The organism is Pantoea trifolii, from assembly GCF_024506435.1.
GTDB lineage: Bacteria > Pseudomonadota > Gammaproteobacteria > Enterobacterales > Enterobacteriaceae > Pantoea > Pantoea trifolii.
Map to the genome: position 1 here is coordinate 2008561 of NZ_JANIET010000001.1, position 56794 is coordinate 2065354.

Genomic DNA, 56794 nt, shown 5'->3' on the forward strand with positions numbered 1-56794 from the left:
CGCAATATCAAGGCATGTTGATAAGCTATTTTTGCCGTATCATTACCGGGTTTTTATTGCGACGCAAACCCTTTTTTGGGCAATAAATATTGGTCAGTAAATCAGAGCGTTTATCGTCATAAAAACAGACCAATTTGTCATTTTAGAGATTAATAGCACTGATGCAGCGCGTTTTGTGATCGCAGTCATGATTTATTGGTTTGTTTTGTTCGGTGTCATTTATTACCATCCAGTGCAGATTTCACCAGGCTGTTTTTCTTCCCTCAGGAGCACGTATGGGAACGCAGGAAGTAATAAAAAATATAATCCACTTAGTGGGTGGGAAGAATAATATCAATAAAGTCTGGCATTGCATGACGCGTTTGCGCTTTGACCTTATTGATGACAATAAAGTTAACCAGAGCGAAATTAAAACCTTGCCCGGTGTGCTGGGCGCGCAAATGCAGAGCGAACAATTCCAGATTATTATCGGGCCCAAGGTCAATAGCTGGTATGAGCAAATCGTTCCGGTATTAAATAACGATGGCGTCCAGCCGACGCAAAACGAGAAAACGCGTAAAAGCTTGGTATCGCTGTTTATGGATACCGTCTCGGGCGTATTTGGACCGATTGTTCCCGCCATTGCTGGCGCAGGGATGATCAAAGGTTTGCTGGCTGGATTAGTGGCGTTAAAGCTGGTCTCGGCCAAAAGCGACACGGTGATGGTGATTGATTTAATTGCCAGCGGCGTGTTCTATTTCCTGCCGTTCTTTTTAGCGGTCTCCGCCGCCAAAATATTTAAAACCAACGAGTATTTAGCCGCTGCCGTGGCGGCTTGTTTAATGTATCCCTCTTTAATTGATGCGGCAAAAGCGCTGGCGGCGCATCAGGAGGGCGCAGTGAGCGCGTTTTGGCTGATGGGCGTGCTGCCGGTTTCGGTATTTAATTATGCTTCCAGCGTTATTCCGGTCATCTTCTCTATCCTGGCGCTCAGCTATATCCATCGCTGGGTGGATCGCATTATGCCGGAAGTATTAAAAACTGTATTTACGCCTACCTTAACGCTGTTCCTTGCGGCTTTGACCGCGCTGGTGGTGATTGGTCCGATGGGGATTTGGCTTGGCAAAGGTCTGGCGCTGTTTATTGAGGGCTTATTCAGTATTTCAGCAAGCTTTGCTGGCTTGATTGTCGGCGCCATTCGTCCGGTGGCGGTGCTGACCGGCATGCATCACGCGATGACACCGATTGCGCTACAGAACTTTAGCGATCGCGGTTATGACATGTTGATGCCGATGATGTTTATGGCAAATATGTCGATTGCCGGAGCGACGTTCGCTATCTGGAAATTAAGTAAAAGTCGTCAGGACAAAGTGGTCACGCTTTCAGCCGCGATTTCAGCGTTATTAGGCATCACGGAACCGGCGCTGTTTGGCGTATTAACGCGCTACAAAAAAGCCTTTATCGCGGCAACGGTTTCCAGTGCACTGGCTTCAGCCTTTATCGGTTTCTTTGGCGTGCGTTTATATGGCTACATTCTTTCCAGTATATTCAGTTTGCCGGCCTATATTGGCCCGTACTTTATCTGGGCCGTTTCCGGCGTCGCCATTGCGCTTGTTTTGTCATTCAGTCTGACGTTGATTTTGGTGGGTAAGGAACCTGATTTAATTATTCAGGCAGAGAATAAGTAATGTAGGGTCGCCATAAATGAACTGAACCCCATAACCTGGACCGTTTAGTTAAAGCGCTGCGTAATGCTGAGTCCTGTACGCTACCGGACTCAGCCCACCCAGCCCCATTTTTATCCGCTTAGTATTCCAGAAGTGGATATAGTCTCCGATGTCCTTCTCCAGCTCCTCTACGTCACGGTATTTCTTCAGGTAAAACATTTCCGACTTCAGATGACCGAAGAAGTTTTCCATCACCGCGTTGTCCAGGCAGTTTCCTCTGCGCGACATGCTCTGTTTTATCCCGTTTTCCGCCAGGCGCCGCTGATACTCCGGCATCTGATACTGCCAGCCCTGATCGCTGTGAAGAAGCGGACGCTGCTCGCCCGTCAGATGCTGTAAGGCTCTGCTCAGCATACCGTTTATCATCGGCATCAGCGGCTTACGCGCCGTTTCCCAGCCCACGATTTCGCCGTTATACAGGTCCAGAACCGGGGACAGGTAGCATTTTTCACCCGCAACGCTGAACTCCGTTACGTCCGTTACCCACTTCTCGTTCGGTGCCTGTGCCCGGAAGTTGCGCTGCAGCACGTTGCCGGCTGTCCGCCCCTCGGGCCCGCGACAGGACCGGTATCTCTTCTTTCTTACCGGCGACTGCAGACCCAGCGCCGACATCAGCTTCAGCACGGTTTTCCCGCTCAGCGCCCAGCCGTGCTGCCTGAGCAGGCAGCCCATGCGCCGGTAGCCATAAACACTGCGATGCTCCTCTGACAGCCTGACGATAAGCGTCTTCACCTCTGCGTACTTATCCGCTGCCTGCTGGCGGGCAAGCTGATAAAAAAAAGTGCTTTTTGGCAGCCGCGATACGCTCAGCAGCACCGGCAGGCGATGCCGCGTGCGCAGCAGCGTCACGGCTGCGGCTTTTTCTCCCGCTCCCGGCGCTTTTTTTCCAGGATAATCTCCTGCATGACCTTCAGATAGTCGTTTTCGGCACGCAGGTATTCGAGCTCCTTAAGCAGCTCTTCCGGCGTCATTGACCCGACTGGTTTTGGTGATTTTTCTTTGCCTGACATTGGTGTTCTCCGCGTGCTGTTTTCGGGCGGGAAAGCATAGTGACCTTTAAGGCTGTACTGGCGGACCCAGGATTCAACCGTTTTGTGTGAGCTGATATTAAAACGCGCCGCAACCGCAGCGTATGACTCACCGGTATGAGCCAGAGCATAATGCGCCACCTGGACCCTGAAGTCAGAAGAATAACGCCGGTGCCCGCGGGGAAGCAAAGCCTGCTCACCGTGATGCTGATAGCGCGCAACCCAGCGGCGGAGGTTAGTAGGGGCAATGCTGAAGTGCTTAGCCGTTCCATCAATACCGGCATGGCCGCTAAGAAAATAGTGAATGGCCGAGAGTTTAAATTCGATGGGATATTTTGTTGTCATAGAGCTGCACCTTCAATGTCAGATTATGGTCCAACATTTGGGGTGCAGTTCATTTATGGCGACCGTTTTATACCTAACTCACACTCGCCACCAGCCAGCTTTCCAGCTGACTTAATTCATTAAGCTGCTCCGGATATTCCGTTTTCAACAGCGTTAATTGCGCCAACATGGTTTCAGGACGATATACCGCGCCCTGCAGACGTAACGCCAGCGTTTCTAATGGCGAAGGGTTCAGGCTGTCGGTGAAAATCTGGCAGCGAGAAATTACGCCGCGCTCCACATCAAAGTGAATCTCTACGCCGCCCCAGACAAAGCGCTCATTCAACTGATGCGAGAAATCCGGCGCATTACCAAAATTCCATTCCCAGCTGCTTAGCCGCGCAAATTGCTCTTCGAAGCCGGGCAAATCAGGCAGTGCAGCGGGGGAGATATGTTCTGGTTCGCACTCTTCCTGATAGTAAGCAAAATAGGCGGCAATCACCTCACGGCAGATTGCGTCAAAGCTGATGCCCGGTACCAAATCGGCAATGTTGGCTACACGTGAACGCATCGAGGTAATGCCTTTCGCCTGTAATTTTTTAATGTCTGGATTGAGGTAATCGGCGAGACGCGAAAGGTCGGCATCCATCAAAAATGTGCCGTGATGAAAACCGCGATCGGGCGTTTCACGATAGGCAGATCCGGAAATCTTGCGCACTTCGCCATCCACGTTCACCACGATATCGTTGCGACCTGAGGCCTCAGCTGGAATGCCAAGCTGTTCCAGCGCGCGCAGGATAATCGCCGTGGAGACCGACTTATCGTATTCCGGTTTGCCGGCCATAAAGGTGAAGCAGCAGTTTCCCAAATCGTGAAATACCGCGCCGCCGCCGCTGCTGCGTCGTGCCAGCTTGATACCGTCTTCCGCCATCCGCCGCGTATTGCACTCTTTCCACGGATTCTGTGCGCGGCCGATCACCACTGTTTCGGCGTTTTGCCAGAGAAACAGCACGCGCTGCGTTGTCGGCATCTGGCGAAAAATACACTCTTCTACCGCCAGGTTGAACCAGGGATCGTGTGAGTCAGAAATGAGTAAACGTAGGGTGGACATGATTTTTTCGGTTCCGTGAGAAAGGGCAAATCGGGATAGAGTACGCTTAAGCTAGTAGAAAGATAAGAAACAGCGGCGCATTTCATTTCAGTAAAAAAATGATTTAACCACTAGACGACTGGTCTATTAGCTGTTACTTTGAATTCAAGCGCTAGACGACTGGTCTAGTTTAGATGTTTAAATTCAACAGGCAGGAGATTGATGATGAAGATTCTTATGGTTTTAACCTCACACGACCAATTGGGTGACACCGGACGTAAAACCGGTTTCTGGCTGGAAGAGCTGGCCGCGCCTTACTACGCATTCAAAGATGCTGGCGCAGAAATCACGCTGGCGTCGCCAAAAGGGGGCAACCCGCCGTTAGATCCTAAAAGCAATGAGCCGGATTTCCAGACTGAGCAAACACATCGTTTTGAAGCGGATGCCGCAGCAACCGCGCAACTCGCCGCCACCGTGCGTCTGGACAGCGTATCACCAGCCGATTTCGATGCGGTGTTTTACCCAGGCGGCCACGGCCCACTGTGGGATTTAGCAGAAGATCAGCACTCCATCGCGCTGATTGAAGGCTTCCTGGCCGCGAATAAGCACGTTGCACTGGTGTGTCATGCGCCGGGCGTGCTGCGTCACGTCAAAACGCCGGAAGGCAAACCGCTGGTCGAAGGCCGTAACGTCACCGGCTTTACCAACAGCGAAGAGGAAGCGGTTGGCCTGACTCAGGTAGTGCCTTTCCTCGTGGAAGATGAACTGATTGCGAAGGGCGGTCTGTATTCCAAAGGCGCGGACTGGAGCTCTTATGTAGTTAGCGATGGCCTGCTGATTACCGGACAAAACCCAACGTCTTCAGCAGAGACGGCGCAACAATTGATCAAGCAACTGGCGCAATAAACGCATCGGGAGGCGAGCCGCGGTTCGCCTCCTTTGTTTTGCATCGTGAAAAGTGTGGAGAGCAAAATCATGTTTAAAAAATCATTAACCTTGTTAGCGTTAGGTGCAGTGCTGTCGGTATATGCGCAGTCGTCACTGGCTGAGCCGGTGAAAAACATCGTGCTGGTTCACGGTGCGTTTGTGGATGGCTCGGGCTGGAATCCGGTGGCGCGCATTCTCGATAAAGACGGTTATAAAGTGTCGATTGTGCAGGAGCCGCAAACATCGCTGGCCGATGACGCGGCGGCCACCCGACGCGTTCTGGCGCTGCAGCAGGGTAAATCGCTGCTGGTCGGACACAGTTATGGCGGCATGATTATCAGCGATGCGGGTAACGATCCGTCGGTTGCTGGCCTGGTGTACATTGCCGCGTTCCAGCCGGAGCAAGGCGAATCGCTGCTGAGTCTGGCAAAAAAATATCCGCCCGCCGCGCAATCCATTGCCGAAACGCCTGACCATTATCTCTATTTGAAACCGGAAAAATTCCATGCTGATTTTGCCGCCGATTTGCCCGTCAAAGAGACCGATTTGCTGGCGCGTTCTCAGGTGATGCCTGCCGTTGCGGCTTTTGCAGCACCTGCTGGCATTCCAGCCTGGAAAACCAAACCCAGCTGGGCGGTGGTCGCAACCGAAGACCGCGCGATCAATCCGCAGCTGGAACGCTTTATGGCGCAACGTGCGCATAGCAGCGTGACGGAGTTGAAGGGAAATCATGCGATTTATGCTTCACAGCCAAAAGAGATTGCGGCGGTGATCGAGAAAGCAGCACGCAGCTTATCGCAGTAGTAAACGCATGTTTAGTGCATAGACGACTGGTCTAGTATTTGGTAATCTACCGCTATGACTACTTCATCCCAATTGCATAGCAATGAAATCCGCGATCACATCCTTGCCACTGGCCAACGCATTATGGCCGGCAAGGGTTTTTCGGCTGTCGGATTAAATGAAATCCTCACCGATGCCGGTGTGCCCAAAGGCTCGTTCTATCACTACTTCAACTCGAAAGAGGCTTTCGGGGTGGATATGCTGGCGCGCTATTTTGATGATTATCTGGCTGAGCTTGATGCGACATTAAGCCAGCCGGGCCTGACGATGGCGCAGCGGCTGATGAACTATTGGCAGCTGTGGCGTCAATCGCAATCGTTCTCCGATTGTCAGGGCAAGTGTCTGGCGGTGAAGCTGGGCGCGGAAGTTGCCGATTTATCAGATAGTATGCGCGGCACGCTACAAACGGGCACGGCAGGCATCATTGCGCGACTGGCGGACGCATTAGAAGCGGGTGTTGAGGAAGGTTCGTTAGTTATTGATGACCAACCGAGCCGTGTGGCGGAAAGCCTGTATCAGCTGTGGGTGGGCGCCAGCGTGATGGTGAAAATCGTGCGCAATACCAGCCCGTTTGATTCCGCCATGAGCATGACGCAAAAAATTATTCGTATCACCGCATAGTAAAAAGGGCGACTCAACTGAGCCGCCCTTTATTTTGTCGGAGCGCCATTGATGGCGACCTCAAATCACAAAACCGATTTCGCCGTGTTAACCACGTTCTCAACGGTGAAACCAAACTCTTTGAACAGCTGATCCGCAGGCGCTGACTCACCGAAGGTGGTCATGCCGACGATCGCCCCGTTCAGGCCGGTGTATTTGAACCAGTAATCTGCGATACCCGCTTCAATCGCCACGCGTGCGGCAACCGCTTTCGGCAGCACGGATTCACGGTACGCCGCGTCCTGCTTGTCGAAGGCGTCAGTGGATGGCATAGACACCACGCGCACCTTGCGGCCTTCTGCCGTCAGCTGCTCATAAGCAGCCACCGCCAGCTCCACTTCTGAACCGGTCGCGATCAGGATCAGCTCTGGTGTGCCTTCACTGTCCTTCAGCACGTAACCACCACGCGCCACGTTCGCCAGCTGCTCAGCGCTGCGATCCTGCTGCGCCAGGTTCTGACGCGAGAAGATCAGCGCCGACGGGCCGTCAACACGTTCAATGGCATATTTCCACGCCACCGCTGACTCAACCTGGTCGCACGGGCGCCACAGGCTCATGTTCGGCGTCACGCGCAGGCTGGCCATCTGCTCAACCGGCTGATGCGTCGGGCCATCTTCGCCCAGACCAATCGAGTCGTGGGTGTAGACCATGATCTGACGGATTTTCATCAGCGCGGCCATACGTGCGGCGTTGCGCGCGTACTCGACGAACATCAGGAAGGTGGCAGTGTACGGCAGGAAACCGCCGTGCAGCGCGAGGCCGTTGGCGATGGCGGTCATACCGAACTCGCGCACGCCGTAATGGATGTAGTTGCCCGCCGCGTCTTCATTGATTGGCTTAGAACCGGACCACATGGTGAGGTTGCTTGGCGCCAGGTCAGCGGAGCCGCCCAGATATTCCGGCAGGATTTTACCAAAGGCTTCGATGGCGTTCTGCGAGGCTTTACGACTGGCGATTTTCGCCGGATTGGCCTGCAGCTGCTCGATGAACTTCTGCGACTCGCTTGCCCAGTTAGCGGGCAGCTCGTTGTTGACGCGGCGTTTGAACTCCGCAGCCAGCTCAGGATGTGCAGCGGCATAGGCAGCAAACTTCTGCTCCCACGCAGACTCTTTCGCCTGGCCGGCTTCTCTGGCATCCCACTGCGCGTAGATGTCGGAAGGGATTTCAAACGGACCGTGATTCCAGCCCAGCTGCTTACGGGTCAGCGCGATTTCATCGGCACCCAGCGGCGCGCCGTGCGAGTCGTGCGTACCGGCTTTGTTCGGCGAACCGAAGCCAATCACGGTTTTGCACATCAGCAGCGAAGGCTTGTCGGAAACCGCTTTGGCCTCTTCAACCGCTTTCTTAATCGCGTCGGCATCGTGACCGTCCACGCCGCGCACCACGTGCCAGCCGTAGGCTTCAAAGCGTTTAGCGGTGTCGTCGGTGAACCAGCCGTCCACGTGACCGTCGATGGAGATGCCGTTGTCATCATAGAAGGCAACCAGTTTGCCCAGCTTCAGGGTACCGGCGATGGAGCAGACTTCGTGTGAGATGCCTTCCATCATGCAGCCGTCGCCCATAAACACGTAGGTGTTATGGTCTACGAGGTCATGACCCGGACGGTTGAACTGCGCCGCCAGCGTGCGCTCGGCAATGGCAAAACCGACCGCGTTCGCGATGCCCTGACCCAGCGGGCCGGTAGTGGTTTCAACGCCCGGCGTGTAGCCGTATTCCGGATGCCCCGGCGTTTTGGAGTGCAGCTGACGGAAATTTTTTAATTCACTAAGCGGCAAATCGTAACCGCTCAGGTGCAGCAGGCTGTAAATCAGCATTGAGCCGTGACCGTTCGACAAAACGAAGCGGTCGCGGTTAGCCCAGTTGGGATTGCGTGGATTGTGCTGCAAAAAGTCGAGCCACAACACTTCAGCGATATCCGCCATGCCCATCGGGGCGCCCGGATGTCCCGAATTGGCTTGTTGTACGCCATCCATACTCAAAACGCGGATGGCGTTGGCTCTTTCCCGGCGTGTAGACATAAGGTTCTCCAGAGGTGCGACGTCGGCGCTTATTTAGCGTGAGAGACTTGTTCGTAGTAACCGATCTTCTCAACTTTGGCAGTTGAGCCGCCACCTTCAAACTCCGATGCCAGCCAGGCATTAACAATGTTCTTCGCCAGCTCCGGCCCGATGACGCGCGCGCCCATGGTCATGATCTGCGCATTGTTGCTCTTGCGAGCACGCTCGGCAGAGAAGGTGTCGTGACACTGCGCCGCGCGCACGCCTTCTACTTTATTGGCGACAATCGCCACACCGATACCGGTGCCGCACAGCAGAATGCCGCGCTCAAATTCGTTCTTCTGGATGGCGGTGGCGAGCGCAAAGGCCACATCCGGGTACATCGGACGGTCGTTTTGCGCGTCATTGGTGTAATCCGTCACCACATACTCTTTCTCTTCCAGCAGATTTTTAATCACATTTTTCAATTCGATAGCCGCATCATCGGCGCCAATTGCGATAGTTTTCATCGTCGTTCTCCAGCAGGGTGTGCAATGACGCCTGCACGTTTGTTCAGCAGGCGAGAAGATGTTCATGGTTAGCTTGCCATAAAAACAATCATATGTTCAATCGTTGTTCATATGAATTGCCTTCAGGATCGCGTCAGAATCACTCAAAAACCCTGTTATACCGCCTGTGCCGCGTCGCATGGGCGCACTAATCAGATAAATTGACCAAAATCAAATCTCATGAAGCTGCTCACACTTTCGTGTGTTGCAGTTGAGAGACGCACAATTATCCGTGTAGTGTTCATATGTTCGCATGACTATACCAATGTACAAGAAGACCCATCGAGGACTCGAACATGTGTCATTTACACCGTACCTCTCAGTACTCCTGCAGCCAGCGCCTCTTTGGCGATTGGTCAACACCACATAAAGAAATGATCACTCACGCACGTCGTGGAGGTGCGTTATGAACCAACAAGCAATGACGGCGGTGGAACAATCCACCATTAGAAAAATCTCCTGGCGCTTAGTGCCGTTCGTGGCGCTGATGTTCTTTATCAACTTTCTCGATCGCACCGCGATTTCGTTTGCCGGCCCCAACGGCATGACGCAAGACCTCGGCCTCACCGCGCTGCAGTTTGGCCTGGCGTCGGGCATCTTCTTTATTGGTTACATCCTGCTGGAAGTGCCAAGCAACCTCGCACTGCATAAGTTCGGCGCGCGTCGCTGGCTGGCGCGCATCATGATCAGCTGGGGCATTGTCTCGTTGCTGTTCACCTGGGTGAGCAGTGTGGAAGGCTTGTATACGCTGCGTCTGCTGCTGGGTATCGCCGAAGCCGGCTTCTTCCCAGGCGCGATTCTCTATCTCAGCATGTGGGTGCCGGGACGTCATCGCAGCAAAATCCTGTCGCTGTTCTATCTTGCGCAGCCGCTGACGGTGGTGTTCGGCGCGCCTTTAGCCGCGTCACTGATTCAGCAGCATGGTCTGTTTGGCATGGAAGGCTGGCGCGTGATGTTTATGGGTGTCTCCATTCCCGCGATTCTGATTGGTATCGTCGCGCTGTTCTGGTTGGTGGATTCGCCGCGTCAGGCCAAGTGGCTGACCGCTGAAGAGAAAACCTGGCTGACCACCGAACTGGAAGCCGAGCATCAGCAGAAGCAGGGCCATCAAAAACATAGCCTGCGTTCGGTGATGGGTAATGGCCGCGTCTGGATGCTGTGCCTGATTTATTTCGGCTTTATTTATGGTCTGTATGCGCTGGCGTTCTTCCTGCCGACCATCATCGCCGGCTTCCAGCAGCAGTTCGGCACCACCTTTAACGTGATGCAGAAAGGGCTAATTACCGGCGTGCCGTACCTGATCGCGGCGGTGGTGATGTTCTTCTGGTCGAAAGATGCCACACGTCGCGGCTGCAAAACCTGGCACATCGCCATTCCGGCATTGGCAGGCGGTATCAGCGTCCCGCTGGCGCTGTATATGGATTCGCCGTTCACCACCATCATGGTGATCGCGATTACCGCCAGCTCCATCTTCGCCGCACTGCCGAACTTCTGGACCTTACCGACGCAATTCCTGACCGGCGCATCTGCCGCCGCAGCCATTGCCTTGATCAACACCTTAGGAAACGTAGCGGGCTTCTCTGCGGGCTACATCACCGGCGCACTGCATGACGCCACCAACAGCTACGCCTTGCCGATGTTTGTGGTGGGTGGATTCATGCTGCTGTCAGCGTTCCTCATGCTGTTACTTAATCGCCGTCGCTCGCCGTCTCAGCCGACCTCTTTAGCTCAGGAGCATTAATATGACGTACCTGTTTAACCAACCATCAGCCTTTGCCGCTGAGCTCATCGAAGGCTTTGTCGCCGCCAATGCCGATAAAGTCCGTCAGGTCGCCGGAGGCGTGGTGCGCAGCACCCGCAGCCAGCCGAATACGGTGGCGGTGATCGTGGGCGGCGGGTCCGGTCACTATCCGGCGTTCGCCGGGTTGGTTGGACAAGGTCTGGCGCACGGCGCGGCGATGGGCAACTTATTCGCGTCGCCGTCGGCGCAGCAGATCTACAACGTGGCACGTGCGGCCCATAACGGCGCGGGCGTATTGCTGATGTTCGGTAACTACGCTGGCGATGTGCTGCACTTCGGCCAGGCCTGCGAGCGTCTGCGCGCGGAAGGCATCGCTTGTGACGTGCTGGCGGTGACTGACGATATCTCCAGCGCGGGTAAAGATGAGCTGGAGAAGCGTCGCGGTGTGGCAGGCGATCTCTGCGTGTTCAAAGCCGCCTGCGCCGCAGCTGAAGCGGGTCACGATTTATCACAGGTGTTACAGCTGGCACAGCACGCGAATAACCGCACGCGTACATTTGGCGTGGCGTTTTCCGGTTGCAGCTTGCCGGGTGCTTCGCATCCGCTGTTTGAAGTGGAAAAAGGGCGCATGGCGCTGGGACTCGGCATTCACGGCGAGCCGGGGATTAAAGAGACCGACATGCCGAGCGCGGATGAGCTGGCCGAGATCTTCGTGGAGCGCTTGCTCAATGAATTGCCAGCCGATATCCGGCAGCCCGAAGGTCAGCGCGTGGCGGTGATCCTCAACGGGCTGGGCTCGGTGAAATATGAAGAGCTGTTTGTCGTCTATCGTCGCGTCGCGCAACTGCTGGCGGCGGCTAAGCTACAGGTGGTTGAACCGGACGTCGGTGAGTTTGTCACCAGCTTCAACATGGCCGGTGCGTCACTGACGCTGATGTGGCTGGACGATCAGCTGGAAACTTTGTGGCGTGCGCCGACCAATACGCCCGCTTACCGTAAAGGCAGCGTGTTGGTGGCCGAACCGCTGAGTGCTGCTGAACTGGTTGAAAACACGGAAGAAGCCTTGCCATCAGCTACAGCCGAATCGCAAGAGAGCGCGAAACGCGTGCTGCAGCTGCTCGAAGCCGTGGCAGAAATGTTACAGCGTAACGCTGAGCGTCTTGGCGATATCGATGCGGTGGCCGGCGACGGCGATCACGGTATCGGCATGGAGCGCGGCGTGCTGGGCGCGGTTGAGAAAGCGCGTGAAGTCGCGGCGCGTGGTGCCGGTGCGGGCAGTTTGCTGTGCCGCGCGGCGGATGCCTGGGCCGATAAAGCCGGTGGCACCTCGGGCGCGTTGTGGGGCGTAGCGCTTACCGCGTTGGGTACCGCGCTGGGCGATCGTCAAACGCCAGACGCGCAGCGCGTGGCAACCGGCGTACTTGAAGCGAAAGAAGGCATCATGCACTTTGGTAAAGCGCGCGTCGGCGATAAAACCATGGTGGATGTGCTGGTGCCGTTTAGCGACAGCCTGAACGAAGCCGTTACCGCTGGCGCGTCGTTAACCGATGCCTGGCTGAAGGCGGCGCAGGTGGCCGATAAAGCTGCACAGGACACCGCGCAGCTGGTACCCAAAATGGGGCGTGCGCGTCCGCTGGCAGAAAAAAGTGTTGGCACGCCGGATGCCGGAGCGATTTCGCTGGCATTGATCGTCAATACCGTCGGCGATCTGCTAAAAGAACACAGTGCCTCTGAACAAGGAGCTTGAAGCATGTCTCAGCCAAAAATCTGGCTCGGCGTCAGTTTGAAAATGTACTTCGGCTACCAGCAAACCTTGCAATGGTGTCGCGATGTGGCGGCATTAGCCGACCATGCTGCGGTGAAAAACGGTGAAGTGGGCTTGTTTGTGTTACCGGCTTATCCGGCGATTCCGGCGGTTGCAGAGATCTTCGCTAATACACCGGTGCGCTTCGGCGGCCAGGATGTTTGCCAGGCGGAGAACGGTGCCTGGACCGGCGAAGTCAGCGCCAGCATGTTGCAGGAGTTAGGCTGTTCGCTGGCCGAAATTGGTCACGCTGAGCGCCGTCGTCATTTCCACGAAGATAAAGTGCAAATCGCCGCCAAAGTGGCGATGTCGCTGCGTCACGGCATCACGCCGGTGCTGTGCATTGGCGAAGAAGTGCAGGCAGAACCGCAGCAGGCGATCGCACTGTGCCAGCAGCAGCTGGCCGAAGCGCTGGCCGAGTCGGCGCAGCAGGGCTTAAAGGGCGAAGTGTTCTTTGCCTACGAACCGCAGTGGGCGATTGGTGCGCCGCAACCGGCACCGGACAGCTACATCCGCGCAGTGTGCGCCGGGTTGCAGCAGCTCGCCACGCCGCCCGGCATTACGCTGAAAATCATCTACGGCGGCAGCGCGGGGCCGGGACTGATTCAGCGCCTTGGCGCGGACGTAAATGGCCTGTTCCTGGGGCGCTTTGCTCACGATCCCAACGCGTTGGCAAAAATTATTGATGAAGCCAGTGAGCTGGCTCAGGAGCTCGATTCATGAGCCGTATCGGACTCAGCACCTACGCCTTTTTCTGGCGCATGTCGTCGAAAGTAGCCAACCCGCTGACGCTGGAGCAGATGCTGCAACAGACCGCCGATCTCGATGTCTCGGTGTTTCAAATCTGCGACTATCCGGCGATTGAAAGCTGGTCTGACGCGCAACTGTTAACGCTGCGTCAGCAGGCCGATGCGCTCGGTATCACGCTGGAACTCGGCACGCGCGGCCTTGGCACAGAGCATCTGCGTCGTTATCTGCATATCGCGGAAATCCTCGATGCGCGGGTGATACGTTCGATGTTCTACACCGCCGATCATCGTCCTTCCCTCGACGAAGCCGCCGCGCTGATTGGCGCAGTGTTGCCGGATTTTGCCCGCCAACAGGTGCGTCTCTGTCTGGAGACGTACGAGCAGGTGAACAGCGGCGCGATGATGTCGGTGATCAACAAGTTCCTGTCGCCGTGGCTCGGCGTGTGTCTCGATCCCGCCAACTGTGTCGCCGGACTCGAATTGCCAGAGCAGGTAATTGCCAACACCGCCGCGCGCGTCGGCAATCTGCACATCAAAGACTTTGCCTTCACGCGTCGTGATGGCTGGGTCGGCTTTACCTTTGCTGGCTGCCCGATGGGCGAAGGCTTGCTGGATTACGACCGGATGATCGCCAGCGTGCGCCCGGTGGATAAAGGCATTAACCAAATCGTCGAACATTGGTTGCCGTGGCAGGACGATGCCGCGCTGACCTGCGAGCGAGAAGCCGAATGGACTCGCCGCACCGTTGAATTCTTACGTAGTAAACAAGATCAGGAGTAACAACATGAGCGTGCAACTGAAAACCATCACCGTGATTGGCGCGGGCGGCAAAATGGGTATGCGTATTTCTGCCAACTTCCAGAAAAGCGATTACCAGGTGTTTTATTGTGAGAACTCACCCAAGGCACAAGAGCAGGTGAGCGCGCAGGGGCGCGAACTCTCTGATGCGGCCTCCGTGGTGCCATTGAGCGACGTGGTGATTTTGGCGGTGCCGGATATCGTGCTGGGCAAAGTCTCTGAAGGCGTGGTGCCACAGATGAAGCCGGGCGCGATTCTGCTGACGCTGGACCCCGCAGCGGCCTACGCCAATCTGATCGCCCATCGCGATGGCATTGAATACGCGGTGGCGCATCCTTGCCATCCATCGGTATTCCTGGAGCGTTACACCAAGGAAGAACATGCTGATGCCTTCGGCGGTATCGCGGCGGTTCAGCACGTGGCGGCGTCATATGAAACCGGTTCAGATGAGCAGAAAGCCGAGCTGAGCAAGGTGATCAGCGTGATGTACGGGCCGGTAGAGCAAGTGCATTGGGTAACCGTGATGCAGCTGGCGTATCTGGAACCCACGCTGGTGGAAACCGTGGCCTGCATGGTCGGCGCGTTTATGAAAGAAGCGCTGGACGAAACCGTGAAACACAGCGGCGTGCCGGAAGAAGCGGCCAAAGCGATGTTGTACGGCCATATTCAAATCGCGCTGGCCGTGGCGTTCCGCGCCACCAACCCGTTCTCGGATGCCTGCATGATCGCCATGGAATACGGCCGTGAGAAGATTGTGAAACCGGACTGGAAGCAGATCTTCGATCAGAAAGAGCTGGATATCGTGATTGCCCGTATGCTGAAAATCGACGCCATCAAGCGCTAAGCGTGATGCTCGATCGACTCGCGGCGCTGTGGTCTGGCGAAGCGAGTCGTATCAATGATATAACTCCTTCCCAAAGTCAGATCTTGCCCCATTTTGTAGGGTCGCCATTTATGGTGACCAGGTGCGCATGAATGCGCACCCTACATGGAGTGGTCACAACTTCTTCAAATAACACCAAAAAGACAGGTTACGGATGGAAAAAAACACGCTTTCTCAGGACTCCGAGCTGCTGACGGAAATAGCTGTCGCCTATTATCAGGACGAAATCACCCAGGAGGAGATTGCGCGTAAGTTTGGTATTTCCCGTATTAAAGTCGGCCGACTGCTCAAACGCGCACGCGAAGAGGGCATCGTCGAAATCAACGTGCGTTACCATCCCGTCTTCAGCACCCGCCTCGAGCAACAGCTGCAAAATCGCTTCCCACAACTGCAACGTGCGCTGATAGCGCTCGATCAGCCCGATCAGGAAGAGCAGCGTCGTCAGGTTGCCGCGCTGGTGTCATCACATTTAGCGCAGTCGCTGAAAGACGACGCCATTGTCGCCGTTGGGCAAGGGCGTAACGTGGCCGCTGTCGCCGATTATCCCGGCCAGGTACCGACGCGTAACTGCCTGTTCATTAGCGGCATTGGCGGCACGCATCGTCCAGGCGATGCCATCAATGCTGACCATATCAGCCGTCGTTTGGCCAAGAAGTTTGGCGGCATCAGCGAAACGTTGTATGCGCCTGCCTATGTTGAGAACCGAGCGCTGCGCGACGCTTTTATGCAAAACGGCACCATCAAAGAGACGCTGGACCGCGCGCGCAAAGCGGATGTGGCGCTGGTGGGCATCGGTGACATGAATGAAAACAGCTATATGGTGAAGCTCGGCTGGTTCACGCCGCATGAAATCATCGACGCCAGTGTTAATCAGGGCGTGACGGGCGATGTCGCCGGCTATGACTTCTTTAATTCGCAGGGCCAACACGTAGATACCGTGATGAACGATCGCGTGATTGGGCTGAGCATCGATGAGCTGCGCAAAATCCCCTGTGTGATCGCCATTGCCGCAGAAAATACCAAAGCGATGGCGATCCTCGGCGCACTGCGTACTGGCGCGATCGATATCATCGCCACCACCGCGCAGAACATTCGCACCATATTAAGTTTGTCGCAGGAAAAGGTGTAGTTAAACGGCCAACCCTTTGTAGGGTCGCCATTTATGGTGACCGAAAGACGCTTAACTAACGAGCATTCCGCGATAAAGTTTACCGTTTTACGATTCAACGGCGTTCATCGCCGTTAATACGGAATATTTTAAACTCAATGAACAGCCTTATACCGCAACGCGCAGTGCCATAACCGAACGGTCTTGTTCGTGCTATGTTCAGGATATATCCTGTATTTTTCCTTGTTGAGAATCCCTGCCAGATGACTAACGCGCGCTTGCTTTCGGTTGAAAACCTCTCGCTGCACACTTACGATCAGCGCTTGCTGGTGGATAACGTCTCTTTTGATCTTGATCGCAAGGAAATCCTGGCGTTAGTCGGCGAGTCGGGCTCAGGTAAAACCTTAACGTCGCTGGCGCTGATGAACTTGCTGCCCACGGGCGTGCAGCAGAGTGGTGGCCGCGTGATGTTTAATGGCGAACCGCTGGATGCGCGCAAAACCCAGCAATTACGCGGCTGCCGCATCGCTACCGTGTTTCAGGAACCAATGACCAGCATGAATCCCACGCTGCGTATTGGTGAGCAGATTGCCGAAGTGCTGGTGCGGCATCGTCAGTTCAGCTGGAAACAGGCGCAGCAGGAAGCGATTGCGCTGCTGGATCGCGTTGGCATCGTCAATCCTGCACAGCGCGCGCGTCAGTATATTCATCAGTTGTCGGGCGGCATGCGGCAACGTGTGATGATCGCCAGCGCCATTAGCGGTCAGCCGGAATTATTGATTGCCGATGAGCCAACTACCGCGCTGGACGTCACCATTCAGGCGCAGATTCTGGCGCTGCTGCAGGAACTGCAACAAGAGATGGGCATGGGGATCTTATTGATCACCCACGATCTCTCGGTGGTGGCGCGCTACGCCGATCGCGTCTGCGTGATGCAGCAAGGGCAGCTGGTTGAACAGGGCGCGGTGCTGAGCACGCTCGGCGCACCAACGCATCCTTATACACGCAAATTGATTGCCGCCTCGGCCACGCAGATCCCGGATACGATTGCGGTACCTGAACAGCCGCCGCTGCTGGTGCTGCGTGACATCAGTAAAAGCTATCCGCTGCCGCGCCGTTTGCCGCTGTGGCCTGCCAAACGGCAAACCGTTTTGCATCCGGCCAATCTGTCGATTGCGCAGGGCGAAATCGTCGGGCTGATTGGCGAATCCGGCTCTGGCAAAACCACACTGGGCAGCGCGGCGATTGGCCTGATTACAGCGGATGGCGGCGAGGTGCATTTTCAGGGTCAGCATCTGCAAGGGCGCCAGCTGAATACGTTACGTCGTCACGCGCAGATCATCTTTCAGGACCCTTACGCCAGTTTGAATCCCAAAATTCCAGTCGGTGAGCAGATCGCTGAACCACTTCGCGTCTGGCAGCTGCGCAAAGGCGCGGCGGTGGATGAACGGGTTAAAGAGCTGCTGGCGTTGGTGGGATTGAAGGCTGAACATGCCGGACGTTTGCCGGGCGCGTTTTCCGGCGGTCAGCGTCAGCGAATTGCCATTGCGCGCGCGCTGGCGATGGAGCCGAAGTTGCTGGTGGCGGATGAAGCGGTGGCGGCACTGGATTTATCAGTGCGCGGGCAGATTCTGGCGCTGTTTAATGATCTACGCCACAAGCTGGGATTATCGGTACTGTTTATCAGCCACGATCTCAGCGCGGTGCGTCAGTTGTGCGATCGCGTGGTGGTGATGTATCACGGCAAGATTGTGGAGTCCGGCGCGACCGCCAGCGTGATTAATCATCCGCAGGACAATTACACGCGCCAACTGCTCGCCGCTGCGCCGGACGTTCAGCAGGCGCTGGCGCTGCGATCAGCTGCCGTGTAACAGCGGCAGTTCGTGATGTTCAGCCCATTCGTGCCAGGAACCGACATACACCGAAACATGGGGATAGCCCGCCAGCTTCAACGCCGCCAACACCGTGGCGGCGCGGGCACCGCGATGGCAATAAACCTGCAACTTCGCATCTTTACTCAATCCTGCCGCCTCGGCGCGTGCGGCAATCTGCTGCGCTGCTAAGAAATGGCCGTTGGCAATGACATCCTCCCAAAATAGCAGCTGAGAATGCGGAATGCGTCCGGCGCGCTGGCAGCAGGCATGCGCAAAGCTGCCGTCAAATTCGCTGCGGCGACGTGCATCCACGTTGACCACATTCACTCCATCTGCTGCTAATACCTGTTCCCGGCTGCACACCAGCTCGCGATTCCACGCTGGAGCGTGGGCTGCGGGTGGATGCGCCACCGTGCGGCTTAATCCCAATCCCGGACTGAGTTCATAGCCTGCTGCAATCCACGCCTCCACGCCGCCATCCAGAATCAGCGCATCATCACGCTTGAGCAGCCACGCAAACCAGGCCCCACGCGGCGAACGCATGCCAACCTGCTGTTCGAAAAACACCGGCGTGGCGTTGGGATAGGCGGTAAACATCGGTTGCAGCGCGGTGGCGGCTTCTGCAGCCATCACCGCTAAACCCGCCTCGCTGCAATCCTCAATAAAATAATCGTAGACGTTACAGTGCTGCGCGCCGGGTAAGGTGGCGCGTTGCCAGTCGGCGAACTCGCGCACGTCGATCAGCAGAAATGCTTCGCCTTTTGCCTGGCGCTGATGCAGGGATAGCACATCAATGATCATGCAGAACTCCTGAAAACAGCGAATGCAACGAACCGAGTTCGTCGTGCTCGGCGGCCTGCAACACGCGGGCGGCGAGGGCGATATCAAACACGTTGAGGCCAAACGAGGAGAAATAAACGCTGTCATCGGGCTGTGGACGCCAGTTATCCAGCAGCAGCGCGGCGAGATCGGCCGCTACATCCTGCTCACCAAACTCACCGGCGCGGAACATCTGGAACAGGCTTTTGGCGCTGCGCTGGGCAAAATTGCCCCACGCATCGACCACCACCTTGCTGCTGGCTTTGATGGCGGCAAAACTAACTTCGTGATAGCCGACCTGCACAATGATCCTGCCGGGCTGGACCGCTGCGGCATCAATAATCGGCTGGTCGGCGCTGGTGCAGGTCAGCACCGCGTCATAAGACTGCGCCAGAGCGAGCTGCAAATCAGTTTCGATCTGCACTTCGCGCAACGCATTGAGTTTAAAAGGCGAGCGATTCCACACGCCAATCTGTTCCAGCTGCGGAAACAGCTGCTGCAACATGCGCAAATGCGCCTGAGCATGCAAACCAGCGCCAAGCAGCAGCACGCGTTTCACCGGACGCGGCGCGGCCAGCTGCAACGCCAGCGCACTCACCGCCGCGGTGCGCGCCGCGGTTAATGCGCCGCTGGCCAGCAAACCACGCGGAATACCGCTTTGCGCATCGTTAATCAGGGTTAAGGCTAAGGCGGCAGGCAACGCATCGGGTCGCTGTGGACGATGCGCCGTCCACTTTACGCCCGCAGCGTTGTAGCTGCCGCCAACGCGCGCTGGCAAGGCATAAGCTTTACCGAGCGGCGTGCCGAGGTCGATGTGATTTTCAGCGGGCATTTGCGCCTCGCCGAGACGCATCAGGCGAATCACCGCTTTGACGTCTTCCAGCGCCAGAGCGACATCGCCGCCGCCTAATTGCGCGACGGTGGCTTCATCCAGTACACGCAATAACGCTTCCATTACTGCTCCAGCAGGCGATCGGCGAAGGGATAGAGCGCCGGAGAACCGCCACAATGCACAAAGGTGACGCGCGATCCTTGCGGAATGCGCCCTTGTTCGACCAGCGAGAACAGGCCGTGCATCGCTTTGCCGGTGTAAACCGGATCCAGCAGCACGCCTTCCAGCTGGGCGAGTTGGTAGATGGCGGCAATGCCGCCGTCCGATGGCACGCCGTATGCCTGACCGACATAACCATCTTCAATCCAGATATCCTCCGGCTGCCACTGCTGCGGCCATTGCAGCAGATCGGCACAATCCTGCGCCATGCCGGCAATGCGCGGCTGGAACCAGTCGGCTTTGGCGCTCACGCTCACCCCAATCACCCTGGTATTGGGCCAATAGCGGCGCGTACCCACATGCAATCCCGCCAGCGTGCCGCCGGAACCGGTGGGCGCGACGATGAAGTCGGGCGCGGGCGTCTGGCTGGGTGCCAGCTGCGCCGCCATCTCTTCCACGGCCCGCACATAACCCAATGCGCCGAGTGGCGTTGCGCCACCCAGCGGAATAATCATCGGGGTTTCACCTTGCGCGACAGCCGCATCAGCGTGCGCCTGCATCGCACCTTCAATCTGCGTGAAATAGCCGTCGGGATCGAGGAACTGCACCTCGGCCCCGAACAGCTTGTCCAGCAACAGATTCCCCTGCCAGCTTGCGGGCGGATTGCCCCGCAGCACCAGCACCGGACGCATACCAAACTTGCGTGCTGCGGCGGCCACCATGCGGGCGTGGTTCGACTGATGCCCGCCGGTGGTGATCACCACATTCACGCCTGTTTTGCAGGCCTCCGCCATCAGATACTCCAGCTTGCGGACTTTGTTGCCGCCGCCGCCGAAGCCACTGTAGTCATCACGTTTGATCGTCAGCGTAATCCCAAGTGCCTCACTGAGCCGCGGCAGCGGCTCGTGAGGCGTGGGGAAGAAGCCGAGCGGAACGCGTTCAAACTCTTCAACTGATTTCATTATGTGTTACCTATATTTTTATGTACTGCGGTGTTTCCCTGGTGTGGCGCGACCCGGCCAATGGCCGAATCATTGAATGCGTTGAGCCATAAGCTCATGGATTGCTGGAAGCGTTCGAGTCCCGCCAGCGTGACAAACTCATTGACGGCGTGGGCGTTGCCGCCGTGGCCTAATCCGCCAATCAGAAAGGCGGGGGCGACGGCCGCGAAAGCGTAGGCGGGTGCACAGCCCGGTGCCCACGGCCAGATTTGCGGTGCCGCGCCCAGCGTTTGATAGCTGGCGATCAAGGCATCGACGCCGCTGGCGCTGCGGCTAAAGCGCACGCCGGGATAGCGATCGAACAGTTGCAGCTCGCTGCCGGCTAAATCGGCTTGCGCCAGGCGCTGCTGCGCGGCTTCAATTATCGCGTCCTGATCGAAACCCGGCGGAATGCGAAACGCCAGTTCCGCGCTGGCTCGGAACGGGATGACGCCGCGTCCGCCCGGCGGATCGCTGTGCAGTTCGGCCAGCGTTAAAACCGCGCTGCCGAGCAGCGTTTGCAGGCAGCTCAGCGTGTCGCCCTCAATCATCAGGCGCTGGCTGCGACGGAACTGCAGTTCATCATTAATGCTGAATTCGGCGGCTAAGGTCGCCAATAACTGATTCGCCTCATCGTCCGTGGCATTACACGCCAGCACGCCGCTGTGTTCGGCTGGCGTGATGGCATTCAGTGCTTGCACTAAGCGCCATGCCGGATTGGCGATCCAACCGGCGTTGCTGGCATGAATCGCGGAGGAAGGTCCGCCCCATGCGCCGCCGCTGACGCTCAGGCGTCCGCTGGCCAGTCCGGTAAAGCCGAGATAGACGCGCGGTGCGCCGCCTCCGTATTCACACAGTGAGGGGAACAGCACCGCTTCAGCGGGCGCGATCGGGCAAGGCTGCTGCGCCAGATAACGTCGCAGTGCGCCGCTGCCGATTTCCTCTTCGCCTTCGAGCAGGATTTCAATATTGAAATCGAGCTGCTGGTTCTGCTGCAGTTCGCGCAGCAGGACCAGCAGGGCGGCGACTGGGCCTTTATTGTTCTCTGCGCCGCGTCCGACAAAGACCGCGCCGAGATCGTCCCAGTGACACACGCCACCGACAAACGGCGGCACATCCCAACCGGCATCATCCGCAGGCATCACGTCATACATGTTGTACAGCACCACGGTTTTGGCGCTGCCGTTATCAATGCGCACATGCACCAGCGGCGGAGAATTGTCGGTTTGCGCCGCCACCGGATAAATCACGCTGGCGTCGAGTTGCTCCACCATCCACTGTTCCAGCCAGGCAGCCAAACCGCGCTGCGAGGATAACTGACCGGCCACGCTCGGCCAGCGCGTCAGTTCACTCAGCAGTTCAAGCGTGGCATCAAGGCGACTCATAAACGAATCCTCGGGTTCAGCACCAGATAGAGCAGGTCGATCAGCAAATTGATCGCCACAAACACCACCGCAGCGAGCAACACAATCGCCTGCACCAGCGGGAAGTCGCGGTTTTGAATCGCCTGAATCGCCAGACGACCAATGCCCGGCCAGGCAAAAATAATCTCTGTTACCAATGCGCCGCCGAGCAGCGAGGCGAAATACATGCCCTGCACGGTGATCACCGGAATCAGTGCGTTACGCAAACCGTGGCGTACCACGATGCGCCAGGCGCTGAGCCCTTTGGCGCGCGCGGTACGGATATAATCCTGTTGCAGCACATCCAGCAGGCTGGCGCGCGTCAAGCGTGCTACGGCGCTCATGTAAAACGCACCAAGGCTGAGTGCGGGCATCACCAACGCGGCGAAAGTGCCGTAACCGCTGGAAGGCAGCCACTGTAACTTCAGGCTAAACAGCAAAATCAGCAGCAGCCCCAGCCAGAACACCGGAATCGCCTGGCCGGAGAAGGCCAGCAGGCGGCACAGCAAATCCCACATGCTGTGCGGTCGCAGGGCGCTGATAATGCCCAGCAGCAGACCAAGCAGCGAACTCCACGCCAGCGCACTCACCGCCAGCAGCGCCGTGGCGGGCAAGCGCTCGGCAATCAGCGCCAACACCGGCTGGCTGTAGCGCAATGATTCACCAAAATCGCCGTGCAGCACACCGCCAAGATAGTGGCTGTATTGCCACAGCAGCGGACGATCAAAGCCCATGCTGTGACGGAACGTATCAATCTCCTGCTGGCTGGAGCCGGGCGGCATCATCAGCGCCGCCGGATCGCCCGTCATGTGCAGGCTAAAGAAAATCAGCAGCGACACGCCAAGCAGCACTAATATCGACTGGCCAAGGCGATTGAGCAGAATGTTCAGCATCTCAATCCAGCCTTGTATGCGTGCGACGTAACAGCGCATCGCCGAGCAGGTTGCAGCCAATCACCAGCGCCGCAATCACTAAACCGGGATAGAGCACCAGCCATTGCGACAGCAGCATGTAAGAGCGGCCTTCGCCAATTAAGTTGCCCAGCGTCGGCGTGGGCGGCTGAATGCCCATGCCGAGAAAACCCACTGAGGCTTCGAGCACGATCAAGCGTGGGATATCCAGCGTCAGCAGCACCACCAGTGGCGTCAGCAGATTGGGCAGGATATGCCGCAGCAGCACGCGCAGCGGCGAAAAGCCCATGGCGCGCACCGCCTGAATGTATTCCAGTTCACGAATTTCTAAGGTTTTGGCACGCGCCACGCGGGCATAAATCGCCCAACTGGTGCAGCCCATAATCACAATGATGTTGGTGAGTGATGCGCCCATCAGCGCAATCACCAGCAAAATCAATAGAATAAACGGTACTGCCAGCTGGATGTCGATCAGGCGCATGATCAGCGCATCAACCCAACCGCCGGCATAACCGGCAATCATGCCGAGCGCGACGCCAATCACCGCGCCAATCGCCGCCGCCACTAATACCACCAGCAGCGACAAGCGCGTGCCGGAGAGAATACGCGCCAGCAGATCGCGGCCCAGTTGATCGGTACCAAGCCAATGCGTGGTTTGCGCGCCGGGTGAACCCGGCGGCAGAAACATCTCGCTGAGGTTGTTACTCAAGGCATCGGGCAACGGCAGCCATGGAGAGAGCAGCGCTGCGGCAATCACCACGATCAGCAAAAGGCTGCCGATCACCGCATCGCCGTAAATCAGGCGGCGCGGACGGCGCTGCAGCACGGCGCCCGGTGAAATCATTTCAGCCTCAAATCAAACAGCGGGATGCGGGCATCGACGCGGCCTTTGAAGTTGAGCGAGGTGCTGTGCGCATACAAGGTGTCTTCACGATACAGCGGCAGCAGCGGCTGTTGTTCAGCGACACGTTGCTGAATCTGCTCTAACACCTTTTTGCGCGCAGCGGGATCAACAATCTGACGGCTTTGGTCGAGCAGCTTATCCAGCTCCGCATCATGCACGGTGGAATAGGGCTCGCCGCTGCGCAGGATGGGGAACAGCGCGGCATCGGCATCCAGCGTTTGGGTTGAGCCCCACGCCAGCATATACATCGGCGCCTGTTTCTGTGATGCGACCTGCTGGGTATACACCGACCATTCCGGCACTTCCAGCTCGGCTTTTACGCCAATTGCTGCTAAATCCTGCACGATGGCTTGTGCCACATCGGCGCTGGCAATATAGCGGCGCGGCGCCTGGAATCGCAGGGTAAAACCGTTAGCGTAACCGGCTTCAGCCAGCAGCGATTTGGCTTTCGCCACATCCTGCGCGGTAGCCGGAACCGCCAGATAACCAAAGTCATTGGCTCCGGCCATGGTGCCGGTTGGTGTGCCGAAACCGTGCAGCAGCTGTTGGGTATACGCCTGGCGATTCAACGCCAGCGAAAGCGCCTGACGTACCCGCACATCACTCAGCGGTTTCTCATCATCTTTAAGGCCGAGGTAAATCGTCAATCCGCCGCCTTTTACCTGTTCCAACTCGACGTTGGGACGATTTTTCAACGCGGGGACTAAATCGGCTGGCACGCTTTCAATCAGCTGCACTTCGCCGGTCAGCAGCGCGGTAAGGCGCGCGGTGGCTTCGGGAATGGGACGCCAGGTGACGCGATCAATCGCCGGTTTGCCGCGCCAGTAAGTTTCATTGGCGACCATCACCACTTTTTCGTCCGGGATAAAGCTATCCAGCTTGTAAGCGCCGCTGCCCACTGGCTTGCGTGCAAACTCGCTGGCACCGACTTTCTTCACGTACGCCGGTGGCACAATGTAAGCCGGGTAGCGGCTCATGCGCGTTGGCAGCAGAGGATCCGGGCCGTTGGTGTGGATCTGCACCTGATAATCGTTGATCACCTCCACCGATTTGATGGTGCGGATATAGGAAATCGTCGGCGCGTGATTGGCGGGGTCTAAAATACGATCGATGGAGAATTTCACCGCTTCGGCGTTCACCGGCTCGCCATCGGTAAATTTCACGCCTTGGCGCAGGGTAAATTGCCAGGTGGTTTCGTTAATCGCTTTCCACTCAGTGGCTAAGCCCGGCTGCAATGACATGTCATCGGCACGGCGCACTAAGGTATCGAAGATGTTATCTACCAGCGTGGCAGATTCTTTAAGAAAGCCGGGATCCATCGCCGTGGCAGACGTGGGTTGGCCAATGGTCAGTTCTGCCGCCTGTACAGCAGGCATCAGAGCAAATAGCAACGCGGTAGTGACAAACTTCACTGCAGGTAGTCTCATAACGTTTTCCAAAAATTGCCAGGGCAAGGTAGTGAAAAGAGTGGCTGCGGCCAGAATCAAGACTGTGCTTATTTGTAATACATGATATATCCTATAATCTGGCCAGTTGGCAATAAAACATTAAAAATAACTTACCATTTGCGGATTTCGGTAAAGGGCTCACAAAAAATGATCGAAATGGATAAAGCGCAGCGCATGAGTTTGACCGCGCAGGTGGAATCGTCACTGCGCAGCGCGCTGATTGTCGGCAAGTTAAAACCTGGCGCACGGCTGGTGACGCGCGATCTGGCGGCTCAATTGGGTACCAGCATCACGCCGGTGCGTGAAGCCTTATTGCGTCTGGTTTCTGCTGGCGCGCTGGATGCCACGCCCGCCGCCGCCTTTTTAGTGCCGGAAATGTCACTGCAGCGCTTCGAGGAAATCACACTAATTCGTAAGCAGCTTGAAGGTTTAGCGGTGAGAACGGCAACGCCCTTTGTGAAGAAAAAACAGCTTTCTGAACTGAAAAAACTCTGCGTCAGCTTTATGCAGGCCAAGTTAAGCGGTGATGCAGCCTTGGCGCTCGAAGCCAATCGCGCGTTTCGTTTTACGCTGTATGGCTATGCGCAAATGCCTACGCTTGAAGCGCTGATTGAACAGCTTTGGGTGCAGATCGGTCCGTGCTTCAACTATCTCTATCCGCAGCCGGCCGAGGTGGTGAATGGGCATCATAATTATGATCATCTGCTGGAAGCGTTGCAGGCGGGTGATGGCGTTACCAGTGAGAGGATTTTGATGAAAGCGATTGATGATGGGGCCGCGATTCTGAAGCAGCATTATTTTGAACAGTGATGCGCGTAGGGTCGCCATTTATGGTGACCGCCAATGTCTCCCTTTAACCGCCCGGTCACCGCAGTGACATAAATTCTTCATTTCCTTCCGCTAGCTTACCGCCATTCTGATTTCTGGATTGCGGATGCATGAGCCACCTTTCGCTTCATCACATCACTAAAGCCTGGGGCGAGAAAATCGCCCTGGACGACATCAGCTTTGACGCGGCAGAAGGCTCGTTTGTCGCGCTGCTCGGTCCATCGGGCTGTGGTAAATCGACACTGCTACGCACCATTGCCGGCCTGGAAACGGCCGATCGCGGGTCGATCCACTTTAAACACGCCGATATTACCCATTTGCCGCCGTCGCAGCGCAAGCTTTCGATGGTGTTTCAGTCCTACGCGCTTTTTCCCCACCTTAACGTACGTGAAAACCTGCTGTTTGGTTTGAAAGCGCGCGGTGAGGATAAACAGTCGTTTGCTGCACGCCTCGATAACGTCAGTAAGCTGATGGAGCTGGATAAGCTTCTGGATCGTCTGCCGTCGCAGCTCTCCGGCGGACAGCAGCAACGCGTGGCGCTGGGCCGTGCGGTAATCGCCAATAATACGCTTTGCCTGATGGATGAACCGCTGTCGAACCTCGATGCCAAGCTGCGTCAGAGCATGCGCCGTGAAATCCGCGCGCTGCAGAAGAAACTTGGCCTGACCATGCTGTACGTCACGCACGATCAGACCGAAGCGATGAGCATGGCCGACAGCATTATCCTGCTTAACGACGGCCACATCGAACAGCACGGCTCGCCAGACGATCTCTATAACAATCCCGCCAGCGTCTTTGCCGCGCAGTTCATTGGCGCACCGCCGATGAATATCCTGCCGCTGCAGCGCAACGGCGCACATCACACACTGATGCACCTCACCGCGCCGGTGGTGGAATACCACGAAGCAGCGCTGAGTCTTGGATTGCGGGCCGAAGATATCCAGCTGATTGCCGCAGAACAGGCAGCGCTGACCGCGCGGGTGATCAGTTCCGAATATATGGGTTCAGATACCTTGCTGGTGTGCCAGCTTGCCGGCATCAGCGAGCCGCTGACGGTCAAAGTGCCTGGCATGCAGCGCTTTAGCGATGGCAGCGAAGTGGGATTGCAGTGGTCCGCCGCGCGGCAATATCTGTTTCATCGCGAGAGCGGCAAACGCTGCGCGCCAGCCGAACAACAAATGTTTGCCTCACAGAAAAAATACGCCGTTTAACCGTTGTCATTTGCCCAAGGGAAAATCATGTCTGCGATTCGTTATTCACGTCTTTCTGCCTTAGTCCTCGCCGTTACCACCTCAGCTTATGCGGCTGAACCGGTCAAGCTGCAAATGTATTACCCGATCGCGGTGGGCGGCAAAGTGAGCCACACCGTGGATTCGCTGGTGGCGGATTTCCAGAAAGTGCATCCGGACGTGAGCATTCAGCCGGTGTATACCGGTGACTACGCCACCACCGTGACCAAAGCGTTGACCGCCTTTCGCGGTGGCAACGCGCCGCAGCTGGCGGTGATCGGCGATATCGAAGCGTATTCACTGATTGATGCCGGTGCGATTGTGGCGGCCAGCGATTTAGCGCAGGGTGAGGAAGGCAAAAAATGGATCGACGGTTTCTATCCGGCGTTTCTGCGTCATATTGACGGCAAAGTGTGGGGCGTACCGTTTCAGCGTTCAACCGTGGTGATGTACTGGAATAAACAGGCGTTCGAGAAAGCCGGTTTAAACGCCGATACGCCACCGGCCAACTGGCAGCAAGTGGTCGAGTTCAGTAAGAAACTTACCATCAAAGATGCTAACGGCGTCAGCCAATGGGGCATCGAGATTCCGTCCACGCCAAACGGCTACTGGAACTTCCAGGGCTTGTCCGCCACCAACGGCGGTCGTCTGGATAACGGCAAAGGCACCGCGGTGCACTTCAACACGCCGGGCAACGTGGAAACGCTGCAGTGGCTGACCGATCTTGGCCAGAAAGAGGAGGTGTCGCCGAAGGGTGCCATTGCGTGGGGCACCACGCCGCAGGACTTTATCAGCGGCAAAACCGCCATGATGGTGACCACCACCGGCAACCTGACCAACGTGCGTGATAACGCGAAATTCCCGTTCGGCGTAGCAATGCTGCCGGAGAAAACCCAGCGCGGCAGCCCAACCGGCGGCGGCAACCTGTATGTCTTCAAAAATGCCTCGCCAGAACAGCAGAAAGCGGCGATGGAATTTATCCGTTGGGTCACGTCACCCGAGCAGGCGGCGCGCTGGAGTATCGCCACCGGTTATGTTGCGACGTCCCCGGCAGCGTGGGATACCACGGTGATGAAGGATTACGTCAAAGAGGTTCCGCAGGCATTGGTGGCACGTGAACAGCTTAAATATGCCCAGCCGGAACTCTCTACCTACAACAGCGTGCAGATTCAGGATGCGCTCAATCACGCGGTAGAAGCCGCAGTGACGCAGGCGAAATCCCCAGCCGAAGCCCTGGAAGGTGCGCAGAAGCAAGCCGATCGTCTGCTGAAGTCATACCAATAATCATGAGCACGATTCTCGTCGTCGCGCCGGTTCGTCGTCCCCGGTTATGGTCGATGCAGCTGTATGGCTATCTGCTGATTTTGCCAGCACTGAGCTTTTTACTGCTGTTCACCCACTATCCGGCGGTGGCGACCGTGTGGGAAAGCCTGTTCAGCGCGGCGCGTAATGGTCGTCCAGCCCACTTTGTTGGGCTGGATAACTATTTCGCGCTGCTGGATGACGACATCTTCATCCAGTCGCTGTGGAATAATCTGTTGTATGCGCTGATCACCATTCCGCTGGCGGTCACGCTGGCGCTGCTGATGGCACTGGCGGTCAATCGCCATATGCGCGCCAATGCGCTGGTGCGCACCGCGTTCTTTATTCCTTCGCTGCTGCCGATGATCGCCATCGCCAATCTGTGGCTGTTCTTCTACACGCCGCAGTTGGGCTTGCTGAATAAGCTGCTGGCGCTGTTCTCCCTGCCGGCGATTAACTGGCTCGGCGAACCGGGTAGCGCCTTGTACTGCTTGATGGCGGTTTCGGTGTGGCGCGAAGCGGGCTTCTTTATGATCTTTTATCTCGCCGCTTTGCAGCAGATCGATCCGCGCCTCAGTGAAGCCGCGCAGATAGAAGGGGCCTCACGCCGCTATTTTTTCCGTCGCGTGCAGTGGCCGCTGCTGATGCCCACCACGCTGTTTGTGCTGATCAATGCGTCGATGAATGCGTTTCGCATCGTCGATCAGGTGATCGCCATGACCAACGGCGGACCAAATAACAGCAGTAACTTGCTGCTGTTCTACATCTATCGCACCGCTTTCAGCTTCTGGGATATGCCCGCCGCAGCGGCCATGACGGTGGTGCTGTTGGTGATCCTCGCCGCAATTGCGCTGCTTAAATTCAACCTGCTGGACAAGCGAGCCCATTACCAATGAAGCCGACAATCACGTTTGGTCGCCTGTGCCTGAATACGGCCATTGGGCTTGCCGCGTTGCTGTGGTTTTTACCGATTCTTGTGGCGTTTTGGGTGGCGATTCATCCGGCATCCGATCAGGCGAGCTTTTCGCTGTTTTCACCGCTGACCTTGCAGAACTTCGTTAATGCCTGGCATGCCGCGCCCTTTGGTCGCTACTTCTTCAATACCAGTTTGCTGGTGCTGATGATTGTGGTGGTGCAGCTGATTCTGGCGACCATGGCCGCTTACGCATTAGTGCGCTTCCGCCTGAAATTTTCGGGCGCGATCTTCGCGCTGATTCTGCTGCAGCTGATGATCAGTCCCGACGTGCTGATTCTGAATAACTACAAAACCATCGGCGCGCTGGGTTTTCGCGATACGCTGACCGGCATCGCGCTGCCGTATTTCTCCTCGGCCTTCGCCATCTTTTTGCTGCGTCAGACCTTTAAAAGTATTCCGCTGGTATTGGAAGAGGCGGCGATTGTCGAAGGTGCCAGCCGCTTTTACATTCTGCGCAAGATCTACATCCCGCTGGCGAAGCCGATTTATGTGGCGTTTGCGCTGGTGTCGATCAGCTTCCACTGGAATGATTTCCTCTGGCCGCTGGTAATTACCGATTCCGTCAATGTGCGGCCGCTTACCGTTGGTTTGCAACTGTTTTCGGCGCCAGAGCAGGGCGTGCAATGGGCGCTGATTGGCGCTGCTACGTTGATGACTACCTTGCCGCTGCTGGTGCTGTTCCTGATTTTCCAGCGTCAGTTTATTCAATCGTTTATGCGTGCCGGTATTCGCTAAGGAGTGCTTTTCGTGTCTAATCCACATCCGCTGACAAAATTACAGCGTGAACTGCTGGGCGATGTCGCCGAGCTCTATGCCTTACCCGATGTGCGTTCCGCACCGCGGAGTAGCACGCTGCGTTTTGGTTTGATTGCCGATCCGCAATATGCCGACATTGACGCCGATATGGCGAAAAATCTCTACTATCGTCATGCATTGCGCAAGTTACCGCAGGCGATAGAAGCGTTGAATCAGCAGCCGCTGGATTTTGTCGTCACGCTGGGGGATTTAGTTGATCGGGACTGGCGCAGCTACGCGGCGATATTGCCGATATACGATCGCCTCGAACATCCGCATGCGGTGGTGCTGGGCAATCACGATGCGCAGACCATCGCACAGCATCTCAACGAAGCCGCCGCGCTGCCGAAAAGCTATTACGCCTTTGGGCTGCAGGGCTGGCGTTTTATTGTTTATGACGGCAACGATATTAGCCTCTATTGCAACATGCAGAACGGTGACGATCGCGCGTTGGCCGAGGCGATGCTGGTGGATCTGACCGAGCGCCAACAGCCGCAAGCGAAACCGTGGAACGGCGCGGTAGGCACGCAGCAGCTGGCATGGATTGAGCAGCAGCTGCAACAGGCCCAGCAGCAAGGGGAGAAAGTGGTGGTGTTTGGCCATTATCCGCTGGCGCCGCACAACAGCCACAACTTGCTCAACGGCAGCGTGCTGGCAGATCTGCTTTCTAGTTACAACATACAATGCTGTTTCTCTGGACACGATCACCGCGGCGGCTTTGCGCGCATCGGTCAAACAGGCTTTTATACGCTGAAAGGCATGCTGGATGGGGCAGAGGTGGTGCCGTTTGCGGTGGTTGAGATTGAGGGTGATGAAGTACGCGTCAAAGAATACGGTGTAGGGTCGCCATTCATGGCGACCACTCATGATGATGCCCGCATTTGCCCGCGCTGACGGAGAATCGCAATCTCTTCGGCGCGTTGCAGCAATTGCTGCAAATCATCTTCATCAATATCCAGCACTTCACCGCTTTCCAGCGCCTGATGCAGGTCTTCACGCGTAATCGGTACGTCGATAACCACAGGCGATGCTTTGGTTTCGGTTGCCGCCAGCGGATGCGGATAACGACGTCCGGCGAGATTATTAAACACCAACGCCAGCAACGCCAAACAAACCGAGTTCAACAACACCGGCGTCAAAATAAAGTGATAACCCAGCTGCTGGACGCCGTTACCGCCTAAAATCGCGGTCAGCGCTACCGCGCCACTTGGTGGATGCAGACAGCGCAGTTGAAACATCAGCGCAATCGTCAAACAGGCTGCGATGCCGCACGCCAATGCAGGATGGGGAACAAACAGTGCGGTGGTAACACCGATAACGCCCGCCACCAGATTGCCGCCGACAATTGACCACGGCTGCGCCAGCGGACTGTTCGGCAGACCAAACAGCAACACCGCCGAAGCGCCCATCGGCGCGACAAACCACAGATTTACTTCGCCCAGCAGCCAGTGACTGATCAGGCTGGTCATCATTAAACCCAATCCCGCGCCAATGCTGGCGATGACCATCTGCTTTTTGCCTCCCGGTAACGGATGGGGCCAAAGGCGGGCCAGAAAGGTGCGCACGGAGGTTATCCACGTCACCGATGGCTGATTTGTCATGAGGGAATCACTCTGTCATAAGAAAAAACGATGGGTGCGAATTGTCGCTGATCGATCCGCTGACAACAACCACATTGTTAGTGTGCTGTTATATCGTGGTAAGAGAAATGCTGATGATTGTCGCGATGCTTAACCAACGCCTAAGGTTGCTGTATAGTCCGTTTTTTTTCGGAGGAACCATGCTGCCTAACTCATCCACACGCCTGAACAAATACATCAGCGAGAGCGGTATCTGCTCACGCCGCGATGCCGATCGTTACATCGAGCAAGGCAACGTTTTCATTAACGGTAAACGCGCTGCCGTCGGTGCGCAGGTGTTTGCCGGGGATGAAGTCAAAGTGAACGGGCAGCTGATTGAGCCGCGTGACGAAGAAGATTTAGTGCTGATTGCGCTGAACAAACCGGTTGGCATCATCACCACCATGGAAGAGGGTGAGCGTGACAACATTGGTGATTTCGTCAATCACAGCAAACGCGTGTTCCCGATTGGTCGTCTGGATAAAGATTCTCAGGGACTGATTTTTCTCACCAACCACGGCGATCTGGTGAATAAAATCCTGCGTGCCGGTAATAACCACGAAAAAGAGTATGTAGTTACCGTTGATAAGCCGATTACCGATGAATTTATTGCCGGAATGGGCGCGGGCGTACCGATGCTCGGCACCGTCACCAAAAAGTGCAAAGTTAAAAAAGAGTCGACCTTTGTCTTCCGCATCATTCTGGTTCAGGGGCTGAATCGTCAGATTCGTCGCATGACCAAGCACTTCGGCTTTGAAGTCACCAAGCTTGAGCGTACGCGCATCATGAACGTCAGTCTGAAAGGGATCCCACTCGGCGAATGGCGTGATTTAACCGATGATGAGCTGATCGACCTGTTCAAACTGATTGAAGACTCGTCGTCCGAAGATCAAAAAACGCAGAAGACGCAGGCGAAGAAGAAACCGGCCAGCGCCGCGAAAAAACCCGTTGCCGTCGCTAAGCCAGGTGAGAAAGTCGGCGCAAAACCGGCTAATCGCCAGCGTTTCGCGCAGCCGGGTCGTAAGAAGAAAGGCCGTTAATTTTTCATTCCCCGCGCAGAGCGCGCGGGGAAACGTAGTTACTTGTCGTTGCCAAATCCTTGCTTCTTCAGCGCGTCCAGCACGTGCGGGAAGTAAATCTTATGATAATAACCGCTGACGCTTTCGCTCCAGCTCTCGCCATCATCACGTCCAGTATTTTTCCAGTGCTGCACCATCTCCTGATTGTAGGCGGCGATGTGCTGCTCCAGTCCATCACGCTGATAGCGCTCTTCATGACGGAAGGTTGCCAGCGGCAGACGCGGCTTCTGATGCGCAGGCTGGTCGACATGGCCGATCACCACGCCCGCCACCGGGAAGGTGTATTCCGGCAAATCAAGTAAGCTGATTAATGCCTGCGGATCGCGACGAATACCGCCAATCGGCACAATGCCCAAACCTTCCGCACGCGCCGCCGCCATGATCGAACCCAACGCAATACCGACGTCAGTTGAGCCCGACACAATGCTTTCGATGCTATGCTGGGCGATCTGCTCGCGGTCGATCGCGTTCATCGCCAGACGCGATTTATGCATATCCAGCACCAGGGTAATAAACACCGGCGCTTTGGCAATCCACGGTTGGCCGCCGGCAATTTGTGAGATTTGTGCGCGTTTCTCAGCATCGCGCGTCACCACCAAAGAGACCTGCTGCGAGTTCACCGAGGTTGGCGCGCGATAGGCGGCCGAAATGATGCGATCCAGCACCCCATCCTCAACGGGAAGGTCGGTAAAACTGCGCTCGCTTTTATGACTGGTGAAAATATCGATTAATGAACTCATGGATCCTCCTGATTGGGAGGCGAGAGCGTATCAGAAGAGGGATAGATCGGACTTAACCGTTGTTGCCGTGGCTAACCACTTCTTTTGAATAAGCAAAGTGCGGAATGCGATAAGCGGTGAGACCGGTGCATAAAGCACCGGTTAAGCGACTTTGGCTGCAACGACCGCCGGATGAACGCTGCGATCTGGCCCGCTGAGCATCACCGGTTTACCGGATCGTAATCCGCGCTGGAATTGGGTCATGCGTTCATGGCTGATGCCGGCACCGCACCACAACAGGTGATGATCGTGACGGCTTTCTGAACCGTACAGCATCGGTTGTGAGTTTTGATCGACATCGACGCAGAATCCTTGTCCGGTTAGGCGAATGGCTTCCAGCCACACTTCAGTTTCATCGCCGGCGCTGACCACTTCCAACAACAACGGCATCTGCTGCTGACGGGCTGATGCGCGTTTTACGCAGTCGCTGTGATGAACGATCGCCTCATGAAAGCGCGTTAACCGCCGCGATGCGCCACGACGGGTATCATCACGCAGCCAGCGATTAAGCGGTTTCAACAGCACATTGACGAAATCGTCGCTGCTGTAATCGCCCGCCAGATTACGTACGGTACGGGTCAGTTCACGGTCAGAACCCAGCTCTAGTTGACGTAACAGATCGCCACGGCGTGCCATCCAACCAGACGACGAGTAATCAAGCCCGCAGTGTCTGCCCTGATAGATTTGCCACAACGTGGCGCCACCTGCGGTTAATGCCATCATGGCGAGCACTTCATCAACCTGATGTCGGCTCCAATCCTTATTGACGTGATTCTCAGAAATTAATCCACCGCGCAACCAGCGACGTAGATTGGCGCGGTTGGCACCGGTAATGGCGCAAACGGTTTCAGTTGAATAAAAGTTCATTACGAGCCCTCAGACAGAGGGTGAATGGCCGTGGGTGCTAATCCAGGATGAGCGTCCATCCTGAACCTTATCTGTATGGATTACCAGTATCTTTACTTAACTCGGCATAAACAGGCGAAGATCCCTTTCGCCCTGAAAAGCGTTAACTGACTTTAACCACGGTTTTACCGAAGTTTTTACCTTTTAGCATATCGAAAAACGCCTGCGGCGCGTTTTCCAGCCCGTCGATCATGTGCTCGCGGTAGTGGATTTTCTGCTGTTCCACCAGCGGCGTCATCGCTTTGAGGAATTCAGGGTAACGATCGCCATAATCCTGGAAGATGATAAAGCCCTGCATGCGAATACGACGCTTAAGAATGCCGCCCATGATTTGCGGGGTGCGATCTGGACCCGGCGGTAATTCGCGGCTGCTGTAGCCAGAAACCAGACCACATACCGGCACGCGCGCCGCAGTATTCAACAGTGGAAACACCGCATCGAATACCTTGCCGCCGACGTTCTCGAAGTAGATATCGATGCCGTCCGGGCAGGCCGCCGCCAGCTGTTCTGCAAAGTCTTCACGATGGTGATCGATACAGGCAGAAAATCCGAGTTTCTCAATCGCATAGCGGCACTTCTCTTCGCCGCCCGCAACACCTACCACATGACAACCTTTGAGTTTGCCAAGCTGGCCCACCGTGGCACCGACCGGGCCGGTAGCGGCGGCAACCACTAAGGTTTCCCCCTGTTTTGGCTGACCAATATCCATCAAGCCCATATAGGCGGTGAAGCCCGGCATACCGAGAATGCCCAGCGCCCAGGAAGGATGGGGCAGATCGCCCAGTTTCGCCACGCCATTTCCATCTGAAACCGCATAGCTTTGCCAGCCGCTTTGCGCGAGGACCACATCGCCTTGTTTGAAATCCGCGTGTTGAGATTCCACGACTTCGCTCACTGTGCCGCCGACCATCGGTTGGTCGAGTTCTGCTGGCGCAGCGTAAGATTTGCTGTCATCCATGCGCCCGCGCATATACGGGTCGAGCGATAAATAGAGCGTGCGCAGCAGGATTTGACCGTCCTTTACCTTTGGAATGGGCTGCTCCACCAGGCGGAAGTTCTCTTTTACCGGTTCGCCATGCGGGCGTGAGGCTAATAGCCAAGCTTGATTACGTTGAGTAGATTGCGACATTTTTACCTCTATTAGCATTTTCACGTGAGGCAAGTGTAGACGAGGAAAAGATAATGGATCGCTAATGCAGAAGTTGAAGTGTTGCTATATAATAACATTTTGGTAAAAATATAGAAATTGTTATTATATAACAACACCGGAGGTTTTATGTTGCCTGGTTTGCAAGCAATAGGAGCCAAATGCCAGGAAAGGCGTAGGGCTAACCGTTGGACTCAAGCCGACGCCGCGACACGTGCAGGTATCCATCGCACGGTTATTTCACAGATTGAAAACGGCGTCTATTCAGGTTCTCTAAAAGCGCTCACTTTGTATCTTAATGCTCTTCAGTTGGTGTTGTCCGTGCAGTCAGCTGGCTTACCACAGATGGATGAATTGGAGACGTTGTTTGATGATGACTGATTTTAATCAACTTGCCAGGCCAATTCGCCATATTGATGTCTACAGCGGTGGGGAATTAAGCGGAAGATTACTGCACGAACACGGCAGCTATAATTTCAGCTATGCGAGTTCTGATGTCCACGCTGCTTCAATGACCATGCAACCCGCAAACCGCCTGAGCTATAATTCCAGCCGCTTATTTAATATTTTTGAGATGAATATTCCGGAAGGCTATGTTCGTTATCATATTGCCGAGCGATTACGTCGTTATGTAGGTAATGTTAGCGACATGCTGTTCTTAGCATTACAACAGGATACCGGTATTGGTGCGTTATCTTACAAGAGTGATATTGACCTACCGTGTCCAGCGCCGGAAAAATTAGATGATTTACTTCATTGGGATCATAAAGAGAGTGCATTTCAATATCTGTTAAATAAATATTTATTGCAGACTTCGATTTCTGGTGTTCAACCGAAAGTTATGATCAGCACAGAAAATCGCGGAACCGTTCTTTATCCAAATCTAATAGCTAAAACAGGTGATGAGGAGTTTCCGCGTCTGGCAGAAAATGAGTTTATCTGTATGTCGTTAGCCAGATCGTGTGGGTTACCCGTTGCTGATTTTTGGCTCTCGGATAACAAAGAGCTGTTTATCATGGAACGTTTTGATATTCAGAATGATAAACGATTAGCGATGGAAGATTTTTGCGTGCTTTCGGGTAAGTCAGCAGATCACAAATATAATGGCTCATATGAAACCGGTGGTAAGATCGTCAGTCTCTTTACTCGCGATCAGTCTCAGGTAGAACTTTACTGGCGTTATGTATTGTTTAGTTGCATGGTGGGAAATGGCGATGCACATTTAAAAAATTTCTCATTATTATATTCTGCAACGGACAGTAGCACCGCAAGATTATCGCCATTATATGATGTGGTGAATACACATATTTATCCAACTACCGATGGTGAGTTGGCCCTAAAGTTGAATGAAAGCAAAAAGTTTCCGGATAGAGACAGTCTGATTAAACTTGCAAGGGAATTGAAAATTATCAAACCAGCCATGGTGATGGAACAGTTTGCCGATGTCATCAATGATGATTTAAATCGAAATGAAATATACGCCGACTTCCCTGAGATACGAGAGTCCATTGCCCGTTCTTTGACACGCAGTGTGGCGACGAATAATCTTTTTTTGAAAACCGATGTTAAACGTACAAAGAAACGAAAAACGGATTCCTTACTCTGATATGTAGAGCTAAGAGTTCCCCCGTAGTGAGCCAGCGCACAAACCAAGCGTAAACTTTTCGACGCGAATTAATATAACACCATGAATTTTAACAATCATAGGGCATTTGCCTAAGCGGTCTCGGGCAATGCCACATACACCAGAGCCAACTCTGCTGCGTATACCTATAGCGATGCTTTTCTCCCTACAGGTGACGCATGACACAACAACAATACGCACTCTCGCCCGATCATGACGCGCATATCGCCTCGGCCATCGGCAAGTTTTTCCGCCGCATCATTCCGATGCTGGCGCTGATGTTAATTGTGAACCAGATTGACCGGGCAAACATTGGCTTCGTAAAAGCCGAACTGCAAACGGATGCGGGCATCAGCGCCGCCGCCTTCGGCTTAGGCGCGGGACTGTTCTTTATCGGCTATGCGCTATTTGAAGTGCCGAGCAACATGATGCTGAAGAAACTCGGCGCACGCGTGTGGCTGACGCGCATCATGATTACGTGGGGCATGGTGGTGGTACTTACCGGTTTTGTCAGCACGCCGCTGCATTTCTATCTGCTGCGTTTCTTACTTGGCGTGGCGGAAGCCGGCTTTTTTCCTGGCGTGCTGTTCTATTTCCGTCAATGGGTGCCGAATGCCTGGCGAGGACGCGCCACCGCGATGGTGTTGAGCGCCACCGCCAGCGCCTTTCTGTTTTCCGGTCCGCTCACCGGCGCCATTCTGATGATGCACGATGTTGGCGGCATCGCGGGCTGGAAATGGGTGATGTTTATGGAAGGCGGCGGATCGATGGTGATCGGTTTGCTGGCCGCCTTTGTGCTGGTATCCAAACCGGAAGGCGCGAAGTGGCTCAGCGACGCGGAGAAGCAGGCGCTGGCTCAGCAGCTAGCGCTGGAAGATGCTGCGCGTGAAGAGCACGCGGTGACACACGGCCGCTGGGGCCTGATCACCGATCGCAGCCTTTTGTCTTACTGCCTGATCTTCTTCACCATGACCATGACCGGCTACACGTTAGTGTTCTGGCTTCCGCAGATCATTCAGCGTATTCAGGGCTTCAACAGTTTTGAAACCGGATTGCTGACCGCCGTTCCGTGGCTGTTCGCCATTGTCGCGCTGTTTTTACTGGGCAAAGCCACCGACCGCTATCGCGATAAGCTGGATAGAGGGCTCGGCATCGCCATGCTGATCGCCGCGTGCGGCACCTTTATGGCCACGCTGGGCACGCCGTGGTTTGGTTTTGTGGCGATGATTGTGGCCTGTATTGGCTCCAAAGTGAGCGCGGCGTTCTTCTGGCCGATGCCACAAAGTGAATTACCCGCCTCGATTGCCGCACCCGGCATCGCGCTGATCAACTCGATTGGCAACCTGGGCGGCTTCTTCGCGCCCACGGTATTCGGCTACCTCGAAATGCACACCGGCAGCACCACCGGCGGACTTTATGCGCTGACCAGCGTATCCGTGGTTACCGGACTCTATTTGCTGCTGCGTCGCAAACCTGTTCCACCCGCATTCGGTCACACGGAGAGAAACCATGTCAGACAGTCCAGTCATTAAATCGATGCGCATCGTGCCGGTTGCCGGTTACGACAGCATGCTATTAAACATCGGTGGCGCCCATAACTGCTATTTCACGCGCATCATCGTGATATTGACCGATTCCGCCGGGCAAACCGGCGTGGGCGAAACGCCGTGTCATGCATCCACCTTGCAGCTGCTGGAACAGTTTCGTCCGTTGATCGAAGGCAGTTCGCTGCTGCGCCTCAACGCGACGCTGAGCCAGTTATTTCGCAGCGAGGCGCGTCAGCAACAAACCTCGCACACCAATGACATTCATATCCCGCAGATGAATCCGGAGAAGTTCTATAACGCCGCCGCCGCGATTGAAGCGGCGTTGCTGGATTTGCAGGGCAAGCTGTTCAATCTGCCGGTAGCGGATCTACTCGCCAGCGGCAAACAGCGCGACCGCATTCCAGTGCTGGGCTATTTGTTCTACATCGCCGATCGCCAGCGCACCAATATGAACTATCAATCGGGAGAGCATGAGCAAGATGGCTGGTTCCGTCTGCGTCATGAAGCGGCGATGGACAGCGATGCCGTGGTGCGACTCGCCGAAGCGGCGGTTGAGCAATACGGCTTCCGCGATTTTAAGCTGAAAGGTGGCGTGCAGGCAGGCGAAGTGGAAGTGGCAACGGTTGAAGCGCTGCTGGCACGCTTCCCTGACGCGCGCGTCACCGTCGATCCCAACGCCAGCTGGTCGCTGGATGAGGCGATTCGCTTTGGTAAGCAGCTAGCCGGGAAGGTACCGTATCTGGAAGATCCTTGCGGCGCTGAACAGGGCTATTCCGGCCGGGAAACGCTGGCCGAATTTCGCCGCGCCACTGGCGTGCCGGTCGCGACGAACATGATCGCCAACGACTGGCGCCAGCTGCATCATGCGCTGCAGCTAAATGCCATCGATATCCCGCTCGCCGATCCGCACTTCTGGACGATGCGTAACGCCAACGTGGTGGCGCAGTTGTGCAACGAATGGGGGCTGACAACCGGCTGCCACTCCAATAATCATTTTGATATTTCGCTGGCGATGGTCGCGCACCTTGGCGCCGCAGCACCGGGCGATCGTCAAACCGCCTTTGATACGCACTGGATTTGGCAGGATGGCCAGCAGCTTACGCGTCAACCGCCGCAAATTCGCGATGGTTATCTGGAGTTGCCGTCAGGACCGGGATTGGGCATCGAGCTGGATAGGGATCGCGTTGAGCAAGCGCATGCGCTCTACAACGCGCTGCCGGATAAAAATCGCAACGATGCGCTGGGGATGCAGTTTTTGATCGATAACTGGCGCTATGACGCCAAACGTCCGTCATTGGTACGCTAAGGAAGCAGCATGAAGAAGATATTACGCACGGCGACGCTGTTAGCGTCGTTGGCTGCCAGTGCGCCGTTACTGGCGCAAACTTTTGTCTACGTCTCAGAAGCCGATGATGGCACCCTCGCGCGCTACGCGCTGAACGAGCAAACCGGTGCATTACAACTGTTGGGACGCACGCAAGCCGGTGGCAAAGTGATGCCGATGGCGTTGAGCGCCGATCATAAGCATCTGTACGCCGCGATTCGCAGCAAACCGCTGCAACTGGTGAGCTGGAACATCGACAGCAAATCGGGCGATCTCAGCCCATTGAATACCGTCTCCGCTGCGGCCAGTTATCCCTACATCAGCACGGATCCGCAAGGGCGTTTTCTGCTGGGCGCGTCCTACGACGGCGATGTGGTGCACGTTTACCAACTCAATAACGATGGCAAGCTGATGGCACCGCCGGTCGGTAGTTACAAAACCGGACATGCCGCGCACTCGGTGATTGTCGATGCGAGCGGAAAACACGCTTATGTCGGCAATCTCGGTACCGATCGCGTGCTGCAATTGAAGCTAAACGCCGTAGGCGAACTGTCGGGCTTGGGCAACGGTTATGTTAAAACGGCGACAGAGAACGGACCGCGTCATTCGGTGTTGTCGCCAGATAATCGCTATCTCTACAACATCGGTGAAATGGGCGGCATCATTACGCAGTTTCGTCGTGAAGCCAGCGGTGAGCTGGTGAAAGTGGCGGAGACGCCGAATGCCGTCGCTGAGAAATATAAGCTGCAACACGGTAAAGAGCGACCGCCGGGCTACAGCGACACTACGCCGCGCATCTGGGCAGCCGATATTCGTCTGACGCCAGACGGCCGTTTTCTGTATGTCAGCGAACGCACCAGCAGCACCATCAGTGGATACCGGATCAATAAAGATGATGGCAAACTGACGCTGATTGATAGCTGGCAAGTCGAGAAGCAGCCGCGCGGTATCGCGATTACCGCTGACGGACGTTGGCTGATTGCCAGCGGCGAAAAGAGTGCGCTTACCGGCAGCTATGCCATTGATCAGGAAAGCGGGGCGCTGAAACGCGTTGGCGAGGCGCCAGCCGGCGGAGATGCCAATTGGGTGACGGTAGTAAGTTACAAATAATCCCGTAGGGTCGCCATTCATGGCGACCGCTATCAAAAGGCGCACCTTACAGTTGCTGATATTCCTCGTCAGAAACCGGCTCCAGCCACTCGTTAGAAGCGCCTTCAGCCGGTACTGCGATGGCAATATGTGCGAACCAGCTATCCGCCGACGCGCCATGCCAATGCTTCAATCCCGCCGGAATGTTTACCACATCGCCCGCCACTAACTGACGCGCCGGCTGATTCCACTCCTGATACCAGCCGGTTCCGCCAGTCACCAGCAAAATCTGCCCGCCGCCATGATGGATATGCCAGTTATTACGGCAGCCGGGTTCAAACACCACGTTGCCGATGTTGACGCCTTCTGTCGTCAGCATGCTCAGATAGCTGGTACCGGTGAAGTATTGCGCAAACGCGTCGTTTTTAGGCCCTTTCGGGAAGATACCATTGCCGTCAAATTGGTCGTTCATCTTTATCTCCATGTCAGTGCAGCATGGTTAAAGTGTAGCGGCGCGATGGCTGAATGATAATGCGCTCAAAGCTGCAAACACTTGTGAGCGCAATTCATTAATGCAGGGTGCGTGACATTGTCACTGATTGGGGTAAACAGAGTGCGCTAACATTCCGCGACGATCGAACTTTCTGGCGGCTAACCACAGCAGCGCGGTGACAAACCAGCCAATAATCCACGATACATCGTTACCGGCAAAAATCCAGGTTAACGATCCGTGATGCAGTGGATTATCAATGAACGGCAACTGCACCAGCACGCCGCAGAAGTAGACAATTATGCCCGCCCAGTTCCAGCGACCGTAACGTCCGTTGGGCTGGGAAAGCGCCGGTACATCGACTTTACCTTTGGTGATCAGGTAGAAGTCGGTCAGGCTGATTGCGCTCCATGGCACAAAAAAAGCCAGTAAAAACAGCAGGAAATGAGTGAAGGATTTCAGGAAAGCGGGTTCGCTAATCAGCGCAATCACACAAGAAATAGTCACCATTAACACCACAAACAAAATGCGGCCGCCACGACTTAATGCGGTTTTCTGACGGAAGCCAGAGACGATGGTGGTGAGCGACATAAAGCTGCCGTAAGCATTCAGCGTGGTGAAAGTGATTTTGCCAAAGCAGATCGCGAAGTAGATCACCATCGCCATCGTGGCGCTGCTGCCTAAACTGACAATATAGCCAACCTCGTTGCCAGAGAAAGCCTTACCGGCAATCGCCGCGACAATTACACCCAACGTCATCGAAGCCTGCGTTCCTAAAACCGTGCCGAAGAAAACGCAGCTGAAAAGTTTTTTGGCTGAGACGTTGGCCGGTAAATAGCGCGAATAGTCAGAGACATACGGACAAAATGCAATCTGCCATGACGACGACAACGAAACCGCTAGCAGGAAGTTAGCGAGCGTGAAATGCTGATTCTGCCACACCGCGGACAGATCATGGGTTGAGAGCAGCGTGATAAACAGGTAAATAAAGGCAAGCACGCCAATCACGCTGGCCACTTTACCGAGCTTGTGAATCACGCGATATCCCAGCACCGCGATGACGACGATAATCGCACTGAACAGGATCATGCCTGACGCATTGCTGGTATTGATCAATTTGGCGAGCGCCTGTCCAGCTAGCACCGTACCGCTGGCAGAGAATCCGACATACATGATGCACACCAACACTAATGGAATCACCGCACCATAAACGCCAAACTGCATGCGGCTGGTAATCATTTGCGGCAATCCGAGACGCGGTCCCTGAATGGCATGCAGTGACATGATCGCCGCGCCCACAACTTGCCCAACCAGCAAGCCGATGATCGACCACACCACATCGCCGCCCAACACCACCGCCAGCGCACCGGTCACGATGGCGGTAATCTGCAAATTACCGCCAAACCACAAGGTGAACTGACTAAAAGAATGTCCGTGGCGTTCGCTCGGAGGAATGTAATCAATGGATCGCGTTTCTGACAGGCGCTGTTTTTCTGCGCCGGCGTGATCTGCTGTAGGTGATTCGGCTGACATAGTTTCCTCGCTAAAACGGCTAAAGATGGGAAATTATTGTTAGTATGATGTGGCTTCTCTTGGTGGTACATGTATATACATGTAGCGATATTGTCATGCAGCATGAAAACTTACAATACGATCGGTCATTGGAAAATGTGATGACGCGGGCAAGGTTGGGAAGTTATGAAAGTGACCGAGCGGAGGATAAATGGGAGAACTTATATGATGTCGCTACGTGAATTCTGCAAAAAGAGCAGGGTGGAAGTTGCCGAGAATTCACGTAGCGCTGCCGGTTTTGTCGCCTGAAATTACTGATCTTGGCCCATGGTCCAGGGATTTGGCGCGGAATCATCTGCCTTATCCGCAGCAAAATCATCCAGTGAATCCAGATACAGTGCTTCAACCTCAGCGCGTGCCCAAGGTGTGCGGCGTAAAAACTTCAGGCTCGATTTAACGCTCGGATCGCTTTTGAAGCAGTTGATATTGATGAGCTTACCCAGTTCGGCCCAGCCATAATGGGCGACCAGCGCATTAATTTGCATCTCAAGCGTGACGCCGTGCAAGGGATCTTTGGAGCGATGATCGTTCATAGGAAATCCTTAAAATGTTGACGGCAAAGGTTACAAGAAAGCCTCGCCAGCGGCAATGGTGCGATCTTCATTGCCGGTAAATGCGGTACACTTGTTGCCAGAAAATCACTATTGGACGGTACGCTATGAACGACAAGAAAATGATTTCCATCGATCAATTCAATCTCAATGAACGCGTTGCAGTAGAAGAAGCGTTTAAAGGATTGATGGAAAAGTATCGCCAGCGCACCGGCAAAGAGCCGGATGCGAAGAAAGAGAAAGAGTTCACGGCGGAAGCCCGTCAGCAAATCATGACGATGAAACTGGCCAAAGAGAAAGCGCTGGCTGATAAAGCAAAGAAAACACCAACGCGCAGGAAGAAACCGGAATCGCTGAAAGAGAGTGAAGTCAGTGACTTCAACTGGAAGGCATCAGTGATTAAAGGACGCAGATAACGACATCGTTAGTTCAACAGTCCGTTGCCAGAATTATCGCTGGTTACGGATTGTTGGTGAATGAGGTGTTTGAAGGCAGGTGATGGGCTGATGGTGATTTGAATGCGCGCGCAGAGAGTTCATTTAACATAATATACATTATACGCCCTTTAGATGTGGCGGCTAAATTCTGATGTCGTCTCTGAATCAGCTTTAAATCCCCACAAGCTCGGCATCATTCAACCACACTCTGTTAAAGCGTGAAGCAGCTCGTTCTCATGAACGTACCGCTCGTAAGGTGCTGCGGGTTTTCTGGATGATGACCGGAGAGAATCGCCCTACGGTTATTTCCTGATACTGACTAATTCACGAAGTGTTGCTGGCTCGAATTCAGGAAATGCCACAAAGATGTCGTCACCTTTCATGTCATAAATTTGCTGGAAATAAGATTTTGCACCATCTCCCGCACCCAGCGCATAAAGTGCACGCGCGAGCGTCATTCGAGAAAGAATCTGGTTTTGTTGCGCTTCCCATTCAAGGGCTTCTTTTGCTGCCTCAATGGCTTCTAGATAGCGCTGACATTGGATTAATACCGCGCCGTAGCCGCTCATAATCCAATAATAGATATCATTATCTCGCAAATGCGCTTTAGCGACTTCAGCTGCAGCAGCCCATGAACAGGCTGCTGCCTCTTTTTCACCCAGCGTATCCAACGAAATACCCTGATTGGCTAAATCGAAGGCTTTTTCTTGCCAGCTTTTATGGTGGAACTCCATGTCATCGCCTCTTTTATCGTAGGAATAAACAGAATCTCCTATGTAGCATAAATGCGTTATTAATGAAGTTCCTTATTTAGGCGTGGAAGTATTAATTAACGGCTCACTTCATGTCCAATCAAACCACCGATTGCCGCACCGCCCAGCGTACCAAAGGTGCTGCCACCGGTAAGCACCGCCCCACCTACCGCACCAACACCAGCACCAATCGCGGTATTTCTGCCACGATGCGACATGCCACAAGCGGTAACAGAAAACATAACCAGCACCACAATAGCGATATTACAGCTGCGTTTTAAAAGCATACAAAGCCTCACTGCCATGAATAGATGGCATGCAAAAGTTGTTTATTTGATTGTTGTTAAAATACCCAATCTGTTGTGACTGGCACTGCTCGTCGGCGTGAATTTAAGGTGTTTTACGCTGAGGTGGAAGGTAAAAATTCCTATTTGGTGCTGGTACTAGCGAGGCGGCGAGAAAGTCACCGCCTCATCAGATTATGAGGCCGTCCGCTTTACGCGCGCCACCGTTCTCACCATCGCCAACGTGGCAACAATCACTAGTAAGCCACCCACCATCGCCATGGCTTTAAAACCAAGATGTTTAAACATCATTAGGCCGATAATCCCGCCAATCAGGAAAGAGAAAATGGTAGTCAGATGCGTCCACAGCTGACGTTTCTGGCCCGAAAGTTGTTTCGACGGATCGCGGCGGAACAGCGCCGCTAATACTGATGCCAGTGAAATCCCGGCATCGGTTAAGGTGCCGGTAATATGGGTTGAGCGCACGCGGCCATTGGATAACTGCGTTGAGGTTGAATTATGTACGCCCATCAGGAAGCCGAGAATAACAATAACCTCCCGGTTATTGGCCGATGAATAAAAGAACATTTCAAACAGCGATAACGCGATTAAGGCCAGCCCTTCAACCCACAATATTTGGCAGAATATAATACGATTGCCATTGGCTAATCCGCTGATCACCACCATTCTCGCCGTGACTGCACCACAAACAAAGGCAAACAGGATGGTGGCTAAAAAGGTGATATCTCGGAAGTTAACGTTCGACACTTCACTGGATAATTGTGAGGTATTACCTGACATGTGTGAGGGGAAAAAGCCAAACGCCCCCAAAGCGATCGCATTGAGCACGCCGGCTGCGGTGGCGAGCCACATTGCCAGATTCCTGTCCTCATCGTGCGTTCGTGTGCGCTTAAGTTTAATCAGCATCAGATACCTCATCATTCTGAACCAGGGCCGAATATTAAACATAGAGCACTACGGCGCGTTCATGACCAGGAAATTCCCGAATAAGACGCTGAACATATTAAAGAAAGTAAAAAAATCAACGAGGCGGGAATATATTTAAATTAATGTAAAGATTGGCATACCATATATCTCCAGGTCGCCATTTAGAGGGACCCTCTTTTTACGAATCAACCGAATGATTTATTTTCATTGGGGCGACCACCACATTTACACCTAAATCCTGCATACGACGTAAAATAGGTACCGGCGTGCCCTGATTGACAATCACCACATCGAATTCACTGAGATGCGCAAAGCGGTGCAGCGCGCGACGTTCAAACTTGGTGTTATCCATCATCAGAATGCGCTTCTGTGCGGCGTCAAACATCGCGCGTTTGGTTTCCACCGTTTCAGCAGATTGATGGAACACCGCATCGTCGATAATCGCAGACATGCTGACGAAGAACACGTCGGCGCGCAGGCTGGCAATTTCATCCCGCGTCATACGGCCCATAAACGCATTGCACCAGTGATAGAACTGTCCGCCTAAGCCCATCAACGTGATATCGCGGCCGTTGCGTAGCTCGTTCATCAAGGTCAGTGAATTGGTGATTACCGTTAGCGGCGCGCGTGCGGAGAGTAACCGCGCCATCTGTAGCACGGTGGTGGAATCATCGAGGAAAATCGCCTGGCCCGGTTCGAGATAGGTGGCGGCGACATCGGCAATCGCCTGCTTCTCTTCCAGTTGACGCGTGGCGCGGTAGATATCGCTGGATTCAACCAGGCTGGTTGGCGTCGCAGAGACCACGCCGCGCGATTTATGCAGCAGTCCGCGTTCGACCATCTCGTCAATATCACGATGCGCGGTCATCAAACTGATGCCGAAGCGATCGGTGATATCTTCGATGCGAATCGCCCCTTCAGCCATCACCGCTTCGGCGATTAACTGGCGACGGGCGAGCTGGCGCGCCTGACGGCTATCGCTGGGTAGGGTTTCGGCCATAAATACGCCAAGGGAAGAGTCCTGCGGGTTGTGCGCCATATTTCATCCGGGAAAGTGAAGCGGAAAGCGGGTTCGGCACTCATTACAGCGTTTAAAATGGGTTTTGGCAAATTGTCCGGATCGTATATTCATGTCGTTATAATCAGGTCGCCATAAATGGCGACCCTACGTGATTTTGGTTATTTACTGCTTCAACACAAACGGTGAAGCAAAGTTACCGGCGTTCTCCTTGGTGATCAGAATGCAGTCAAACAGCTGCTTCTCCGATGCCGCACCGGTTTTGCCGGTTTTCAGGAAGCTATCCGCCTGCTCTACCGCTTTCTGCGCGAACTGCGCTACCGGCTGCATCACGGTGTAAGCCAGCGTACCGGCTTTCACTGCGTCGACCGCATCTGGTGAACCGTCAAAACCGCCGACTTTGATCTGATTCAGCTTGCCCGCTTCTTTCAACGCAGCGATCGCGCCCAGCGCCATTTCATCATTACCGCTGATCACGCCTTTAATGTTGGGATTGGCCTGCAGCAGCGACTGCATTTTGTTGAACCCCTGGGTGCGGTCCCAGTTAGCCACTTCCTGGCCGACTTTCTTCAGGGTGGGATATTGCGTCAGCACCGTATCAAAACCATTGGCGCGGGTGGCGGCGTTATTATCTGACGGCGGGCCAACCAGCTCGACATAGTTGGCGGTATCGCCCACCTGCTTCACCCACTCCATCGCGCCAACCGCCGCGCCCTGCGCATTGTTGGATACCAGCTGCGCTTTGGCGAGGCCGCTCTGATTCAGTTCGGCGTTGATGATAAACACCGGAATATTGGCGGCGATGGCTTTTTTCACCGAGCCGACCGAGCCATCGGCGTTAGCCGGGTCGAGAATAATCGCTTTCGATTTATTAGTGATCGCCGTATCAATCAGCTGGCTTTCAGTATTGGTATCGCCTTTGTGCGCACTGACTTTGGCGCTGTAGCCCAGCTTTTCAGCGGCTTTCTGCGCCACCTGACCTTCCGTCAGCCAATAAGGGTTGGAAGGATCGTTAACGATGATGGTCATTAACCCGTTATCTGCCCAGGTGGGTGCAGCAAAAGTGGTGATGGCCATAGCCGCGGCCGCGATGAAGAGACGTTTAGTAAACATAGTTGGTGCTCCGTTATTATATGGGGTACAGGTTTTACGGATATCCGCGCGCTGCTGAAACCACGCGCGTGAGTTAGCGAGCGCGCCGTCCGTATTGCAAAGTGTTGAGTAATACCGCCAGCACGATCACGGCACCAGTGAACACCGTCTGCCAGTAAGCAGAGACGCCGATAATCACCAGGCCATCAGAGAGAAAACCAATCACGAACGCGCCAAGCAGCGTACCGCGCACGTTGCCGCGTCCACCGGTCAGCGCCGCGCCACCGATCACCACCGCCGCAATGGCGGTCAGTTCATAGGTGGTACCGGCGGTTGGGCCCGCCGAGGTGAGCTGTGAGGAGAGCACCAGCCCGGCAAGTGCGGCGCAGACGCCAGACAACACATAGACGCTGATTTTGATGCGCTTCACCGGCACGCCCGACAGATCGGCCGCGCGTTCGTTGCCACCCGACGCGTACAGCCAGCGGCCAAACGCCGAGCGGCTGAGCAGGAAACCACACGCCAGCGCCACCACACTCAGCACCAGCACGCCAACCGGGATATTGAAGATGCGATTAAAGCCGAGCCAGTCGAAGCCGGTATTTCCCAGCGCTTCGCTGCCTGAGAGTTTGTTGTAAGTGAGGCCGTTAGTAATCAGCAGCGCAATGCCGCGCGCCACATACATGGTGCCAAGCGTGGCGACGAATGCCGGGACGCGGAACCAGGCGATCAGTACGCCGTTGACTAATCCCACCAGCGCACCGACCACCAGCGTCAAAATCGCCACCGCCCACACCGGCAAATAAAGCACCACGCCGAGCGCTTCGAGGTTGATGCCCTGCATCATAAATCCGGCCATTACCCCGGCGAGACCAAGCGTAGAGCCCACTGATAAATCAATGCCGCCGTTGAGGATCACTAACAGCATGCCGATCGCCGGCAGACCGAAAATCGCCACGTGCGATGCCATGGTGAGGAAGTTGGCGCCGGTAAAGTAGTTAGGCGACAACATGGAGAAGGTGGCGATAATCACCAGCAGCGCTATGAACGCGCGCCCTTCCAGCAGCAGGCGCGCCACATTCAGCTGCTTGTCGCCTTTTTTCTTAGTTATCACCGGCGGCGTGTCCAGCGTTTGTGTTCTGTCAGTCATACCTTTTGCTCCACTTTTCATGTCATGCCACCAGAGACTCGCCTGAAGCGGCCATAATGCGTTCTTTACTGACGCTTGCGTCGAAGATGGCGGAGATGCGCCCTTTGCTCATCACCACAATGCGATGCGCAATACTCAGGCATTCGCCCACTTCCGAGGTGGTATACACCACCGCCAGCCCCTTTTTGGCGTTCTCCGCCAGCAGGCGAAACACTTCCGCTTTGGCACCGATATCGATGCCACGACTCGGCTCATCCAGCAGAATCACTTTGGGACGGGTGGCGAGCATTTTGCCGATCACCACTTTTTGTTGATTGCCGCCGGAGAGCGATCCAATCGCCGCATCGCCACCGGCGGTTTTCACCGTCACGTTACGAATGCTGTCGTTGACCAGCTGTTTTTCCCGGCTTCTGGAGAGCACCAGCCCGCGCACAAAGTCGCCGATGCTGGCCAGCGACAGGTTTTCCCCCACCGACATAGTTTGTACCAGGCCATCGCGCTGCCGATCTTCCGGCACAAGCGCCAGCCCGATTTGAATGCGTTGTGAAATGTTCAGCGCGGAGATATCGGTGTCCTGCAACAGAATATGGCCGCTGCTTTGATGCAGACGTCCGGCGATGCACTCCAGCAACTCGGTGCGCCCCGCGCCCATCAGCCCGTAAATGCAGACGATCTCGCCGGCTTGCACCGCCAGCGATAAGTTGTCCACCAGCCGAATGCCGGTTTTGCTTTTCAGCGTCAGATCTTTCACCGTCAGCGCCGGCAGGCCGAAGTCGTAACCCTGCGGCGGCGATCCCAGATCAAAGTGATCGCCGACCATGTTGCGCACGATCCATTCGAGATCGATCTCTTCGCGTTTGGCATAGGCGGTCATCACGCCATCGCGCAGCACCACCGCACGATCGGTAATCTCCAGCGCCTCTTCGAGATGATGCGAGATATAGACAATCGCGACGCCCTGGCTGGTTAAATCACGGATCACCTGAAACAGCACCGCCACTTCCGCCGCGCTCAGTGCCGAGGTGGGTTCATCCATGATCAGAATCTGCGAATTGACCGACAGCGCGCGCGCAATCTCTACAATCTGCTGTTGGCCCAGACGCAGGTTTTCCACCGGCGTCAGCGGATCGATCTCCTCCTCCAGCGCCGCCATCAGGTGCGCTGTTACGCGCGCCTCTTCGGCATAATCAACGCCGCCCGGCTTCATGATTTCGCGCCCCATAAAGATGTTGTCGCGCACGTTCATATTTGGCGCGAGATTCAACTCCTGATGGATAATCGAGATGCCGCAGTCACGCGCTTCGGTGGCGGATCGAAAGGTCTTCTCCTCGCCGTTTAATAAGATTTCCCCGGTTGTTGGCGTAATCACGCCAGACAAAATTTTCATCAGCGTCGATTTACCCGCGCCGTTTTCACCAAACAGCGTGGTCACTTCGCCACGACGAATTTCGAAATTGACGCCCTTCAGCGCGTGCGTGGAGCCGTACACTTTACTCACGTTGCGCGCTTGCAGGATCACTTCGCCTTTCAGCAAGGCGGGATTGAGGTTGAACGGTTTCATTTCACCTCCATGCTGACCGGCGTCACCATCCAGTTCTTTGCGTTGAGCAAACGGAACACGCCCACCACCTGCACGGTTTTACCCGGCAATGCATCGCGGTCCAGCTTGTCGAGCACCGCGCTTTTCATCGCACGATTGATCGCCGAACCGGCATTTTGATATTCGATTTGGTTCGTGAAATCACCGAACTGGATCTTGCCGTTAGCGTCACGCAGATCGGTGCCGGTAATCGCCGGACCGGTTTGCAACCGCACCTGCATATCTGCCGGTAATCCGTCGATTTTCAGCGGGAAGATGCCCATCTGCCCCGCTTGCACCACGCCGGAGAATTTAACGGCAAAGACCGGCAGCGGTGCGCCAACGCCATATTTCTGCACCGCTTCCTGCTGATTGGTTTGCAGCGCATCGGCTAACGTTTTGGCGTCTACTGCGCGTGATGCCACATCCTGCTGTATGCTCGGGAAGGTTTTCTGGCCGTAACTCTCGGGCGAGAAGCCTTGCTCCTGCGCATCTTCGGCGGAGCCCATTTTTACCACCTTGGTGTCGAGCGCCATCGCCGCGATCAGCGCAATCACCACCACGCCGAGGGTGGCGTAGCGCCGGACGCGTTTGCGGGAAATTTGCTGGGCTTGAATTGAGACATCGGACATAACGTGACCTCTCACTGACATCAGCTGCGATAATCGCGCCGATAATGTTATAAATGTGATAACTTGTGTGATGAGAATTGTGCTGATGTGACTAAATTGTCAACAGGTGGCGCGCAATTTTTTCAGGAGAGCGATCTGGATCGCTTATTTGATGTCGGCCTCGTAACAAAGCGCATTAAACCCCGCCTTATCAGTCTTTTCGCCGTGTTATCTCATTTCTTCTTGTGAGGATTTACCACCTAATCCGTGATCTGCTTCGCTATCCGAAATGAAATATATTGGTTTTATCGAAAAATAATACAGTTGATATGTTATCTCAGTGAGAAGTGGTGTAAGACATTATTTAGCAAATTCATCACAGCCCATTAACACCTTTCCGGTGATCACGGCGATGAACAGAACTCTTTTTCTTTCGGAGGTGTACGTGGATAGTGGCGATATCATTCTGGGTCTGGATTCCGGCACCTCGGTGGTTAAAGCGGTGGCGTTTGATCTGGAAGGCACGCAACTGGCATGCGCATCGGTGCGTAACCGTTATTACCGCAGCGAAGGCGGCGCGGCGCAGCAGTCAATGAGCCAAACCTGGCAGGATGCAGTCACCGCGATACGTAAACTGGGCGAGCGCGTCGACAACCTTGCCGCGCGGGTTGTGGCGGTGGCCGTCACCGCCCAGGGCGACGGCAGCTGGCTGGTGGGTGCCAATAATCAACCGGTCGGCGATGCGTGGATCTGGCTGGATGCGCGCGCGGCACCGACGGTTGAAAAACTCAATCAACATCCGTTAGCTGCCGCACGCTTTAGCGCGACCGGCACCGGACTCAATACCTGTCAGCAGGGATCGCAGCTGGCGCACATGGATCACTTCTACCCCGAACTGTTAGCCCACTGCGAAGTGGCGCTGCACTGCAAGGATTGGCTTTACCTCAATCTCACTGGCATTCGCGCTACCGATCCTTCCGAGGCGAGCTTTACCTTTGGCAACTTCCGCCACCAGCGTTATGACGATCAGGTGATTGCCGCGCTGGGGCTGGAACAGCGTCGTCATCTGCTACCGGAAATTATCGAAGGCACGCAAACCACGCATCCGTTAACCGCTGAAGCCGCGCAGGCCACCGGTTTACGGGCTGGCACGCCAATCTGCCTCGGCTATGTTGATATGGCGATGACTGCGCTTGGCGCAGGCGTGCATACCGGGGAAGCCAATACCGCTTGCTCAATTGTTGGATCAACTGGCGTGCATCTGCGCAGCGTCACCATCGATGAGGTGTGGCTGAATCCGGCGCAAACTGGCTACGTGATTCCGCTGCCGTGGCCGGGCTATGTCACCCAGGTGCAAACCAATATGGCATCGACGCTCAATCTCGACTGGCTACTGAATCTGGCCAGCGATCTGCTCAACAGCTTTGGTTGCGAAATCGATCATGCCCGTTTGGTGGGACATATCGATCGCTGGCTCAACGCGGCCAAGCCCGGCAGCCTGCTCTATCACCCTTATATCTCGATTGCCGGAGAGCGCGGACCGTTCGTCAATGCCGAGGCGCGCGCCAGCTTTACCGGCCTGAGTTACACCCACAACTTTGGCGATCTGGTGCGGGCGGTAATCGAAGGCATCGGTTTTGCCGCGCGTGATTGCTATCAGGCGATGGGCAGTTTGCCGGGTGAAATCCGGTTAACCGGCGGCGCGGTGCGTTCGCAACCGTTACGCCAGATTTTGTCGGCCTGCATTGGGGCGCCGGTGCGCATCAGCCAGCGCGATGAAGCCGGTGCGGCCGGTGCCGCGATGATGGCGGCGGTGGCGATTGGCGCTTATCCGTCGATGGAGAGCTGCGTCAAAACCTGGGTGATGCCGCTGCTGGATGCGCCCGAAGCACCGGCCAGCGAACTGACGCAGCGCTACAACCAGCTGTTCCCCACCTATCAGCAGATACGTAACGATCTTCCTGCCGCCTGGCACGCGCTAAAACAGTTTTAAGGAGTAAATCATGAGTGAACACATGCTGGATCTGTTTGTGATTGGCGGCGGTATCAACGGTGCGGGTATCGCACGTGACGCCGCCGGTCGCGGCTTGTCGGTGATGATGTGTGAGAAAGACGACCTCGCGCAGGGCACCTCATCGCGCTCCGGCAAGCTGGTGCACGGCGGCCTGCGTTATCTGGAGTATTACGAGTTTCGTCTGGTGCGTGAGGCGTTAATCGAACGCGAAGTGCTGCTTAACGCCGCGCCGCACATTATCTGGCCGATGCGCTTTGTGTTGCCGCATAGCCCAACCGATCGTCCGGCGTGGCTGGTGCGCCTCGGCCTGTTTCTCTATGACCACCTTGGCGGGCGTCAGAAACTGCCGGGTACGCGTTCGCTGGATTTATCGCGCGATCCCGAAGGTGCGCCACTGCTGGACAGCTACAGCAAAGGATTCGAATACTCCGATTGCTGGGTGGATGATGCGCGGCTGGTGACGCTGAATGCGCTGGATGCCGCCGAGCGTGGCGCTACCATTCTGCCGCGCACCCGCTGCGTGGCGGCAACACGTCACAACGGCAAATGGGAAATCACCCTGCAGGATGTCAGCGGTACCTCGCGCACCGTGTTCGCCAAAGTGCTGGTCAACGCCGCCGGGCCGTGGGTGCTGGATATCGTTAATCAGGTGACGCACACCAAAAGCAGTCGCAACGTGCGGCTGGTCAAAGGCTCGCACATCATCGTGCCGAAATTCTGGGAAGGTCAGCAGGCGTATCTGGTGCAGAACACCGACAAGCGGGTGATTTTTATCAATCCGTATGAGGGCGATAAAGCGCTGATCGGCACCACCGATATTCCGTGGCAGGGCAAAGCGGAAGCGGTCACCGCCGACGACAGCGAGCAGCAATACCTGATCGATGTGGTGAATCGCTACTTCAAGGTGAAACTGCGCGCCAGCGATGTGATCACGCGCTTCTCCGGCGTGCGTCCGCTGTTTGATGACGGCAAAGGCAATCCATCGGCGGTGACGCGTGATTACGTGTTTGACCTCGACGATCAGCAAAACGCCCCGCTGCTGCATGTGTTTGGCGGCAAGATCACCACCTTCCGCAAGCTGGCTGAACACGCCATTCAGAAGCTGGCACCGTTCTTCCCTGACATGGGCGCGGACTGGACGCGTGGCGCCACCTTACCGGGCGGCGATATGCCGCACGCCGATTTCGACAGCTTCTTAGAGCAGGTTAAAGCGCGCTGGCCGTGGCTGCCGCAGCCGCTGCGCAAACACTATGCGCGGCTATATGGCACGCGTATCGATAAGTTGATCGGTCATGCCAATGCGCTGGGCGAACTTGGCCGTCACTTTGGTGGGCAACTGTATGAAGCTGAGGTGCGTTATTTGGTGGAAAACGAGTGGGCGCAGCAGGCTGAAGATGTGTTGTGGCGTCGCACCAAGCATAAATTGCACCTCGATGAGGCTCAGCAACAGGCTTTCACTCAGTGGTTCAACGCCACCTTTGCTGCTCCCGTACCGCTGCGTGCGCATGCCGGATAAGAGGTGAATCATGCCGTTAACACTGTCACTGAATACCAATCCGCTGGTGAATCGCTTTGCCGAACCGCAGGATTTGATTCACACCGTGGCGCAGCAGATCCGCATTCGTGATGTGCAGCTCACCCATGAATTCATCAATCCCGGCTGGCCCGCTGCGACCATCACGCGCATGACGCGCCGCATGCAGCAGGCGCTGCGCACCACCGGCGTGCGCGTGACCTCCGGCATGACCGGGCCGTATGGCCGCCTCAACCATTTTGGCCATCCTGATGTTGAAGTGCGCCGCTATTACGTGGACTGGTTTAAAACCTTCGCCGATATCACCGCCGAACTGGGTGGCGATTCGGTGGGATCGCAGTTCGCCATCTTTACTCAGCGGGATTTCAACGATGTTGCGCGCCGCGACGCATTGATCGATATCGCCATTGATTGCTGGGCCGACGTTGCCGAACACGCCAAAGCCGCCGGATTGACATACCTGTTTTGGGAACCGATGAGTGTGGGCCGCGAGTTTGGTGAAACCATTCCGGCCTGTTTAGCGCTGCAGCAGCGTTTGAGCGAAGCCTCGATGGCGCTGCCGATGTGGATGATGGCGGATATCGATCACGGTGATGTTACCTCCGCCGATCCGCGCGATTACGATCCCTATGCGTGGGCCGAAGCGGTGCCGCGTTATTCTCCGATTATCCATATTAAACAGAGCATGCTGGATAAAGGCGGACACAGACCTTTTACATTGCAGTACAATGCCGGCGGCCGCATACAGCCGCAGCCGCTGCTGGACGCGCTGGCGCGCGGCGGCGCGCAGGATAATGAGATCTGCCTTGAACTGAGCTTTAAAGAGCGCGAGCCAACCGACAGCAAGGTGGTAGCCGAGATCGCCGAAAGCGTCGCCTACTGGGCCGGACATATTGATACCGGCGTGCAGGATCTGCATTTGGCGGAGTGAGGTGCGCATTTCCCCTCACCCTAACCCTCTCCCGCAAGCGGGCGAGGGAAC

53 protein-coding genes are annotated in these 56794 nt (G+C 55.4%); 27 read left to right on the plus strand and 26 right to left on the minus strand.

The window, feature by feature from the left end; all coding sequences use genetic code 11:
- Nucleotides 1-275 precede the first annotated feature (275 nt).
- A complete protein-coding gene (locus NQH49_RS09345) occupies nt 276-1667 on the plus strand; it encodes a PTS transporter subunit EIIC (RefSeq protein WP_256696420.1) in 1392 nt (463 codons plus the stop codon).
- A gap of 48 nt (nt 1668-1715) precedes the next feature.
- Here the strand turns inward: NQH49_RS09345 and NQH49_RS09350 are convergent.
- Together NQH49_RS09350 and NQH49_RS09355 are read right to left on the minus strand one after the other, a co-directional pair.
- A protein-coding gene (locus tag NQH49_RS09350; protein ID WP_256696421.1) for an IS3 family transposase occupies nt 1716-3079 on the minus strand; the annotation gives its coding sequence in 2 pieces (ribosomal slippage) (nt 1716-2584 and nt 2584-3079; 1365 coding nt in all).
- Between the two features lie 73 nt (nt 3080-3152).
- Nucleotides 3153-4169: a lipoate--protein ligase gene (locus NQH49_RS09355; protein WP_256696422.1), complete on the minus strand. Its 1017-nt coding sequence runs from the start codon at nt 4167-4169 to the stop codon at nt 3153-3155.
- A gap of 204 nt (nt 4170-4373) precedes the next feature.
- Between NQH49_RS09355 and NQH49_RS09360 the strand changes: the two genes are divergently transcribed.
- The 3 genes from NQH49_RS09360 (at nt 4374) to NQH49_RS09370 (ending at nt 6539) form a co-directional block, all read left to right on the plus strand.
- Entirely contained in the window at nt 4374-5054 is a 681-nt protein-coding gene (locus NQH49_RS09360) for a type 1 glutamine amidotransferase domain-containing protein (RefSeq protein ID WP_256698408.1), read from the plus strand.
- A 69-nt stretch (nt 5055-5123) separates the two neighbouring features.
- Nucleotides 5124-5879 (plus strand): alpha/beta fold hydrolase, encoded by a 756-nt coding sequence (locus tag NQH49_RS09365; RefSeq protein ID WP_256696423.1) that lies wholly within the window; start codon nt 5124-5126, stop codon nt 5877-5879.
- Between the two features lie 54 nt (nt 5880-5933).
- Entirely contained in the window at nt 5934-6539 is a 606-nt protein-coding gene (locus tag NQH49_RS09370) for a TetR/AcrR family transcriptional regulator (RefSeq protein ID WP_256696424.1), read from the plus strand.
- A gap of 65 nt (nt 6540-6604) precedes the next feature.
- On the opposite strand, the gene tkt is transcribed toward NQH49_RS09370, so the two are convergent.
- Both tkt and NQH49_RS09380 read right to left on the minus strand, forming a co-directional pair.
- Nucleotides 6605-8596, minus strand: coding sequence for a transketolase (gene tkt, locus NQH49_RS09375; protein ID WP_256696425.1), 1992 nt, complete (start codon nt 8594-8596; stop codon nt 6605-6607).
- Between the two features lie 29 nt (nt 8597-8625).
- Nucleotides 8626-9084 (minus strand): RpiB/LacA/LacB family sugar-phosphate isomerase, encoded by a 459-nt coding sequence (locus NQH49_RS09380; protein ID WP_256696426.1) that lies wholly within the window; start codon nt 9082-9084, stop codon nt 8626-8628.
- A gap of 445 nt (nt 9085-9529) precedes the next feature.
- On the opposite strand from NQH49_RS09380, the gene NQH49_RS09385 reads away from it, so the two are divergent.
- From NQH49_RS09385 to NQH49_RS09415, 7 genes are all read left to right on the plus strand, one after another.
- The gene (locus NQH49_RS09385) at nt 9530-10864 is read left to right on the plus strand and encodes an MFS transporter (protein WP_256696427.1); all 1335 of its coding nucleotides are present in this window, start codon (nt 9530-9532) and stop codon (nt 10862-10864) included.
- 1 nt (nt 10865) lies between these two features.
- Entirely contained in the window at nt 10866-12611 is a 1746-nt protein-coding gene (locus NQH49_RS09390) for a dihydroxyacetone kinase family protein (RefSeq protein ID WP_256696428.1), read from the plus strand.
- A gap of 3 nt (nt 12612-12614) precedes the next feature.
- Nucleotides 12615-13391 (plus strand): triose-phosphate isomerase family protein, encoded by a 777-nt coding sequence (locus tag NQH49_RS09395; RefSeq protein ID WP_256696429.1) that lies wholly within the window; start codon nt 12615-12617, stop codon nt 13389-13391.
- Nucleotides 13388-14197, plus strand: coding sequence for a sugar phosphate isomerase/epimerase family protein (locus NQH49_RS09400; RefSeq protein WP_256696430.1), 810 nt, complete (start codon nt 13388-13390; stop codon nt 14195-14197). Before NQH49_RS09395 ends, NQH49_RS09400 begins: the two co-directional genes overlap by 4 nt.
- Before the next feature lie 4 nt (nt 14198-14201).
- Nucleotides 14202-15059: a phosphogluconate dehydrogenase C-terminal domain-containing protein gene (locus tag NQH49_RS09405; protein ID WP_256696431.1), complete on the plus strand. Its 858-nt coding sequence runs from the start codon at nt 14202-14204 to the stop codon at nt 15057-15059.
- Nucleotides 15060-15252: 193 nt separating this feature from the next.
- Complete coding sequence (locus tag NQH49_RS09410; RefSeq protein ID WP_008104043.1) at nt 15253-16227, plus strand: sugar-binding transcriptional regulator; 975 nt, start codon at nt 15253-15255, stop codon at nt 16225-16227.
- A 242-nt stretch (nt 16228-16469) separates the two neighbouring features.
- Complete coding sequence (locus NQH49_RS09415) at nt 16470-18077, plus strand: dipeptide ABC transporter ATP-binding protein (protein ID WP_256696432.1); 1608 nt, start codon at nt 16470-16472, stop codon at nt 18075-18077.
- Here the strand turns inward: NQH49_RS09415 and NQH49_RS09420 are convergent.
- Genes NQH49_RS09420 through NQH49_RS09450 form a run of 7 tightly spaced genes read right to left on the minus strand, consistent with a single transcriptional unit; the run spans nt 18063 to nt 25515 of the window.
- Nucleotides 18063-18881: a sulfurtransferase gene (locus NQH49_RS09420; RefSeq protein ID WP_256696433.1), complete on the minus strand. Its 819-nt coding sequence runs from the start codon at nt 18879-18881 to the stop codon at nt 18063-18065. The two genes, NQH49_RS09415 and NQH49_RS09420, sit on opposite strands and share 15 nt — an antisense overlap.
- Nucleotides 18871-19854: an ornithine cyclodeaminase gene (locus NQH49_RS09425; RefSeq protein ID WP_256696434.1), complete on the minus strand. Its 984-nt coding sequence runs from the start codon at nt 19852-19854 to the stop codon at nt 18871-18873. Before NQH49_RS09425 ends, NQH49_RS09420 begins: the two co-directional genes overlap by 11 nt.
- A complete protein-coding gene (locus tag NQH49_RS09430) occupies nt 19854-20852 on the minus strand; it encodes a 1-aminocyclopropane-1-carboxylate deaminase/D-cysteine desulfhydrase (RefSeq protein ID WP_256696435.1) in 999 nt (332 codons plus the stop codon). The genes NQH49_RS09425 and NQH49_RS09430 overlap by 1 nt, the downstream gene beginning before the upstream one ends.
- Nucleotides 20852-22255, minus strand: a complete 1404-nt coding sequence (locus NQH49_RS09435) for a M20 family metallopeptidase (protein WP_256696436.1) — start codon at nt 22253-22255, stop codon at nt 20852-20854. The genes NQH49_RS09430 and NQH49_RS09435 overlap by 1 nt, the downstream gene beginning before the upstream one ends.
- The gene (locus tag NQH49_RS09440; RefSeq protein WP_256696437.1) at nt 22252-23166 is read right to left on the minus strand and encodes an ABC transporter permease; all 915 of its coding nucleotides are present in this window, start codon (nt 23164-23166) and stop codon (nt 22252-22254) included. Before NQH49_RS09440 ends, NQH49_RS09435 begins: the two co-directional genes overlap by 4 nt.
- A gap of 1 nt (nt 23167) precedes the next feature.
- On the minus strand, nt 23168-24028 hold the full coding sequence (locus tag NQH49_RS09445) for an ABC transporter permease (RefSeq protein WP_256696438.1): 861 nt from the start codon (nt 24026-24028) through the stop codon (nt 23168-23170).
- Nucleotides 24025-25515, minus strand: coding sequence for an ABC transporter substrate-binding protein (locus NQH49_RS09450; RefSeq protein ID WP_256696439.1), 1491 nt, complete (start codon nt 25513-25515; stop codon nt 24025-24027). Before NQH49_RS09450 ends, NQH49_RS09445 begins: the two co-directional genes overlap by 4 nt.
- Nucleotides 25516-25683: 168 nt before the next feature.
- Between NQH49_RS09450 and NQH49_RS09455 the strand changes: the two genes are divergently transcribed.
- The 6 genes from NQH49_RS09455 (at nt 25684) to NQH49_RS09480 (ending at nt 31560) form a co-directional block, all read left to right on the plus strand.
- The gene (locus NQH49_RS09455; protein ID WP_256696440.1) at nt 25684-26346 is read left to right on the plus strand and encodes a GntR family transcriptional regulator; all 663 of its coding nucleotides are present in this window, start codon (nt 25684-25686) and stop codon (nt 26344-26346) included.
- Between the two features lie 128 nt (nt 26347-26474).
- Nucleotides 26475-27575 carry an ABC transporter ATP-binding protein gene (locus tag NQH49_RS09460; protein ID WP_256696441.1) on the plus strand — a complete coding sequence of 367 codons (1101 nt, stop codon included), beginning with the start codon at nt 26475-26477 and terminating at the stop codon, nt 27573-27575.
- 27 nt (nt 27576-27602) lie between these two features.
- The gene (locus NQH49_RS09465; RefSeq protein WP_256696442.1) at nt 27603-28877 is read left to right on the plus strand and encodes an ABC transporter substrate-binding protein; all 1275 of its coding nucleotides are present in this window, start codon (nt 27603-27605) and stop codon (nt 28875-28877) included.
- Between the two features lie 2 nt (nt 28878-28879).
- Nucleotides 28880-29791 (plus strand): carbohydrate ABC transporter permease, encoded by a 912-nt coding sequence (locus NQH49_RS09470; protein WP_256696443.1) that lies wholly within the window; start codon nt 28880-28882, stop codon nt 29789-29791.
- Complete coding sequence (locus NQH49_RS09475) at nt 29788-30606, plus strand: carbohydrate ABC transporter permease (RefSeq protein ID WP_256696444.1); 819 nt, start codon at nt 29788-29790, stop codon at nt 30604-30606. The genes NQH49_RS09470 and NQH49_RS09475 overlap by 4 nt, the downstream gene beginning before the upstream one ends.
- Nucleotides 30607-30618: 12 nt before the next feature.
- Nucleotides 30619-31560 carry a metallophosphoesterase gene (locus NQH49_RS09480; RefSeq protein WP_256696445.1) on the plus strand — a complete coding sequence of 314 codons (942 nt, stop codon included), beginning with the start codon at nt 30619-30621 and terminating at the stop codon, nt 31558-31560.
- Here the strand turns inward: NQH49_RS09480 and NQH49_RS09485 are convergent.
- Nucleotides 31530-32267, minus strand: a complete 738-nt coding sequence (locus tag NQH49_RS09485; protein WP_256696446.1) for an HPP family protein — start codon at nt 32265-32267, stop codon at nt 31530-31532. The genes NQH49_RS09480 and NQH49_RS09485 overlap by 31 nt on opposite strands.
- A 179-nt stretch (nt 32268-32446) precedes the next feature.
- On the opposite strand from NQH49_RS09485, the gene rluF reads away from it, so the two are divergent.
- The gene (rluF, locus tag NQH49_RS09490) at nt 32447-33325 is read left to right on the plus strand and encodes a 23S rRNA pseudouridine(2604) synthase RluF (RefSeq protein ID WP_256696447.1); all 879 of its coding nucleotides are present in this window, start codon (nt 32447-32449) and stop codon (nt 33323-33325) included.
- Between the two features lie 38 nt (nt 33326-33363).
- Here rluF and NQH49_RS09495 read toward each other — a convergent pair whose 3' ends face one another.
- The 3 genes from NQH49_RS09495 to NQH49_RS09505 form a co-directional block, all read right to left on the minus strand.
- Nucleotides 33364-34104 carry a nitroreductase family protein gene (locus NQH49_RS09495; protein WP_256696448.1) on the minus strand — a complete coding sequence of 247 codons (741 nt, stop codon included), beginning with the start codon at nt 34102-34104 and terminating at the stop codon, nt 33364-33366.
- A 141-nt stretch (nt 34105-34245) separates the two neighbouring features.
- Complete coding sequence (locus NQH49_RS09500; protein WP_256696449.1) at nt 34246-35010, minus strand: hypothetical protein; 765 nt, start codon at nt 35008-35010, stop codon at nt 34246-34248.
- A gap of 142 nt (nt 35011-35152) precedes the next feature.
- Nucleotides 35153-36178, minus strand: coding sequence for an NADPH-dependent curcumin/dihydrocurcumin reductase (locus NQH49_RS09505; protein WP_256696450.1), 1026 nt, complete (start codon nt 36176-36178; stop codon nt 35153-35155).
- Nucleotides 36179-36325: 147 nt separating this feature from the next.
- Between NQH49_RS09505 and NQH49_RS09510 the strand changes: the two genes are divergently transcribed.
- From NQH49_RS09510 to NQH49_RS09530, 5 genes are all read left to right on the plus strand, one after another.
- Entirely contained in the window at nt 36326-36577 is a 252-nt protein-coding gene (locus NQH49_RS09510; protein WP_256696451.1) for a helix-turn-helix domain-containing protein, read from the plus strand.
- Nucleotides 36567-37802, plus strand: a complete 1236-nt coding sequence (locus NQH49_RS09515; RefSeq protein ID WP_256696452.1) for a type II toxin-antitoxin system HipA family toxin — start codon at nt 36567-36569, stop codon at nt 37800-37802. Before NQH49_RS09510 ends, NQH49_RS09515 begins: the two co-directional genes overlap by 11 nt.
- Before the next feature lie 197 nt (nt 37803-37999).
- Nucleotides 38000-39352, plus strand: coding sequence for an MFS transporter (locus NQH49_RS09520; RefSeq protein WP_256696453.1), 1353 nt, complete (start codon nt 38000-38002; stop codon nt 39350-39352).
- The gene (locus tag NQH49_RS09525; protein ID WP_256696454.1) at nt 39330-40673 is read left to right on the plus strand and encodes an enolase C-terminal domain-like protein; all 1344 of its coding nucleotides are present in this window, start codon (nt 39330-39332) and stop codon (nt 40671-40673) included. Before NQH49_RS09520 ends, NQH49_RS09525 begins: the two co-directional genes overlap by 23 nt.
- Nucleotides 40674-40682: 9 nt before the next feature.
- Nucleotides 40683-41801: a lactonase family protein gene (locus NQH49_RS09530; protein WP_256696455.1), complete on the plus strand. Its 1119-nt coding sequence runs from the start codon at nt 40683-40685 to the stop codon at nt 41799-41801.
- Between the two features lie 46 nt (nt 41802-41847).
- On the opposite strand, the gene NQH49_RS09535 is transcribed toward NQH49_RS09530, so the two are convergent.
- The 3 genes from NQH49_RS09535 to NQH49_RS09545 all read right to left on the minus strand — a co-directional run bounded on the left by NQH49_RS09535 (nt 41848) and on the right by NQH49_RS09545 (nt 44375).
- Nucleotides 41848-42252 (minus strand): cupin domain-containing protein, encoded by a 405-nt coding sequence (locus NQH49_RS09535; RefSeq protein ID WP_154156110.1) that lies wholly within the window; start codon nt 42250-42252, stop codon nt 41848-41850.
- A 120-nt stretch (nt 42253-42372) separates the two neighbouring features.
- Nucleotides 42373-43803 carry a purine-cytosine permease family protein gene (locus NQH49_RS09540; RefSeq protein WP_256696456.1) on the minus strand — a complete coding sequence of 477 codons (1431 nt, stop codon included), beginning with the start codon at nt 43801-43803 and terminating at the stop codon, nt 42373-42375.
- Nucleotides 43804-44093: 290 nt separating this feature from the next.
- A complete protein-coding gene (locus tag NQH49_RS09545) occupies nt 44094-44375 on the minus strand; it encodes a VF530 family protein (RefSeq protein WP_256696457.1) in 282 nt (93 codons plus the stop codon).
- A gap of 125 nt (nt 44376-44500) precedes the next feature.
- On the opposite strand from NQH49_RS09545, the gene NQH49_RS09550 reads away from it, so the two are divergent.
- Nucleotides 44501-44809 (plus strand): hypothetical protein, encoded by a 309-nt coding sequence (locus tag NQH49_RS09550; protein WP_256696458.1) that lies wholly within the window; start codon nt 44501-44503, stop codon nt 44807-44809.
- A 323-nt stretch (nt 44810-45132) separates the two neighbouring features.
- Here the strand turns inward: NQH49_RS09550 and NQH49_RS09555 are convergent, their stop codons facing one another.
- The 8 genes from NQH49_RS09555 to NQH49_RS09590 all read right to left on the minus strand — a co-directional run bounded on the left by NQH49_RS09555 (nt 45133) and on the right by NQH49_RS09590 (nt 52285).
- On the minus strand, nt 45133-45564 hold the full coding sequence (locus NQH49_RS09555) for a hypothetical protein (RefSeq protein ID WP_256696459.1): 432 nt from the start codon (nt 45562-45564) through the stop codon (nt 45133-45135).
- A gap of 95 nt (nt 45565-45659) precedes the next feature.
- Nucleotides 45660-45869 carry a YMGG-like glycine zipper-containing protein gene (locus tag NQH49_RS09560; protein WP_061718879.1) on the minus strand — a complete coding sequence of 70 codons (210 nt, stop codon included), beginning with the start codon at nt 45867-45869 and terminating at the stop codon, nt 45660-45662.
- Between the two features lie 192 nt (nt 45870-46061).
- Nucleotides 46062-46793, minus strand: coding sequence for a YoaK family protein (locus tag NQH49_RS09565; RefSeq protein ID WP_256696460.1), 732 nt, complete (start codon nt 46791-46793; stop codon nt 46062-46064).
- A 199-nt stretch (nt 46794-46992) separates the two neighbouring features.
- Nucleotides 46993-47853, minus strand: a complete 861-nt coding sequence (locus NQH49_RS09570) for a DeoR/GlpR family DNA-binding transcription regulator (RefSeq protein ID WP_256696461.1) — start codon at nt 47851-47853, stop codon at nt 46993-46995.
- 144 nt (nt 47854-47997) lie between these two features.
- Nucleotides 47998-48945 carry a D-ribose ABC transporter substrate-binding protein gene (locus NQH49_RS09575; protein WP_007888383.1) on the minus strand — a complete coding sequence of 316 codons (948 nt, stop codon included), beginning with the start codon at nt 48943-48945 and terminating at the stop codon, nt 47998-48000.
- Nucleotides 48946-49018: 73 nt separating this feature from the next.
- Complete coding sequence (locus NQH49_RS09580) at nt 49019-50074, minus strand: ABC transporter permease (RefSeq protein ID WP_256696462.1); 1056 nt, start codon at nt 50072-50074, stop codon at nt 49019-49021.
- A 22-nt stretch (nt 50075-50096) separates the two neighbouring features.
- Entirely contained in the window at nt 50097-51635 is a 1539-nt protein-coding gene (locus NQH49_RS09585; RefSeq protein ID WP_256696463.1) for a sugar ABC transporter ATP-binding protein, read from the minus strand.
- Complete coding sequence (locus NQH49_RS09590; protein ID WP_256696464.1) at nt 51632-52285, minus strand: DUF2291 domain-containing protein; 654 nt, start codon at nt 52283-52285, stop codon at nt 51632-51634. Before NQH49_RS09590 ends, NQH49_RS09585 begins: the two co-directional genes overlap by 4 nt.
- Before the next feature lie 391 nt (nt 52286-52676).
- Between NQH49_RS09590 and NQH49_RS09595 the strand changes: the two genes are divergently transcribed.
- The 3 genes from NQH49_RS09595 to NQH49_RS09605 are packed head-to-tail and all read left to right on the plus strand — an operon-like array spanning nt 52677 to nt 56743.
- On the plus strand, nt 52677-54257 hold the full coding sequence (locus NQH49_RS09595) for an FGGY-family carbohydrate kinase (protein WP_256696465.1): 1581 nt from the start codon (nt 52677-52679) through the stop codon (nt 54255-54257).
- Nucleotides 54258-54267: 10 nt separating this feature from the next.
- Nucleotides 54268-55794 (plus strand): glycerol-3-phosphate dehydrogenase, encoded by a 1527-nt coding sequence (locus tag NQH49_RS09600; protein ID WP_256696466.1) that lies wholly within the window; start codon nt 54268-54270, stop codon nt 55792-55794.
- Nucleotides 55795-55804: 10 nt separating this feature from the next.
- Complete coding sequence (locus NQH49_RS09605) at nt 55805-56743, plus strand: sugar phosphate isomerase/epimerase family protein (protein ID WP_256696467.1); 939 nt, start codon at nt 55805-55807, stop codon at nt 56741-56743.
- Nucleotides 56744-56794 lie beyond the last annotated feature (51 nt).

What these genes read in the sequence shown, in the direction of transcription:
- NQH49_RS09345 (WP_256696420.1), top strand. Translation starts at nt 276, where the DNA reads ATGGGAACGCAGGAAGTAATAAAAAATATAATCCACTTAGTGGGTGGG.
- NQH49_RS09355 (WP_256696422.1), bottom strand. Translation starts at nt 4,169, where the DNA reads ATGTCCACCCTACGTTTACTCATTTCTGACTCACACGATCCCTGGTTC.
- NQH49_RS09360 (WP_256698408.1), top strand. Translation starts at nt 4,374, where the DNA reads ATGAAGATTCTTATGGTTTTAACCTCACACGACCAATTGGGTGACACC.
- NQH49_RS09365 (WP_256696423.1), top strand. Translation starts at nt 5,124, where the DNA reads ATGTTTAAAAAATCATTAACCTTGTTAGCGTTAGGTGCAGTGCTGTCG.
- NQH49_RS09370 (WP_256696424.1), top strand. Translation starts at nt 5,934, where the DNA reads ATGACTACTTCATCCCAATTGCATAGCAATGAAATCCGCGATCACATC.
- tkt (WP_256696425.1), bottom strand. Translation starts at nt 8,596, where the DNA reads ATGTCTACACGCCGGGAAAGAGCCAACGCCATCCGCGTTTTGAGTATG.
- NQH49_RS09380 (WP_256696426.1), bottom strand. Translation starts at nt 9,084, where the DNA reads ATGAAAACTATCGCAATTGGCGCCGATGATGCGGCTATCGAATTGAAA.
- NQH49_RS09385 (WP_256696427.1), top strand. Translation starts at nt 9,530, where the DNA reads ATGAACCAACAAGCAATGACGGCGGTGGAACAATCCACCATTAGAAAA.
- NQH49_RS09390 (WP_256696428.1), top strand. Translation starts at nt 10,866, where the DNA reads ATGACGTACCTGTTTAACCAACCATCAGCCTTTGCCGCTGAGCTCATC.
- NQH49_RS09395 (WP_256696429.1), top strand. Translation starts at nt 12,615, where the DNA reads ATGTCTCAGCCAAAAATCTGGCTCGGCGTCAGTTTGAAAATGTACTTC.
- NQH49_RS09400 (WP_256696430.1), top strand. Translation starts at nt 13,388, where the DNA reads ATGAGCCGTATCGGACTCAGCACCTACGCCTTTTTCTGGCGCATGTCG.
- NQH49_RS09405 (WP_256696431.1), top strand. Translation starts at nt 14,202, where the DNA reads ATGAGCGTGCAACTGAAAACCATCACCGTGATTGGCGCGGGCGGCAAA.
- NQH49_RS09410 (WP_008104043.1), top strand. Translation starts at nt 15,253, where the DNA reads ATGGAAAAAAACACGCTTTCTCAGGACTCCGAGCTGCTGACGGAAATA.
- NQH49_RS09415 (WP_256696432.1), top strand. Translation starts at nt 16,470, where the DNA reads ATGACTAACGCGCGCTTGCTTTCGGTTGAAAACCTCTCGCTGCACACT.
- NQH49_RS09420 (WP_256696433.1), bottom strand. Translation starts at nt 18,881, where the DNA reads ATGATCATTGATGTGCTATCCCTGCATCAGCGCCAGGCAAAAGGCGAA.
- NQH49_RS09425 (WP_256696434.1), bottom strand. Translation starts at nt 19,854, where the DNA reads ATGGAAGCGTTATTGCGTGTACTGGATGAAGCCACCGTCGCGCAATTA.
- NQH49_RS09430 (WP_256696435.1), bottom strand. Translation starts at nt 20,852, where the DNA reads ATGAAATCAGTTGAAGAGTTTGAACGCGTTCCGCTCGGCTTCTTCCCC.
- NQH49_RS09435 (WP_256696436.1), bottom strand. Translation starts at nt 22,255, where the DNA reads ATGAGTCGCCTTGATGCCACGCTTGAACTGCTGAGTGAACTGACGCGC.
- NQH49_RS09440 (WP_256696437.1), bottom strand. Translation starts at nt 23,166, where the DNA reads ATGCTGAACATTCTGCTCAATCGCCTTGGCCAGTCGATATTAGTGCTG.
- NQH49_RS09445 (WP_256696438.1), bottom strand. Translation starts at nt 24,028, where the DNA reads ATGATTTCACCGGGCGCCGTGCTGCAGCGCCGTCCGCGCCGCCTGATT.
- NQH49_RS09450 (WP_256696439.1), bottom strand. Translation starts at nt 25,515, where the DNA reads ATGAGACTACCTGCAGTGAAGTTTGTCACTACCGCGTTGCTATTTGCT.
- NQH49_RS09455 (WP_256696440.1), top strand. Translation starts at nt 25,684, where the DNA reads ATGATCGAAATGGATAAAGCGCAGCGCATGAGTTTGACCGCGCAGGTG.
- NQH49_RS09460 (WP_256696441.1), top strand. Translation starts at nt 26,475, where the DNA reads ATGAGCCACCTTTCGCTTCATCACATCACTAAAGCCTGGGGCGAGAAA.
- NQH49_RS09465 (WP_256696442.1), top strand. Translation starts at nt 27,603, where the DNA reads ATGTCTGCGATTCGTTATTCACGTCTTTCTGCCTTAGTCCTCGCCGTT.
- NQH49_RS09470 (WP_256696443.1), top strand. Translation starts at nt 28,880, where the DNA reads ATGAGCACGATTCTCGTCGTCGCGCCGGTTCGTCGTCCCCGGTTATGG.
- NQH49_RS09475 (WP_256696444.1), top strand. Translation starts at nt 29,788, where the DNA reads ATGAAGCCGACAATCACGTTTGGTCGCCTGTGCCTGAATACGGCCATT.
- NQH49_RS09485 (WP_256696446.1), bottom strand. Translation starts at nt 32,267, where the DNA reads ATGACAAATCAGCCATCGGTGACGTGGATAACCTCCGTGCGCACCTTT.
- rluF (WP_256696447.1), top strand. Translation starts at nt 32,447, where the DNA reads ATGCTGCCTAACTCATCCACACGCCTGAACAAATACATCAGCGAGAGC.
- NQH49_RS09495 (WP_256696448.1), bottom strand. Translation starts at nt 34,104, where the DNA reads ATGAGTTCATTAATCGATATTTTCACCAGTCATAAAAGCGAGCGCAGT.
- NQH49_RS09500 (WP_256696449.1), bottom strand. Translation starts at nt 35,010, where the DNA reads ATGAACTTTTATTCAACTGAAACCGTTTGCGCCATTACCGGTGCCAAC.
- NQH49_RS09505 (WP_256696450.1), bottom strand. Translation starts at nt 36,178, where the DNA reads ATGTCGCAATCTACTCAACGTAATCAAGCTTGGCTATTAGCCTCACGC.
- NQH49_RS09510 (WP_256696451.1), top strand. Translation starts at nt 36,326, where the DNA reads ATGTTGCCTGGTTTGCAAGCAATAGGAGCCAAATGCCAGGAAAGGCGT.
- NQH49_RS09515 (WP_256696452.1), top strand. Translation starts at nt 36,567, where the DNA reads ATGATGACTGATTTTAATCAACTTGCCAGGCCAATTCGCCATATTGAT.
- NQH49_RS09520 (WP_256696453.1), top strand. Translation starts at nt 38,000, where the DNA reads ATGACACAACAACAATACGCACTCTCGCCCGATCATGACGCGCATATC.
- NQH49_RS09525 (WP_256696454.1), top strand. Translation starts at nt 39,330, where the DNA reads ATGTCAGACAGTCCAGTCATTAAATCGATGCGCATCGTGCCGGTTGCC.
- NQH49_RS09530 (WP_256696455.1), top strand. Translation starts at nt 40,683, where the DNA reads ATGAAGAAGATATTACGCACGGCGACGCTGTTAGCGTCGTTGGCTGCC.
- NQH49_RS09535 (WP_154156110.1), bottom strand. Translation starts at nt 42,252, where the DNA reads ATGAACGACCAATTTGACGGCAATGGTATCTTCCCGAAAGGGCCTAAA.
- NQH49_RS09540 (WP_256696456.1), bottom strand. Translation starts at nt 43,803, where the DNA reads ATGTCAGCCGAATCACCTACAGCAGATCACGCCGGCGCAGAAAAACAG.
- NQH49_RS09545 (WP_256696457.1), bottom strand. Translation starts at nt 44,375, where the DNA reads ATGAACGATCATCGCTCCAAAGATCCCTTGCACGGCGTCACGCTTGAG.
- NQH49_RS09550 (WP_256696458.1), top strand. Translation starts at nt 44,501, where the DNA reads ATGAACGACAAGAAAATGATTTCCATCGATCAATTCAATCTCAATGAA.
- NQH49_RS09555 (WP_256696459.1), bottom strand. Translation starts at nt 45,564, where the DNA reads ATGGAGTTCCACCATAAAAGCTGGCAAGAAAAAGCCTTCGATTTAGCC.
- NQH49_RS09560 (WP_061718879.1), bottom strand. Translation starts at nt 45,869, where the DNA reads ATGCTTTTAAAACGCAGCTGTAATATCGCTATTGTGGTGCTGGTTATG.
- NQH49_RS09565 (WP_256696460.1), bottom strand. Translation starts at nt 46,793, where the DNA reads ATGCTGATTAAACTTAAGCGCACACGAACGCACGATGAGGACAGGAAT.
- NQH49_RS09570 (WP_256696461.1), bottom strand. Translation starts at nt 47,853, where the DNA reads ATGGCGCACAACCCGCAGGACTCTTCCCTTGGCGTATTTATGGCCGAA.
- NQH49_RS09575 (WP_007888383.1), bottom strand. Translation starts at nt 48,945, where the DNA reads ATGTTTACTAAACGTCTCTTCATCGCGGCCGCGGCTATGGCCATCACC.
- NQH49_RS09580 (WP_256696462.1), bottom strand. Translation starts at nt 50,074, where the DNA reads ATGACTGACAGAACACAAACGCTGGACACGCCGCCGGTGATAACTAAG.
- NQH49_RS09585 (WP_256696463.1), bottom strand. Translation starts at nt 51,635, where the DNA reads ATGAAACCGTTCAACCTCAATCCCGCCTTGCTGAAAGGCGAAGTGATC.
- NQH49_RS09590 (WP_256696464.1), bottom strand. Translation starts at nt 52,285, where the DNA reads ATGTCCGATGTCTCAATTCAAGCCCAGCAAATTTCCCGCAAACGCGTC.
- NQH49_RS09595 (WP_256696465.1), top strand. Translation starts at nt 52,677, where the DNA reads ATGAACAGAACTCTTTTTCTTTCGGAGGTGTACGTGGATAGTGGCGAT.
- NQH49_RS09600 (WP_256696466.1), top strand. Translation starts at nt 54,268, where the DNA reads ATGAGTGAACACATGCTGGATCTGTTTGTGATTGGCGGCGGTATCAAC.
- NQH49_RS09605 (WP_256696467.1), top strand. Translation starts at nt 55,805, where the DNA reads ATGCCGTTAACACTGTCACTGAATACCAATCCGCTGGTGAATCGCTTT.